We start from the raw sequence: 54,964 nt of genomic DNA on the forward strand, positions 1-54,964 counted from the left end.
ACCACGGCCAGCGCGTCGCCCGCGCCCACCGACTTGCCCACTTCGGGCAGTTCCAGGAACACGATGTCGCCCAGCGCGTCCTGCGCGTGGTCGGTGATGCCGATGGTCAGCGTGCCGTCGGCTTCGACGCGCACCCATTCATGGGACTCGGTGTACTTCAGGTCGGCGGGGAAAGTCATGGAATTCTCCAGATGCGGTTTGTTGTTCAGCGCCAGCCGGGCGGGGGATCGCGTGGAGCGGGGGTGGCCGCCGGCGGGCGCGCTGTGACCGGGTGCGAGCGTTCAGCTCACGAGTGCCTTGCCATTGCGCACAAACGGCAGTTTAACCACAGTCGCGGCGAGTTTGCGGTCGCGGATCTCGACCTGCACCTCGGCGCCGGCGGCAACGCCGAGCGGCAGGCGGGCAAAAGCGATGGACAGGGACAGCGAGGGGCTGAAGGTGCCGCTGGTGATCTCGCCCTCGCCGGCCGCGGTGATCACTTTCTGGTGCGCGCGCAGCACGCCGCCCTTCTCGCGCAGGATCAGGCCGGTGAACTGGCGGGTCTGGCCGGCGGCGGCGAGCGCCGCCTTGCCGGTGAAGTCGCGCTCGCTCTGCAGGTCCACGGTCCAGGCCAGGCCGGCGTCGAGCGGCGAGGTGTGGATGTCCATGTCCTGGCCGTACAGGTTCATGCCGGCTTCCAGGCGCAGCGTGTCGCGCGCGCCCAGGCCGGCCGGGCGCACGCCGGCGGCGTTCAGTTTTTCCCACAGGCCGGCGACGTTCTCGGCCGGCACCACCAGCTCGAAGCCGTCCTCGCCGGTATAGCCGGTGCGCGCCACCATGACCTCGCCCAGCGCGGGGTCCTGCACCACGATGGCGTTGAACGGCTTGAGCGCCTCGCTCGGCTGGGTGGCCGGGAAGGCGCTCCACACCTTGGCGCGCGCGTTCGGGCCCTGCACCGCGACGATGGCCAGCGGCGCGGCGCCGGCCGGCGCGTTGTCGCCGCGGCGCGGGGTGATGGCCACGCCGCTGCCGGTGGCGGCATTGCGCGCGCGGATCCATTCGATGTCGCCGTTGGCGGTGCCGGCGTTGACCACCAGGCGGAAGCGGTCCTCGGCAAAGAAGTAGACGATCAGGTCGTCGATGACGCCGCCGCGCTCGTCGAGCATGCACGAGTAGAGCGCCTTGCCCGGCGTCTGCAGCTTGTCGACGTTGTTGGCCAGCAGGCCGCGCAGGAACGCGCGCACGTTGGCGCCGGCCAGGTCGACCACGCACATGTGGGACACGTCGAACATGCCGGCGTCGGTGCGCACGGCGTTGTGTTCTTCGATCTGGGAGCCGTAGTTGACCGGCATGTCCCAGCCGCCGAAGTCGACCATGCGGGCGCCGAGCGCGCGGTGGATGGCATTGAGGGGCGTGGCCTGGAGCGTCATGTAGTCCTCGGGGGAAGCGGAAATCTCGGTTCGGAAACGAAAAAAGGGTCATCCGCCGCATGGCCGGCGCGCATGGCGCTGCCGGATCCGCTGCGGCGGATGACCCCTCTGTCCTCGATACCTGAGAGATTACAAGGCGGTCCCGCGGACCAGTGCCTTGCGCGCCCCTTCGGTGGGCACGCTCGCCATGCCTTGCGCTGCGCGCAGGCGGCGGGTGCCGCTCTCCAGAGTACGGCCTGCATCGTGTGCATGTTGCGGGCCGATCCGACCAGTCCTTGGTGCCTGAGAGTTTTCGGGTGATACCCCTTCGGCGGCGCAGGCTCTGCGCGCTCTCCCGGTCGGATGGCGCGACTCTACAGGCAGCCCCGGTGGCTTGTCAACGCACGGCGCCGGGCCGGCGGGGGCGGACCCGCCGCCGTGTTAACATCTGCCGCTGCGGCCGCCCGCGGGATCGCCGTCCCGGTGCCGCGGTCTTCACAGGCAGCCCTGGCCGCTTTGTCCTTGCCGGTCCTTGCCGGGCCCGCGCCCGCCATTTCGCCATCCGCTTCCGCCACCACGCCCCGACGCATGACCCACGGACTCAATCCCGCCCAATCCGAAGCCGTCCGTTATCTCGACGGACCCTGCCTGGTGCTGGCCGGCGCCGGCTCCGGCAAGACGCGGGTGATCACGCAGAAGATCGCGCACCTGATCGAGGACAAGGGCTTCGAGCCGAAGCACATCGCCGCCGTGACCTTCACCAACAAGGCCGCCAAGGAGATGCAGGAGCGCATCGCCAAGCTGATGGAAGGCAAGACCACGCGCGAGGGCCGCCGCATCCCGCTCAAGCAGATGACGGTGAGCACCTTCCACTCGCTCGGCGTGCAGATCCTGCGCGCCGAGGCCGAGCACGTGGGACTCAAGCCGCGCTTTTCCATCATGGACTCGGACGACTGCTTCGGCCTGGTGCAGGAGCAACTCGCCACCACCGACAAGAAGCTGATCCGCAGCGTGCAGAGCACGATCTCGCTGTGGAAGAACGGCATGGTCGATCCCGAGACCGCCATCGCCATCGCCGAGAGCGCCGACGATCACCAGGCCGCGCTGGTCTACCGCAACTACGTGGCCACGCTGCACGCCTACCAGGCGGTGGACTTCGACGACCTGATCCGCCTGCCGGCCGAGCTGTTCGCGCGCGACGAGGCGGTTCGCATGAAATGGCAGAACCGCCTGCGCTACTTCCTGGTGGACGAATACCAGGACACCAACGCCTGCCAGTACGCGCTGCTCAAGCAGCTCGCCGGCGGCTCGCACCTGCGCGCGCCGGCCTTCACCGCGGTCGGCGACGACGACCAGGCCATCTACGGCTGGCGCGGCGCCACGCTCGACAACCTGCGCCTGCTGCAGACCGATTTCCCCGGCCTCAAGGTGGTCAAGCTCGAGCAGAACTACCGCTCCACGGTGCGCATCCTGGAAGCGGCCAACGCGGTCATCGCCAACAATCCCAAGCTGTTCGACAAGAAGCTGTGGAGCGAGCACGGCATGGGCGACCCGATCGCCGTCAACCCGATGAACGACGAGGAGCACGAGGCCGAATCCGTGGTGTTCCGCCTGTCCGCGCACAAGTTCGAGCGGCGCGCGCAGTTCCGCGACTACGCCATCCTCTACCGCGGCAACCACCAGGCGCGCCTGTTCGAGCAGATCCTGCGGCGCGAGCGCATTCCCTACGTGCTGTCCGGCGGCCAGAGCTTCTTCGACCGCGCCGAGATCAAGGACATCTGCGCCTACCTGCGCCTGATCGCCAACGCCGACGACGATCCCGCCTTCATCCGCGCCATCACCACGCCGCGCCGCGGCGTCGGCAACGCCACGCTGGAAGTGCTCGGCACCTTCGCCGGGCAGGCCAAGGTGTCGCTGTTCGAGGCGGCCATGATGGGCGGCATCGAAGGCAAGCTGCAGCCGCGCCAGCTCGAGCCGCTGCGCGTGTTCTGCGAGTCGATGGTGCGCCTGGCCGGCCGCGCGGCCAGCGATCCGGCCAGCCAGGTGCTCGACGACCTGATGGAAGGCATCCACTACGAAGCCTACCTGTACGACACCTTCGACGAGCGCCAGGCCCAGTCGCGCTGGACCAACACGCTGGAGTTCCTCGACTGGCTCAAGCGCAAGGGCACCCGGCCCGAGGGCGCCGAGGGCGAGGCCACCGGCTTCGACACCGCCGACGGCTTCGGCGACGAAGGCAAGAACCTGCTCGAGCTGACCCAGACCGTGGCGCTGATGAGCATGCTCGAAGGCCGCGAGGAAGATCCCGACGCCGTGCGCCTGTCCACGCTGCACGCCTCCAAGGGGCTGGAATACCCGCACGTGTTCCTGGTCGGCGTGGAAGAGGGCATCCTGCCGCATTGCCGCGAGGACGAAGACCTCGGCGACGAGAAGATCGAGGAAGAGCGCCGCCTGATGTACGTGGGCATCACGCGCGCCCAGCGCAGCCTGCAGATCAGCTGGTGCAAGAAGCGCAAGCGCGCGCGCGACACCTACTCGTGCGAGCCCTCGCGCTTCATCGGCGAGATGAAGCTCGAGGAAGCGCCCGCGCCGGCCGACGCCACCCCCGCCATGAGCCCCAAGGACCGCCTCGCCGGGCTCAAGGCGCTGCTCGGCACGCCCGGCAAGACCACCGCGTCCTGACGCCCGCGCCGGCGGCGCGGCGTACAAAGTCGATACATTGGCCTACAAGCGGGACAAGATCGGCGCCCGCCGGCCTCCTAACATCGCGGGTGCCCGGACTGCTGCACAGGTCCGGGCGCCGCGCCGTTCCGTCCCTTCGGAGTCGGCGTGGCCGGGCGACATGCCCGACTTCTTCCCTGTTTCGACGCCCCCGCACCCTGCGTCCGGGGGCGTTTTTTTTATGCGCCCGCGCGGCTCACGGGCGCGCCACCCCCACCAGGAATTCGCCCTCCAGCAAGCCGCTTTCGTTGGGGCGGTGGACCATCACGAAGCCCGGATGCGCGCCGGCGAGCGGGTCCTGCCGCACCGTCACCGGCGACGGGCCGCGCGCGCGGTAGGCGGGATGGCTGGTATGCACGAGCTGGCTGAGCCGGTCGTCGAAGAACATCTGGGTGGTCAGCACGCCGTGCTCGCCGAGATGGATCTTCAGGTGGATGTGCACCGCGCGCGGCGCGTACCAGCCCGGGTAGATGGTCAGGAACTGCGCGCTGCCGTCGCGCCGGGTGGCTTGCGCGCCGCGCAGGAAGCGCTGCGCACCGGCGGGCGCGGCGGCCACCGGCGCGGAAGCCTCGCCGGCGGCCGGCGGCGGCTCGGCCCGCTCGAAGCCGCTGTAGTGCCCGCCGGCATCGCAATGCCAGATGCTGGCCACGGCGCCGGCCACGCGCGCGCAGTTGCGCGCGGTATCCAGCACGATCACGCGCAGCCGCAGCGGCTGGCCGGGGCGGCGGTCGCGGATGTCGCTGCGCATCAGGGATTCGTCGATATAGAACGGGCCTTCGGCCCGCTCCGGCGTCAATGCGCACAGCGGCGGCGCGGCGCCGGCCTCGCCCGCCAGCCCGAGCAGGCCCGCGCCCAGCGCGCCGCCCACGCCGCCGAGTCCGCCGATGAAGCGGCGCCGGCCCTGGTCCGGCAAGGGGCTATCGCGCATCTCGGCGGTCCTCCCGGCGGCGCGGCGCAGCACTGGGTACGCCTGCCGTCGCGCTGCCCGGCGATTCCGGCAATTCGGGCGAGGCTTGCATGGGATTCATGGCGGTCTCCAGTGGCGGGCGCGGGGCGCCGGCTGCATGCCGATCGCTTCCAGCATAGCCCGGGGGCGGCCGAAACAAAGCGGTGCGGCGTGCACATGTTGATCTTAGGACGCCCGGCGCTGGGCAAGAGCGGAAAGCCGGGCGCCTGCGTGCGCCGCCGCGCATGCCGCTCGCCGCCGGCACGCGCGGCCTTGTGTCGATTCTGATACAAAGAGGCCACACCGCGCCCATCAGCGCGCGCCGCCATGCTGGTAGAGTGATCGCCTGGCGCAGGCCATGCGCCAGCCTGCCTTGGCGCGCCGCGCCGCGCGCGCGCCGATCCCGGGCGCCGCCGCGCCGCCAGCCATGCCGCCTACCGCCGCAACCTGCCACACCGATACCCCGATGGACCTGTCCCCCGCTTCGCCCCTGCACCTGCTGGTCGTCGACGACGATCCGCAGATCCGCGCCATGCTGGCCGAATATCTCGCCACCTTCGGCATCGAGGCCGACGGCGCCGAGGGCGGCGCCGCCATGCGCGCCGCGCTGGCCGCGCGCGACTACGACCTCGTGGTGCTGGACCTTTCGCTGCCCGGCGAGAACGGCCTGGCGCTGTGCCGCGAGATCCGCGAGCGCGGCGACCTGCCGGTCATCATGCTGACCGCGCGCACCGAGCTGGCCGACCGCGTGGTCGGCCTCGAAGTGGGCGCCGACGACTACGTCACCAAGCCGTTCGAGATGCGCGAGCTGGTGGCGCGCATCCACACCGTGCTGCGCCGCGCGCGCGCCGGCGCCGGCGCGGGCCTGAAGCGCCCGGCGACGGTGGCCGGCCACGAACTGCGCTTCGGCAGCTGGCGGCTCAACACCACGCTGCGCCAGCTCGTCGACGGCGAGGAAACCGTGGTGCCGCTGTCCAACGCCGAATTCCGCCTGCTGCTGGCCTTCATCGAGCATCCCAACCGCGTGCTGGACCGCGAGCTGCTGATCAACCAGGCGCGCGGCCGCGACCTGGACGTATTCGACCGCAGCATCGACCTGCTGGTCTCGCGCCTGCGCCAGAAGCTGCGCGACGACCCGCGCGACCCGGCGCTGATCCGCACCGTGCGAGGCGAGGGCTATGTCTTCACCGGCACCGTCGAAGGCTGAGCGCGCGGGCTGGGTGGCCCGCCATGACACGATGTTCGTGCGGCTGTTCCTGGTGATGATGGCCATCATGCTGGCCGTGCACGTGCTGGGCGTCACCGTGATCGAGAGCATCTTCCCGCGTCCGGGCGAGATCGGCATCGCGCTGGTGCCCGGCGACGAACCGCCGCCCGACGACGCGGGCCCGCCCCGCGCCGGCGGCCCCGGCGCCGGTCCCGCTGCTGGTTCCGATACCGGCCCCGCTGCTGGCGCCACCACCGGCTCCGCCGCCGCTGGCGGCGCGCCGCGCGCGGACGCGGGCGGCGCCATGCCCAGGCATCACCACCTGCATCCGCCGCGCGGCCTGGGCCCGCCGCGCCTGGGCCTGCTGTTCCAGTTCGCCGCCATCATCGCCGCCTCGTGGGCCGGCGCGCGGCTGCTGGCGCGCCCGGTGCAGAGCCTGGCCAGCGGCGCCGGCCGGCTGGCGCAGGACGTGCACGCGGCGCCGCTCGACGAGGACAGCGGCCCGGCCGAGGCGCGCGCCGCGGCCCGCGCCTTCAACCACATGCAGCGGCGCATCCGCACGCAGCTCGCGCAGCAGTCGCGCTTCCTGGCCGCGGTGTCGCACGACCTGCGCACGCCGCTCACGCGCATGAGCCTGCGCATCGAAGGCGTGGACGACAACCGCGTGCGCTACCGCCTGCGCCAGGACCTGGCCGAGATGAACGGGCTGATCGACGCCACGCTCTACTACCTGCGCGAGCGCGACGGCAACGCCGGGCCGCGCCAGCGCGTGGACGTGCACGCGCTGCTGCAGGCCGTGGTGGACGACGCCACCGAGATCGGCCAGGACGTCACCCTGGCCGGCGCCGCCGCGCCGCTGCTGGCCTACCCGGCCGAGCTGCGCCGCGCGGTGGTCAACCTGGTGGAGAACGCGCACCGCTACGGCGGCAGCGCGCGCATCGAGCTGGCCGACAGCGCGGAGCGCGTGGTGATCGACGTGTGCGACAGCGGGCCCGGCATTCCGCCCGAGGACATGGCGCGCGTGCTGGAGCCGTTCTACCGGCTGGAGACCTCGCGCAGCCGCGCCACCGGCGGCGTCGGCATGGGTTTGTCGATCGCCTCGGACATCGTCGCGCGCCACGGCGGCGAGCTCAACCTCGCCAACCGCCCCGAAGGCGGCCTGCGCGTGCGCATCACGCTGCCGCGCGCCTGAGCGCGCCGGCGATGCGGGGTGACGCCGGCGCCCGCGGGAAGATGCCGGGAAGCCGCCGGGGTGACGCCAAGGTGGCGTCCGGGTGGTGTCCGGCCACGCCAGCCCGGCGCGGCGCGACGCCGCTTGATGTCGATCAACGCCCGCCGGGCCGCCCGCCTCTAGGATGGGCGATCGACATCCGACACGAAGGCCGCCCCATGTCCGCGCCAGCCCCCGCCCCGCACCCCGCCAGCAGTCCGTCCACCCGATCCATCGCGCTGTCCGCCGCCGGCCAGCCGCGCGCCTGCTCCGGCAACTGCGGCGCGGCCTGCACCGGCAAGCAGCCCGGCGGCCACGCGCTGGCGGATTTCCGCGCGCTGGCCGGGCGCATGGACATCAACGGGCCGCGCTATACCTCCTACCCCACCGCGGACCGCTTCCACGGCGGCTTCGGCGAGGCCGACTACCTGCAGGCGCTGGCCGACTGCGCCGCGCAGCCGGCGCCGCTCTCGCTCTACGTGCACATCCCGTTCTGCGAGAACATCTGCTACTACTGCGGCTGCAACAAGATCATCACGCGCGACCACGGCCGCAGCGGCCGCTACGTGCACTATCTCGTGCGCGAGATGGCGCTGGCCGCCGCGCGGCTCGGCGCGCGGCGCGAGGTGGTGCAGTCGCACTGGGGCGGCGGCACGCCGACCTTCCTCGACGCGGCCGAGATGCGCCGCGTGATGGACGCCATGCACGCGCACTTCGACCTGCTGCCCGAAGGCGAGCACTCCATCGAGATCGATCCGCGCCGCGTCGGCGACGCGCAGATGGCGCTGCTGGCCGAGCTCGGCTTCAACCGCGTCAGCCTCGGCGTGCAGGATTTCGACGCCGAGGTCCAGCAGGCCATCCACCGCGTGCAGTCGCAGGCCGAGACCCGCGCCGTGGTCGACGCCGCGCGCCGGCTCGGCTTCCGCTCGGTCAGCATGGACCTGATCTACGGCCTGCCGCACCAGACCGCGGCGCGCTTCGCCGCCACCGTGGAACAGGTGCTGGCAATGCGCCCGGACCGGCTCTCGGTGTACAGCTACGCGCACCTGCCGCACGTGTTCAAGCCGCAGCGCCGCATCGACGAGCGCGCGCTGCCCGCGGCCGCGGAGAAGCTCGACATCCTGGTCGGCACCATCGCGCAGCTGACCGCAGCCGGCTACGTCTACATCGGCATGGACCACTTCGCGCTGCCCGACGACGCGCTCGCCGTGGCCCAGCGCGAAGGCCGGCTGCAACGCAACTTCCAGGGCTACTCGACCCACGCCGGCCACGACCAGCTCGGCTTCGGCGTGTCCTCGATCGGCGCGGTCGCCGGGCGCTACGTGCAGAACGCGCGCACGCTCGACGAATACTACGGCGCGCTCGACCACGGCACGCTGCCGGTGATGCGCGGCTTCGCCACGGACGCGGAAGACCGCCTGCGCCGCGAAGTGATCGGCGCGCTCATGTGCAACGGCGTGCTCGACATTGCCGCGCTCGAGGCCCGCGCGGGCATCGACTTCGCCACGCATTTCGCGGCCGAGCTCGACGAGCTCGCCACGCTGGCCGGCGACGGCCTCGTGCGCATCGAACCCGCGCGCATCGAGGTCACGCCGCTGGGCCGCCTGCTCGTGCGCCGTGTGGCGATGGTGTTCGACAGCTACCTGCGCGCCGATGCCGGCCGGGCTGCCCAGGCCGCCGCGCCGGCGCGCGACGCTGATGTGGGTACGCCGGTGAAGACGCCCGCGGAGGCGCCGCTGCGCTACTCGCGCGTGGTCTGAAACCAGCAAGTTCGCCGCGTCGGCATCGACGCGGTACCAATGCAGTCCCAAGCAAAAGCCCGGCGCACGCGCCGGGCTTTTGCTTGGGACTGCCGGCGCCGCAACGGGCGCCGGGAGCATTACTTCGCGGCGTTCGCCATGTAGTCCACCGCGGCGAGCACGTCGGCATCCGGGCCGGCGTAGCCGCCCTTCGGCGGCATCACGCCCTTGCCCTTGAGCGCGAACGCGTGGACCGCGTCCATGCCTTCCTTCAGGCGCGGCGCCCAGGCCGCCTTGTCGCCGAACTTCGGCGCGCCGGCGACACCGGCGGCGTGGCAGGCGGCGCAGACCTGCTCGTAGACCTTCTTGCCCACGTCGGCCGAAGCCGGCGCGGCGGCGGCTGCCGCCGGAGCCGCAGCGGCAGGCGCGGCCGCAGAAGGCGCCGCGGGTGCGGCCGCCGCCGCCGGCGCTGCGCCGGCATCGGACGCGGCCGCCGTGGCGCCGCCGGCCGGTGCTGCCGGCTCGGGGAACTTGGCGCCGCCGGCGTCGGCCATGTAGACCACCGCGCGGCCGAGCTCGTAGTCGGAATAATCGTCCGGCGTGGTGCCGGCGCGCGGCTGCATGGCGCCCTTGCCGTGCAGCACGGAATTCAGCAGGCCCTCGAAGCCCTGGCCGATGCGCGGCGCCCAGTCGCCCGCGTTGCTGTACTTCGGCGCGCCCGCGGCCCCGGTGGCGTGGCACGCGGCGCACACTTCCTTGTAGACCTGCTCGCCCGTCTTGAAGACGCGCGGCGCGTTGGGATCCTTCAGTTCGAGAGAAGCGACCGGCTTGATGCGGTCATTGACGGCTTCGACGGTGGTGGAAGCGCCCGCGCCTTCCTTGGAGCCATGTCCGACGAAATTGACCAGCAGGATGATCACGATGATCGGCACCAGGAAGGCCGCGATCACCACTGCGATCAACTGCTTGGGGGTCTTGATGGGAGACTCGTGTTCTTCGTGCTCGTTTTGGACGTCGCTCATGCTGAACTCTCGATTTTGCAGGAAACCCGTAGCAGCTCGCGATCGGCTGCCTTGTCAGGCCGCTTGCCCGGTGACCGAACCTCCCGGCCAGTGGCGCGCATCGGACCGTTATCCATTCCCTGTCAGCCCTGAAGCGCGCCGGCAGGCGGAGCCAGCCTGCGCCGTCCCTGACTCCATGTGGACGCCGCGTAGCCCCGTTTTTACACAAATAACTGGCGATTATATCCGCAAAGACCTGCAGAATCGAGGCAAAAGCGGCTTGAGAGAAACGTAGCCGCGCCACCGAAAAGGCGCCGGCAATGGACGCTGCGAGGCAAACGCTGTATGCTATGCGACTTTCCGGCGGCGCCATTCGCGCGCTGCCAGCGTCATACCCTCCGCGCCCGTAGCTCAATGGATAGAGTACTGCCCTCCGAAGGCAGGGGTTGCTGGTTCGATCCCAGCCGGGCGCACCAATTATCACAACGGTTTCCAGCATTTTCCCGTTCTGCCCTGGCGCTCGGCTGCGGCTGAATTTCGACCAGTTTCAGCGCTGCTTATTCACTGCGCCAAGTGACAGCTGCGCATGGCGTTGCGCCATCTCCATCGTTTTCCAGCCTCCTGATTCCCGGGGTACCTGCGGCGACTTGCCGCACCATATATGCGAGTTTGCGCAGATATGCCGCAGGTCATGCCAGCGCAACTTCGGCGATGCGGCGAAGGCGGTGGAGGTCTTCGCGCACAGCGGGGTGAAACCGCCGCAGGACCGGCCGACATGCCCGGCATCAGCGATATTTTGCATAGGCAAAAAATCCTCGCGTGCTGGATTTGATGCCACTACAATAATTGCATGCGAATTGAATTCGACTCCGCCAAAGACGAGATCAACCGGGCCAAGCACGGCATGTCGCTGGCGGAGGCCGAATCATTCGAGATGGACACGGCCACGGTGCAGGACGATGATCGCTTCCCCTACGGCGAGGCGCGCTTTATCGCCACCGGCCTGATTGGCGAACGTGTTCATGTGCTGGTGTTCACGATGCGGGGCGAGGCGATGCGCGTCATCAGCCTGCGCAAAGCCAACCGCCGCGAGGTACTGAAATATGTCGACGAAGCGTAAGATCCACATCCCCGCCGATGACGAAGACCGCGCCCTGACCCGGGCCGCGGAGTCGGACCGGGACAACCCGCCGCTCACGGATGCGCAACTGGCGCGGATGCGCCCGGCGCGCGAGGCGCTGCCCGAGCTGGTCGGCGAGACGGCGGCCAAGGCGCTGCTCAAGCCACGCGGCCGGCCGGCATTGCCTGCGGACCAGCGCAAAGTGACGCTCAACATGCGGGCCGACCGCGATGTGGTGGAAGCCTTCAAGGCGACCGGCGACGGCTGGCAGACGCGCATCAACGATGCGCTGCGCGCCTACGCGAAGTCCCATCGGATGCTGCCGCGAGGCTGACTGGCCGCGTTCCTGCCGGCCGATTCCCGTAGCGGCGCCCCGGGCCGGCTGCATGCCTTCCCGGGCACCCGGGGGGCGAACCGTACTGTGCCCGGACTGGGCTTCCCCCGGCGTGAGGTCAAGACTCCGCCTTTCGACGAGGTTCCCGGCGCCCCCCACGCTACAACAACCCAGACAACCCCATCAGCGCCCGCCGCAGCGTTTCCTGATCCGGCGCCGCGTTGTGGCATACCCGCACCAGCGCGCCGCCCGTCATCGGTGTGCCTTCGAAGACGTCATACGGGGTCACGCCGATGCCCGCGCTTTCGGCCGCCCGCGCGAAGGTCTGGCCGGTCCAGTGCGTGCCGACGCGCAGCCCGAAGTAGAACGCGCCCGGACGGGTCACTACCGCGGAGGCGGGCAGGCATGACGCGACGATGGCTTGCCGGGCGTGGGTTTCGCGCCGTATCTCGTCGACGATGCGATCCATGTTGTCGGCGGCAAGGACGTTCATCGCCACGGCGGCGTTCAGCGGCGATGCCATGAGCGTCGTGGCGCGCAGCGCGACGCCAAGCGCGCGCACGTGCTCGGCGGGCGCCGCGACGAAGCCGATGCGCAGGCCGGGGCCGACCAGCTTGGACAGGCCGGTGACGTACACCGTGCGCTCGGGCGCGTAGCTGGCCAGCGGCAGTTCGGGGTCGTTCGGCATCCAGCCATAGACGTCGTCCTCGACGATGACGATATCGCGCCGGCGGCAGACCTCGGCGATGTCCCGGCGGCGCGCCGCGCTCATGGTGGCGGTGGTGGGGTTGTGCAGCGTCGGGCAGCAGAACAGGACCCTGGCGCCGGAGCGCTGGATGGCGGTGTCGAGCGCGTCGGGCAGCAGCCCTTCGGCATCCATGCGCACGCCGACGAGCGAGCGTCCCAGCATCGTCGCCGCGGACTTCAGCCCGTAGTAGGTCAGTTCCTCGGTGAGCACGATGTCGCCGGGGCGCGTGAGCGCGCCCAGCGAGAGCAGCAGTCCGTGCTGCGCGCCGCACGTGACGATGACGTTGTCCGCGGTCGCGAAGACGCCGCGCCTGTCGAGCCACGCGGCGGCGGCCGTCCGATGCTGCGCGTAACCCGCGTCGACCTGCGTGGCCAGCATGCGCTGCGCATCGTGCGGCAGCAGCGTCGACAGCACCGCATGCGCGCCGGCCATGCCGGGCGCGTGCTCGGGAAAGTTGTGCGAGAGATCGATGAAGCCGTGCGGCTGCGAATGATCCCACAGCGACGCGGGCGCGTCGGTGGAGGAGGGCAGCGTGAGATAGGTGCCGCGCCCGACTTCGCCCTTGATGAATCCCATGCTGCGCAGCTCGTCGAAGGCGCGCGTCACGGTGCCGAGATTCAGTCCGAGCAGCCGCGCGAATTCGCGCTGCGGCGGCAGGCGGTCGCCGGCCTTGAGGGCGCCCGTCGTCAGGGCATTGCGCACGCCTTGCGCGATCGCGAGGTAGCGCGGGCCGCGCGCGATGCCGATGGCCACCATCCACGGCGGCCGGTGTCCGGGAGCCGGCTTCGAATTGTACCAATCATTGTTCTGATCCATGCGAATCCTCCCAAAAAATCAGCACAAATCGCACTGATCTTGTGCGCACATTTTTTGTGTCACACACAATTTGTACGACATCAAGCTGCGATTTTAATACAAATTGTACTGATCCCCGGCTGGCACACGCGTTGCGATACAGGCTGTCGTTTCCAATCACGAAGCATGCCGATGTCCGATAGCCGAATTACCTGTCACATGATCGCCGGCGGGCCGACGCCGGTCGCCCCCTTCAGCCACGCCACCGAGAGCGACGGCCTGGTCTTCGTGACGGGCCAGATGCCCGACCGGCCGGGCGCGCCCGGCGTCCTGCCCGAAGGCATCGAGGCGCAGACGCGCAACGTCATGGCCAACCTGCGCGTGGTGCTGGCCGGGCTGGGGCTGACCTTCGCGGACGTGCTCGTGGCGCGCGCCTACCTGACGCGCTTCAAGGAGGACTACGCGGCCTTCAACGAGACCTACCGGACCTTCTTCGAACCGGGGCGCCTGCCCGCGCGCACCTGTGTCGGCGTGACCGGGCTCGCATACGACGCCCTGGTGGAAATCGATTTCGTCTGCCGCCGCCCGGCGGCGGCGCTTTGACCCTGATCCCCGATCCCCGATCCCTGATGGCTGTTCAACTCTGATTGCAAGGAAAGACCATGACGTTCAAACATTGGCTCGCAGCGGCTGCCACGGCGTGCGCCGCACTGACTGTCGGAACCGGCGCCGCGCACGCGGCCACGCTGGAGCAGATCCAGGCGAAGGGCGTGATGACCGTCGCGACCGAAGACGACTACCGGCCTTTCGAGTACGTGGAGGACGGCAAGCCGCTCGGGCTCGATCACGCGCTGCTCGAACAACTGCGCAAGTCCGCGGGATTCAAGATCGAGCAGAACATCATGCCGTGGTCGGGTCTGCTCCCCGGCGTGACGACCGGCAAGTACGACGTCGCGCTGACCGCGGTCGTCGTCACCCCGGAGCGCGCCAAGAGCCTCGACTTCGCCATGCCGATCGCCGAGGCGACGCAGTATTACGTGGTGCGCGCGCAGGAAACCCGCATCAAGTCCGTGGCCGACCTGGCCGGCAAGACCGTGGGCGTGCAGGCCGGCGGCGGCTCGTTCGCCGCGCTCGACAATCTGCGCAAGCTGCTGGCGGCCAGCGGCGGCAGCCTGGGCAAGGTCGTGCAGTACGCCTCGTTCCCCGAGGCCTACCAGGACCTGGCCAATGGCCGGGTCGACTACGTCATCAACGGCGCGCCGAACCTGGCCAGCCTGATCAAGGAGCATCCGGACCGCTTCAAGCTGGGCTCCGCGGTGGGCACGCCCACCTACGCCGCATGGGCGGTCACCAAGGGCAACACCACGCTGCTGAACTATCTCAACCAGTTCCTCGCCAAGGCACGCGCGGACGGCTCCCTGTACGCGCTGCAGCGCAAATGGCTCGGCATGACCTTCGAGTCGCTGCCGGTCTCGCCGCTGGCCGGGCAATAACGCGACATGCGGGCGACATGCGGGCGGCATGCGAGTGGCATGCCGGTGACTCGCGCGGCCGCCGGCCGCGCCGCCCGGGCATGCCGAGGACGCCATGACGACGACATCCCTACTCACCTTGCTGCAGGGCGCTGGCACCACGCTGCTGCTGGCGCTCATCGCAATCGCCGCCGGCATCCCGCTGGGACTGATGCTGGCGCTGCTGCGGTGGCGCCGGCTGCCCGTCATCGACGGGCTGATTGCCGGCTACGTCAGCCTGATGCGTCCCACGCCGGTGGTGACGCTCTGCCTGCTGGTGTTCTTCCTGCTTCCCGCGGTCGGGCTGGAGCTGCCGCCGATGGCCGCGGCGGCGCTGACATTGGGCCTGAACACCACCGCGTTCAACTGCGAGATCTGGCGCGCGGCGCTGGCCACGATTCCCCGTGACCAGCTCGAGGCGGCGGCGGCCTTCGGCTTCTCGCGCGGGCAGAGCTTCAGGCGCATCGTGCTGCCGCAGCTGTGGCGCGTGAGCCTGGGGCCGCTGGTGAGCGAGATGACCCTGCTGCTGAAGATCACGCCGGCCGTGTCCGTCATCGGCATCGTGGACATCACGCGCGCGGCCAGCCGCATCGGCGCCCAGACCTACGATCCGCTGCCGCCGTTCCTGGCGGCCACCGTGCTCTACACCGTGATCATCGCGCTCCTGGTGCAACTGCAGCGCGTGCTGGAGCGCCGCGTGGACCAACGTTACGGATATGCCGGCTCATGAATAGCCTGAACGCCATCTGGGAGACGCGCGACGTCTTCCTGTCGGGAGCCGGCGTATCGCTGCTGCTCGTGGGGCTGTGCCTGGCCATCAGCCTGCCGCTGGCCACGCTGGCGCACGTCGCGCTGCAGGAGAGCGCGGCCGGCTTCGCGCGCGCCGCGCGGCTGCTGCTCGACGTCATGCGGTGCGTGCCGTTCCTGCTGCTTGCCTACGTGGTCTATTACGGGCTGCCCGCGGTCGGAATCCGCCCGGAAGCATTCTGGGCGGGGCTGTCTTCGCTGGTGGTCTACCACACCGCCTACTTCATCGAGATCCTGCGCTCGGCCGCGCTCTGCGTTCCACAAGACACGCTGGTCGCGGCGGACGCGTTCGGCTTCCCGCGCTACAAGCGCTACACGCGCATCGTCTTTCCGCAACTGTTCGCGATCGCCGCGCCGGTCCTGGTCAACCAGTCGGTGATGGTCATCAAGGACAGCGCGCTGCTGATGATCATCACGGTGCAGGAAATCACCTTCGCGGCCAACTTCGTCAGCGCCAACTATTTCTCGCCCTTCGCCCCGTTCCTGTTCGCGATGCTGCTGTACTGGCTGATGTCGCTGCTGACCGACCGGCTGGTGGGCCGGCTGGGCAAACTCCGTATGAGGTGATTCATGGAAGACAGCGTACCCGCGGCCATCGCGGTGCGAGGATTGTGCAAGGACTACGACGGGGTCGAGATCCTGCGCGACATCAGTTTCGATGTGCCCAAGGGCACGACGACCTGCCTGCTGGGCCCGAGCGGCTCGGGCAAGTCTACGCTGCTGCGTTGCGTCAACTGGCTGGAAGTGCCGGGGCGCGGCACGATCCGCGTGGGCGGCGCGCCGATGGGGCGCACCGGCGAGGGGGCGGCGTCGCGGCCGCTGTCCCGCAAGGAACTGGCTGCCGCCCGCGGCCGCATCGGCACCGTGTTCCAGAACTTCGCGCTGTGGCCGCACATGACCGTGCTCGGCAACGTGATGGAGGCCCCGGTCCACGTGCACGGCCGGCCGCGCGCCGAGGTGCGGGCCGAGGCGCTGGCCTTGCTGGAGACGGTCGGCCTGGCCAGCAAGGCGGAGGCCTATCCGCATCAACTGTCGGGCGGGCAGAAGCAGCGCGTCGCGATTGCCCGCGCGCTGGCCATTCGCCCCGAGGTGCTGCTGTTCGACGAGCCCACCAGCGCGCTCGATCCCGAAATGGTCGGCGAGGTGCTCGGCGTCATGCGCGACCTCGCCGCCCGGGGGCTGACCATGCTGGTGGTCACGCACGAAATGGGATTCGCGCGCGACGTGGCCAACGAGGTGATCTTTCTCGACGGCGGCAAGCTGGTGGAGACCGGGCGCCCCGAGGATTTCTTCGGGCATCCGAAAACCGAGCGCGCGCAGAAATTCCTCGCGCGGTTCAATCGTTGAGCCCGCGGCGGGAATGACACCGGCGGCCGGCGCGGCCGGGCGCGCTTTCCGCTTTCCCCGCTTTCCCCGCTTTCAGCGCGGCCACCGCAGCGCGTCGAGCAGCGCCCGCGTTTGCTCGGGCACCGCCACCGGCCGGCCCGTTGCGCGATCCACGTAGACGTGGACGAAATGCCCCGCCGCGCAGACGCGCTCGTCCCCCTCGCGGAAGATGGCGACCTCGTAGCGCACGCTCGACGTGCCGATGCGGCTGACCCGGATCCCCACTTCCAGCGCGTCCGGAAACGCGATCGAGCGGAAGTACGCGCAGCCGGTCTCGGCCACCAGGCCGACGATCTTGTCCGCGTGGATGTCGAGCGCGCCGCTGTCGATCAGGTACTTGTTGACCGCCGTGTCGAAGTAGCTGTAGTAGGTCACGTTGTTGACGTGGCCGTAGGCGTCGTTGTCCATCCAGCGGGTGGTGACGGGGGTGAGGCGCGGGAAATTCTCCCGGACTTCGTCGCGCATGGCGGTCTCTTCAGAAGGCGGCTTCGTACAGGCGCAGCGCGTCGTCGTGCGTGACGTCGCGCGGGTTGTTGACCAGCAGGCGCTGCTGCTTCATCGCGTCGCCGGCGAGTCGGGGCAGGGCGTCCCGGGGGATGCCGGCGGCGCGCAGCGACTGCGCGTAGGGCATCCCGGCGGTGATGTCGGTGATGGCCTGCACGAAGCGTTCGGCGGCTTCGGCGTCGGGCGCGGTGGCCAGCGCCGGCAGGATGGCGCGGCCCAGCGCGGCGTACTCGGCGGTGGCGTGGGAGAGGTTGAAGCGCAGGACCGCTGTGAGCATCAGCGAATTGCTCAGGCCGTGCGGCAGGTGATAGTGGCCGCCGAGCGGATAGGCCAGCGCGTGCACGGCGGCCACCGGCGCGTTGGCGAAGGCCATGCCGGCGAGCATGGAGCCCAGCAGCATGCGTTCGCGCGCGTCCGCGCCGGCAGCCTCGCCCACCACCTCGCGCAGGTTGCCGTACAGCAGCTGCAGCGCCTTGACCGCGAGCGCGTCGGAGATGGCGTTCTTCTTGTGGCGGCTGGTGAACGCTTCGATCGCGTGCACCATCGCGTCGACGCCGGTCATGGCCGTGACCGCGGGCGGCACGCCGAGCGTGAGCAGGCTGTCGAGCACGGCCGCGTCGGGCAGCAGCAGCGGCGTGACCACGCCTTTCTTTTCCGAGGTGGGCGTGGTGACGATCGAGATCGGCGTGACTTCGGAGCCGGTGCCGGCCGTGGTCGGCACCTGGATCAGCGGCAGGCGCGGCCCGGCGGCGAGGCCGATGCCGTAGATCGCGCCGAGCTGCTGCGGCGTGCGCGCCAGCAGCGCCACCAGCTTGGCGGTGTCCATCGAGCTGCCGCCGCCGAAGCCGATCACCATGTCGGCGCCGGCGGCGCGCGCGGCCTCGGCCGCCTGCAGCACGACGGCCTCGGGCGGGTCGGCCTGCACGTCGGAGAAGACCGTGGCCTGGATGTCGGCGCGCCGCAGCGCGGCGAGCGGCCCGGTTGCGATGCCGGCGTCGAGCACGCCGCGGTCGGTGACGAAGAAGACGTGCTGCGCGCCGAACGATTGCGCGAGCTCGTGCAGGCGCAGGGCCGCGCCCTGCGCGCAGACGATCTGCGGCGCGGTCTGGAAGACAAAACTGCTCATGGGTCGACTCCGGATGCGGGATTGTGTGGCGTGGCGGCTCGGCTGCCCGTTCAGGCGCTCATGTACTGCGCGCCGCCGTCGGCATCGATGACGACGCCGCTCAGGTAGGAGGCGCGGTCCGAGGCTAGGTAGATCACCAGGTCGGCGATCTCCTCGGGCCGCGCGGCGCGCCCGAACGGCAGGTGCCCCAGCATTTCCTCCCAGCGCGATTCGTCGCCGAACTTCTGCAGCGCGCGCGCCTTGTAGAGCTTGACCAGCCGGTCGGTCTCGGTGGGCCCCGGGTTGACGCCGAGCACGCGCACGCCGCGCGTGGTGGCGTGCGCGCCGACCGCGCGCGTGAAGGTGGACAGCGCGGCATTGCCGGCCGCGCCGCACAGGTAGTCGTAGCGCGGCATTTCCGCCGCGATGCCGATCACGTTGACGATGACGCCCGCGCCGCGCGCCATCATTTCCGGCAGCGCCAGGCGCGTGGTGTCGATGTAGCCGTGCACCTTGAGGTCCCACGCGCTGCGCCACTGCTCGTCGCTCAGCGCGGTCAGCCCGCCGCCGGGAATGGCGCCGGCGTTGTTGACGAGGATGTCCAGGCCGCGCAGCCGTTCGGCCAGCGCCTGGCGCTCGTGCGCGCGCGACAGGTCGGCGCACACCGCCTGCACTTCGATGCCCTCGCCGCGCAGCAAGCGCTGCGCCATGTCGGCGGAGGCCTGCGTGCTGCCCGCGATGGTGACGTGCGCGCCTTCGCCGGCGAAGGCCCTGGCGCAGGCCAGCCCGATGCCGCGCGTGCCGCCGGTGACGAGCACCGATTTTCCGTTGAGATGCAGGTCCATTTCCGTTACTCCTGGCGCTCGCGGTCGACCGCCGCGATGAAGTCGAACACCACCCGGTTGAAGGCCTCGGGCTCCTCGAGATTGACCGCGTGCGTGGTGCGCGGCACGATCCACAGGCGCGCGTCGGGAATCGTGCGCTTCATGAACAGGGACGGCGCGATGCACGGCTCGTCGTCGTCGCCGGTGACGATCAGCGTGGGGACGTCGAGCTGCGCCATGCGCTCGCCGAGCTCGTAGATGGTGGGCCGGCGCATCTGGCAGCCGCGCGTGGTCAGCGACGAGCCCAGCGCCGAATGCTCGGCGAACTGGCGGTTGAAGCTGGCGAAGCCGCGCGGGTCCTTCTCCTTGAAGCGGCGCCGGATGGTGCTGTTGGCGTAGTGCACGATGCCTTCTTCCATGCCCAGGCCGACCAGCCGCTCGGCCAGCTCGCCGCTGTCGCGCAGGAACTGCGCGTGGCGCTCGGGATCGGAGCCGTGGCCGGCGCCGACGATGGTGAGCGAGCGCGCCATGCCGGGATGGGTCAGGCCGAAATTGAGCGTCGCGTAGCCGCCCATCGACACGCCGACGATGTGCGCGTTCTCCACGCCGGCCCAGCGCAGCACGCTGGCGATGTCCTCGACCGCGAGCGCCTGGCTGTATTGCGCCACGTCGCCGGGCACCTCGGACGGCGGATAGCCGCGCGCGTTGAACGTGACGCAGCGGAAGTGCCGGCCGAAGAAGCGGACCTGGTCGTCCCAGTTGCGGTAGTCGCCGGCGAACTCGTGGACGAACACGATCGGCGTGCCGGTGCCGGTGGACTCGACGTAGAGCCTGGCGCCGCTGGATTGTGCAAACTGCATGATGGCCTCGATGTAAGGGCCGGCGTCAGCGCGCCGCGCGCTGCTCGCCCGCCGAATAGATGTTGACACCCTTGCTTTCCCGCACGAACACCGCGCAGATGACGAAGCATGCCACGGCCAGCGCAACCGGGTACCAGAGGCCCGCGTAGATGTCGCCGACCGCGGCGGAAATCGCGAAGGTGGTGGCCGGCAGGAAGCCGCCGAACCAGCCGATGCCGATGTGGTACGGCAGCGACATCGCGGTGTAGCGGATGCGCGACGGGAACAGCTCCACCAGCATCGCCGCGATCGGGCCGTAGGTCATGGTGCCGAACAGCATCAGCGTGATCAGCACCAGCACCGTCATCGGCTTGTTGATCTGGGCCGGGTCGGCCGGGCCGACGTGGTAGCCGTTCGCGCTGAGCGCCGCGCCGACCGCGGCGTTGAGCGCCTTGGTGCGGGCCGCGGCGTCCGGGCCGCCGCCCTCGAAGCTCTCGATGGTGGTGCGGCCCACCACGATGCGCGCGGGCTGCCCGGCCGGCAGCGTCTCGGACATGTAGTTGAGCCCGGCCTTGGCGATGGCGGCGCGGGCGATGTCGCACGAGCTCTTGAACTCCGAGGTGCCGGCCGGGTTGAACTGGAAGCTGCACTGCGCCGGGTCGGCCTGCACCGCGATCGGCGCCGACTGCTGCGAGCGCTCCAGCGCCGGGTTGGCGTAGTGGGTCAGCGCCTTGAACAGCGGGAAGAAGAACAGCGCCGCCAGCAGGCAGCCGGCCAGGAACACCGGCTTGCGCCCGATGTGGTCCGACAGCTTGCCGAAGATCACGTAGAACGGCGTGGTCACGATGGTGGCGACGATGATGAGCAGGTTGGCGGTGCCGCCGTCCACCTTCAGCGTCTGGGTGAGGAAGAACATGGTGTAGAACTGGCTGGCGTACCAGACCACCGCCTGCCCCATGACGATGCCGAACAGCGCCAGCAGCACCAGCCGCAGGTTGCGCCACTGCCCGAACGCCTCGGAGATCGGCGCCTTGGAGGTGGTGCCCTCGCGCTTCATGTGCTCGAACTCCGGCGACTCGTGCAGCTTCATGCGGATGCGCAGCGACACCAGCAACAGCAGCAGCGAGACCAGGAACGGCACGCGCCAGCCCCACGCCGTGAAGCTTTCCTCGCCGAGGAAATAGCGCGTGGGCAGGATGACGGCCAGCGACAGCAGCAGCCCCAGCGCGGCGGTGGCCTGGATCCACGCGGTCTTGCCGCCGCGCTCGTGGTTGCCCGCGTGCTCGGCCACGTACACCACGGCGCCGCCGTACTCGCCGCCGAGCGCCAGGCCCTGCAGCATGCGCATGGCGACGAACAGGATCGGCGCGGCGATGCCGATGCTGCCGTAGCCCGGCAGCAGCCCGATGGCGAAGGTGGCCACGCCCATCAGCGCGATGGTCATCATGAAGGTGTACTTGCGCCCGACGAGGTCGCCGACGCGCCCGAACACCAGCGCGCCGAACGGGCGCACCGCGAAGCCCGCGGCGAAGCTCAGCAGCGTGAAGATGAACGCCGCGGTCGGGTTGACGCCGGAAAAGATGTTGGCCGAGATCTGCACCGCGAGGGAGCCGGCCAGGAAGAAGTCGTACCACTCGAACATGGTCCCGAGGGACGAGGCCAGGATCACGCGCCGCTGCGAGCCTCCCGGGGCGAGCAGGGGCGGCGCCGCGGCGAGGGCGCTATCCAGTCTTGCAGTCATCGTTTGTCTCCGTCGAATATCGGCCGGCCGCGCGCTCGCGCCGGGCGTCGCCTCTTTGGCAAGGCTCCCTTTTTGTGGCATCAAGTATAGGGAGGACTTCAATCGAGTAAAAATATTGAATCGGTATTGCTCCATCGCTTATTCTTATCGAATGCCCCGCCGCCGGCGGGCGCGGCGGCGGATCGGGAGGGCAAGCGCGGGATGGAATTCAAGCAGTTGAAATACTTCGTCAAGATCGCCGAGCTGGGCAACATGACGCGCGCCTCCGAGGTGCTGTGCATCGCCCAGCCCGCGCTGAGCCAGCAGATCGCCAACCTGGAGGCGGAGTTCGGCACGCGGCTGCTCGACCGCGGCGTCTACGGCGCGCGCCTGACCAGCCCCGGCGAAGTGCTGTACGGCTACGCCAAGTCGCTGCTGCGGCAGCAGGAAGACGTGCGCCAGGCGGTGTCGCAGGAGGCGCTGCATCCGACCGGCCGCACCGCCATCGGCATTCCCGGCAGCACCGGCAAGATGCTGGCCGAGCCGCTGCTGCGCGAGATCCTCGCCAACGGCGCGATCCTGCTGGAGATCGTGGAGCGGCCCAGCGCGGAGCTGGTCGACCTCGTCGCCGCCGGCAAGCTGGACATCGCCGTCACCGTGGACGCCCAGCCCCGGCGCGGCGCGCAGATCACGCCGCTGTTCACCGAGGCGCTCTACGCCGTGCTGCCGCAGGCCGCCGCCGGCGAGCGGCAGGCGCTCAAGCTCCGGGAGCTCGCCGACAGCCCGCTGATCCTGCCGAGCGCGCCGAGCACGATCCGCCAGCGCGTGGACGCCGCGCTGCTGCAGAAGCGCCTGAAGTACCGCCTGGTCAGCGAGATCAGCGCCACCGACATGCTGATCCGCCTGGTCGCGGCCGACCTGGGCTGGACCGTGCTGCCGTGGTCGGCGCTGTCGGACGAGGTGTCGCGCCAGACGCGCATCGCCACGCTGCCGATCTCCGGCTACCGGCTGGACCGCGAGATCTCGCTGTGCGTGTCGGACGTGCTGCCGCTGAGCCGCGCGGCCGAGGTGGTGCGCGCCACCGTGATCGCCATCGTGGGCCGGCTGCTGGCCTCGGGCGCGTGGAAGGGCACGCAGGCGCTGCCGGGCTCGCCGCTGACGGCGCGTCCGCCGGCACCGCGCTCATCGGCGGCGGATGCGCCGGCAGCGGATTCGCCGTCGGCGCATCCATCGTAATTTCCTATCGACCCATCCACATTCCATATTTTTTTGCGAGCGACGGCGTTCTTATACTGGTGCGTACCAGAGGCCGCCGGCATCCGTGCCCGAGCCGGCCATCGCAAATGAACGAGGAAGGTGGAGATGAACGAAGCGAACCACGCGCACGCGGCGGACCACGCCGGCGAGGCGTTCGAGCAGCCGCTGCGGGGCGTCAAGGTCCTTGAGCTGTCCCAGATCATGGCGGGGCCGACCTGCGGGCTGATGCTGGCGGACATGGGCGCCGAGGTCTACAAGGTCGAGAAATTCCCGGGCGGCGACGACGCGCGCAACTACCGCCGCGAAGGCGACAGCGGCCTGCCGCCCTCGTTCATGATGCTCAACCGCGGCAAGCGCTCGATCGGCATCAACGTCAAGTCCGAGCAAGGCAAGGCCGCGCTGCTGCGCATGGTGGCGCAGGCCGACGTGCTCACCGAGAACTTCCGGCTGGGCGTGATGGAGCGCCTCGGGCTCGGCTACGAGGTGCTGCGCGAAGTGAATCCGGCGCTGATCTACTGCTCCATCACCGGCTACGGCCGCGAGGGCCCGCTCGCCAAGAAGGGCGGCTTCGACCTGATCCTGCAGGCGTTCAGCGGCCTCATCAGCGTCACCGGCGAGGACGGCGGCGAGCCGGTCAAGCCCGGCGTCTCCATCGCCGACGTCAACGCCGGCGTGCTGGCGGCGGTCGGCATCCTCGCCGCCTACATCCACCGCCTGCGCACCGGCAAGGGCCAGCGCGTGGACACCTCGCTGCTGCAGGCGTCGATGCAGCAGCTCTACTGGTACGCCGCCGGCTATTTCTCGCGCGGCATCGTCCCCAAGCCGTCGGGCACCGCGCATCCGCTGATCGCGCCGTACCAGGTCTACCGCTGCCAGGACGGGCGCGTCGCCATCGGCGGCGCCAACCAGGCCAACTGGGAGCGCATCGCCGACATCCTCGGCCACCCCGAATGGAAGGACGACGCGCGCTTCGACACGCCCGACCTGCGCCTGGCCAACCGCAAGACGCTCGCCACGCTGATCGAGGCCGTGCTTGCCACCGGGACGCTCGCCACCTGGCTCGAGCGCTTCGACGCCGCCGCCATTCCCGCCGGCCCGGTGCAGGACGTCGGGCAGGCGCTCGAGCACGAGCAGTCGCGCGCGGTGCGCATGGTGGTGGACGTGGACGCGCCCGATGGCGGCACCACGCGCGCGCTCGGCCTGCCGATCCTGTTCAACGGCACCACGAACATCGCCGCCGGCGCGCCGCCGCGCGTGGGCCAGGACACCGCGGCGGTGCTGCGCGACTTCCATTTCTCCGACGCGGAGATCGCGCGGCTGGTGGCCAGCGGCGCGGTGTTCCAGGCAGGCGAGCCCGCCCCCGCCGGCGCGCCCTCGCCGGCCGAGGCGGCAGCCCTTTGACGACGACGGAGACCAGCATGCACACCGCAACCGCAACTGCCGCCCCGCGCGCCGCCGAACTGCCGCGGCCCCATCCGCACCTCCGGCTGACGATCGAGGACGGCCTCGCCATCGTCGCCATCGATCGCGCCGAGAAGCGCAACTCGCTCACGCTGGCGATGTGGCGCGCGCTCGGCCGCGCCATGACCGGACTCGACGCGCGCGACGACGTGCGCGTGATCGCGCTGACCGGCACCGGCGCCAGCTTCTGCGCCGGCGCCGACATCGCCGAGTTCGCCACCGTGCGCGCCAACGAGCATCAGGTGGCCGACTACGAGCAGGCCGTGGACGGCTGCTGCGACGCCATCGAGGCGGTATCGAAGCCGACCATCGCCGCCATCAACGGCTTCTGCATGGGTGGCGCCGTCAACGTGGCGATGGCGTGCGATTTCCGCCACGCGGTGCCCGCCGCGCAGTTCGCGATTCCCGCGGCGCGCCTGTCCATCGTCTACGGCATCAAGGGCACGCGCCGCCTGTTCCACCTGGTCGGGCTGGCCAACGCCAAGCACATCCTGTTCTCGGGCGGGCGGCTCGACGCCGCCGACGCCTACCGCATCGGCCTCGTCGACGCCATCGCCGGAGACGCCCTCGCCAGCACCCGGCAGGCCGCCGCGGTGCTGGCCGACAACGCGCCGCTGTCGATCAGCGGCGCCAAGGCGATCCTCAACAGCCTGGCCTCGGGCGACGGCCCGATGACGGACGCCGCCGTGCAGGCGCTGGTCGACGGCGCCGCGGCGAGCGAGGACTACGCGCAAGGGCGGCAGGCCTTCGCCGAGAAGCGGCGGCCCGCGTTCCGCGGGCGCTAGACGTGCCGCCCGCGCGTTCGCCTGCGTGGCGGCGCGCGGCGACATGCGGTGACGCGCGCGGGCATGAGCCGCCCGCGCGTTCGCGGTACGCGCTGCCCGAGGCGGCGCATCGCAAGACATAAAAAACCAAGAGGAGACATCATGCTTTGCCACACAAGCCGGCTGCTTGCCGCCGCCGCATTCAGCATCGCCGGCGTCGCCGGCACCGCGGCGGCCCAGGACGCCTATCCGTCCCGGCCGCTGCGCATCGTCATCGGCTTTCCGCCCGGCGGCGCGGCCGACACCATCGCGCGCATCTACGGCGACGCGCTCGCCAAGGAGCTGAAGCAGCCCGTGCTGATCGACAACCGCCCGGGCGCCGGCACCACCATCGCCGCCGACTTCGCCGCCAAGTCGCCGCCCGACGGCTACACGCTGTACATCGGCGGCGCCAGCCTGATGGGCGGCGACAACGCGCTGTACAAGAAGCTGCGCTACACGCCGGCGGACTTCATCCCGGTCACGCAGCTGACCACCGCGCCGCTGCTGCTGGTGGCGGGCAAGACCGCGGGCATCCGCAACGTCGCCGAGCTCGTGCAGAAGGCGAAGCAGCAGCCGGGCTCGCTGAACTACTCGTCGTCCGGCAACGGCGTCATCACGCACCTCGCCGGCGTGCACTTCACCCGGCTCGCCGGCGTCACCATGACCCACGTCCCGTACAAGGGCGGCGCGCAGTCCGCGCAGGCGGTGGCCGCCGGCGACGCGCAGGTCAGCTTCGCCACGCCGGCCTCGGTGCAGCCGATGATCGATGCCGGCAAGGTGGTGCCGCTCGCCGTCACCTCGGCGAAGCGCTCGGCCGTGATGCCGAGCTACCCGACCATCGCCGAAGCCGGCGTGCCCGGCTACAGCCTCTCCAACTGGTACGGCCTGTTCGCGCCGGCCGGCACGCCGCAGGCCGTCGTCGACCGCCTGTTCGCCGCCTCGGCCAGGGTGCTGATCGAGCCCGCGCTGCAAAAGCAGCTGGCCGGCCGCGGCGAGGAAGCCGCGCCCTCGCGCTCCCCGGCCGAGTTCAAGGCGTTCGCCGCGCACGAAGGCAAGCTCGACGTCGAGCTGATCGCGCAGAGCGGGGCGAAGATCGACTGAGACCGGGTGCGGGCCGGGGCTGCGCCGTCAGCCCCGCTCGCCCTCCAGCCGCGCCACCGCGCGCCGCACCGCGGTGGCGAAGAACCGCACCGGCGTGGCGCGCTGCGCGCCGCGCTTCCACAGCAGGCCCGGCGTGCGGTGCGGCGTGGGGCTTTCCAGCGGGATGAAGCGCAGGCGCTCGTTGCCGGAGTCGGCGCTTTCGCCGATCACGGCGGCGAGGTCGGTCTGCCGCACCAGTTCCAGCATCGGCGCGATCGAGTTGAGCTCGGCGATGACCAGCGGCTCGGCCCCGGCCGCGCGAAAGCATTCGTCGAGCAGCTGCCGCGTGGCGAAATACGCCGGCAGCAGCACCATGCGCATGCCGTGCAGCTCCACCATGCGCGCGCGCCGGCGGCCCGCCAGCGGGTGGCGCTCGCCGACCACCAGTTTCAACTCCTCGTTGTACAGCGGCTCGAACCATAGCGCCTCGCTCTGCTCGGGCCGGTACGACACGCCCAGGTCCAGCTCGCCGGCCACGATGCGCCGCGTGATGTCGGCGGCGCTGAGCTCCTCCACGATGACGCGCACGGCCGGATAGCGGTTCAGGAACGACGCCACGCACTGCGGGATGAGCTGGATGTTGAAGCTGTGCGTGGCGCCGATGCGGACCTCGCCCACCAGCGGCTCCTCGCCGCCGCGCACGGCGTGGATGGCATGGTCCACCTGCCGCAGCGCCGGGCCGATGTGGAGCAGCAGCGTCTCGCCGGCCTCGGTGATCGACACGCGCTTGCCGGCGCGGTCGAACAGCGGCTGGCCCACTTCCTCTTCCAGCTGCCGGATCTGGTGCGACAGCGTCGACTGCGTGACGTGCATGCGCTCGGCCGCGCGCGTGAAATTGAGCGTCTCGGCGAGCGCCTCGAAGTAGCGCAGGTGTCGGAGTTCCACGGCATTCCACCATCAGTGCGGGACATGCGCCGCATTCTACATAGATGCCATCGATCATTTGGATCGATATTCATCATTTCCATCTGTGACGCGCCGCCCATAGACTGCCCATACACGACACGAGGCCCGGCCACGCGCCCGGCCCATTCCAGCTACGGAGACAGCGCAACCATGAAGATCGGCAAGGAAACCATCCCGCAGACCGGCATCAGCACGTCCAACACCGAGACCATCGTGGTGCGCGGCGCGGACCTGTGCCAGGACCTGATCGGCAAGCTCAGCTTCACCGAATACTTCTACTTCCTCGTCACCGGCCGCCGGCCCGGCGCGGCCGCGCTCAAGGTGGTCGACGCCACGCTGGTGGCCATCGCCGAGCACGGCCTGGTGCCGAGCGTGCAGGCCAGCCGCATGACGCTGGCGGCCGCGCCCGACGCGCTGCAGGGCGCGGTGGCGGCGGGCATCCTCGGTTGCGGCTCGGTCATCCTCGGCGCGTCCGAGAGCGCCGGCTACCTGCTCGAGGAAGTGCGCGCGCGCATCGCCGGCGGGGAGGCGAAGGCGCAGGCCGCCGCCGCGGTGGTGTCGGCCTGGCGCGAGGCGCGCCGCGCGATTCCCGGCTACGGCCATCCGCTGCACAAGGCGCGCGATCCGCGCGTGGCGGCGCTGTTCGCGGTGGCGCGCGAGGCCGGCGCGGACCTGACCTACATCGACATCGCCGAGGCGGTCGAGGCGGCGATCCCGGGCATCGTCGGCAAGGACCTGAGCCTCAACGTCTCGGCGGCGATTCCCGCCGTGCTGCTCGGCGTGGGCTTCCCGCTCAACGCGCTCAAGGGCGTGCCGATCCTGGCGCGCACCGGCGGGCTGATCGCCCATCTCAGCGAGGAGCTGCGCCAGTCGATCGGCTTCGCGCTGTCGTACCAGGCCACGCGCGAGGTGGTCTACACGGGCGCCACGCCGGCGGGTTTCGATCCGCGCGCGTGAACGCGCACATGCAGCGGCACATCAGCGTGAGCAAGGAGCATCCATGATCAAGGTTCTGCAGGGCGTGAAAGTCCTGGAGCAAGGCACGTTCATCACCGGGCCCGCCGCCGGCATGCTGCTGGGCGACCTCGGCGCCGACGTCATCAAGCTGGAGCAGCCGGACACGGGCGACCCGTTCCGCGCGTTCAAGGGCGGCCTGTACAGCCCGCATTTCCAGACCTACAACCGCAACAAGCGCAGCATCACGCTCAACACCAAGAACGCCGAGGACCTGGCGGTGTTCGACGACCTCGTGCGCGAGGCCGACGTCTACATCCAGAACTTCCGCCCCGGCGCGGCCGAGCGCCTGGGCGCCGGCGAGGAACGGCTGCGCGCGCTCAACCCGCGCCTAATCTACTGCGCCATCAGCGGCTTCGGCGCGACCGGCCCGGCCGCCGCGCGCCCGAGCTACGACACCGTGGCGCAGGCGGCCAGCGGCTTCCTCAACCTGCTCATCAACCCGGAGAACCCGCGCGTGGTCGGCCCCGCCATCGCCGACGCGATGACCGGCTTCTACGCCGCCTACGGCATCCTCGGCGCGCTGCACGAGCGCAACCGCACCGGCGTTGGCCGCAAGGTCGAGGTGTCGATGCTGGAGGCGATGAGCCACTTCAACCTCGACGCCTTCACGCACTACTATGCGGCGGGCGAGGTGATGGGGCCGTACAGCCGGCCCAGCGTGTCGCAGTCCTACGTGCTGGCATGCGCGGACGGCAAATGGATCGCGCTGCATATGTCCTCGCCCGAGAAATTCTGGCAGGGGCTGGCCAACGCGATCGAGCGGCCCGCGCTGTTTACCGACGCGCGCTTCGCCACGCGCGAGCAGCGCATCGCCAACCAGCAGGCGCTGATCGACCTGCTCGGCGAGTTGTTCCGCCAGCGCACGCGCGCGCAATGGTGCGAGCGGCTGCAGGCCGAGGACGTGCCGCACGCGCCGATGTACGACACCAGCGAGGCGCTGGAAGACCCGCAGGCCAGGCACCTGCAATTGCTGGTCACGGGCACCCATCCCACGCTGGGCGAGTTCAGGACCGTGCGCAGCCCGGTGTCGTTCGACGGCGAGCGCGCGCTCGACGTCATGGCGCCGCCGCTGCTGGGCGAGCACAACGAGGAAGTGCGCGCCGCGCTGGCGCGAACGCGCGGCGCGGCGCAGACCGGTTCCAGGTAAGCCGAAAAAAACAGGAGGAGACATGAAAAAGACCATGATGGCCGCGATGCTGGCCATGAGCTGCGCCGCCGGCTTCATGCTGGTGCAAGCGCCGGCACAAGCACAGGCGCAGGACTATCCGTCGCGGCCGGTGCGGCTGGTGGTGCCGTTCGGCGGCGGCACCTCGACCGACATCACCGCGCGCATCCTCGGCGAGGCGATGGCGAAGAAGCTCGGCCAGCCCTTCGTGGTGGAGAACAAGGCCGGCGCCGGCGGCGCCATCGGCACCGACTACGTGGCCAAGTCCAGAGGCGACGGCTACACGCTGACCTTCGGCACGGTCGGCACGCTGGCCATCAACAAGGCGCTCTACCGCAACCTGCCGTACGACCCGGGCAAGGACTTCGCGTACCTGGCCATGCCCGGCTACACGCCCACGCTGCTGGTGGTGCGCGCCGACGCGCCGTACAAGACGCTGGCCGAGCTGGTGGCCTACGCGCGCGCCAATCCGGACAAGCTGTCGTTCGGCTCGGCCGGCAGCGGCACCTCGGGCCATCTCGCCGGCGAGCTGCTCAAGTCGATGGCCGGCATCAGCATGACGCACGTGCCGTTCAAGGAAGGCGGGCAGGCGCTGACCGCAGTGCTGGGCGGACAGGTCGACTTCATGTTCTACCACCCGGTCGCGGTGCTGCCTTACCTCAAGGCCCACAAGCTGCGCGCGCTGGCGGTCAGCAGCCAGCAGCGCTCGGTGAGCGCGCCCGAGGTGCCGACCGTGGCGGAATCGGGCTACCCCGGCTTCGACCTGACCGCGTGGTTCATGCTCGCCGGCCCGGCCGGGCTGGACGACGAGGTGCGCAGGCGGCTGGCCGGCGCGATGCAGGCGGTGATGCAGGAGCCGGGCGTGCAGAAGAAGCTGGCGGAGCAGGGGCTGGAGATCGCCAGGCTCGACACCGCGCAGCTGCCGCGCTTCGTCAACGGCGAGATCCAGAAATGGACCGCGGTGGTGAAGCGCTCCAACGCGCAGGTCGACTAGCCGGCCGGGCAATCGGTGGCGGCGCCATTTGCGCCGGATTGGGGAAACTCTTTTGCGCGCCGGCGCATTCCCGGCCAGCGCGGATTGGGGGATGATCGGGGTTTTGCCTAACCGACAGGAGCCATCATGACCGAATCCCGCAAGCCGCCCGTGGCGGTGGTCGCCACCATCGTGCCGGAGCCGGCCCACCTGCAACTGGTCGAAGCGGCGCTGCGCGAAGCCGTCGCGCAGGTGCGGCTGGAGCCCGGCTGCGAATACTACGAGCTGCACCGCGACCTCGACGACGCCGGCCGCTTCGTGATGCTGGAGCGCTGGCGCGACGAGGACGCGCTCGCGCAGCACGGCCGCGGCGCGGCCCTCGCCGCGCTGGGCAAGGTGCTCCAGGGCCGCGCCAGCCTGCACATCGTCAAGCTCGCGGCGGTCGCCTGACCGGCCCCGGCAGCGCCGCCCGCCACGGCGGGCCGGCGCGCTTGCTATCATTGCCCGATGTCGAGCGAAACCGTCATCCCCCACACCGAGTACGAGATCACCGCGATCCGCGCGCAGGGCGCGGGCGGGCAGAACATCAACAAGGTCTCCAACGCGGTCCACCTGCGCTTCGACGTGCGCGCGTCGGCGTCGCTGGACGAGGACCACAAGGCGCGCCTGCTGCAATTGCACGACCACCGCATCACGCGCGACGGCGTGGTGGTGATCAAGGCGCAGCAGCACCGCAGCCTGGAGATGAACCGCGAGGAAGCCGTGCGGCGCCTGCACGAACTGGTGCGCAGCGTGGCCACGCCGCCGCGCGCGCGGCGCCCCACGCGGCCCACCTTCGGCTCGCGCATGCGGCGGCTCGAAGGCAAGAGCCAGCGCAGCCAGGTCAAGGCCATGCGCGGCAAGGTGCTCGACTGAGCCCGTGGCGCGCTGCCTGCGCACCCTCTGTGCGCCACCTGCGCCGCATGCGCATGCCGCTTGCGGGCATGCATATCCATATCGGCTTTCCTTCGTTCCGTTTTGCGCCACGGCGCGTAAGCTGGACTGACGTTTCGTGCCGGCGCCGCCGGCCGCGACGCCCTGGGTGTCCGCATCGCCTCGATTGCCGTACAGCCCGCCACCGTTCCACGATGACGCAATGGCAATCTACCTGGACGACCTCCAGCGCGCGGACATCGCGCGCGCCAGCCGCGCCTGGCTCTGGCGCACCGAACTGCCCACCTGGCTGCTGATCGCGGCGGTCTACGCGCTGTGGTTCGGCGCGGCGCTCAACGCGGCCCGCCTGGGCCTGCCGCTCGCGCTGGCGCTGCTGGTACTCGCCTCCACCTGGTACATGTCGCTGCAGCACGAGCTGCTGCACGGCCATCCCACGCGCCTGCCGTGGCTCAACGCGCTGTTCGGCATGGCGCCGCTGGCGGTGTGGTTTCCTTACGGGCTCTATCGCCGCGAGCACCTGCGGCATCACGCGCACGACGACCTGACCCATCCCGGCGCCGATCCGGAGAGCTACTTCCTGCTGCCGGGCGACTGGCAGGCCGCCGGCCCCCTGCGGCGCACGCTGCTGCGCTGGCGCAACACGATGGCGGGGCGCGTGCTGCTGGGCCCGGCCTTCGCCATCGCGCGCAGCGCGGCCGACGCCGCGCGCCGGTTGCGCGCCGGCGACCTGCGCGACCTGCCGATGTGGACCGCGCACCTGCTCGCGCTGGCCGCGCTGCTGCTGTGGCTCGACCGCGCGTGCGGCATCGCGCCGTGGCTGATGCTGGCGGGCGTGGCCTATCCCGCGCTGGCGCTGTCGTCGGTGCGCTCGTTCCAGGAGCACCGCCCGCACGCGCTGCCGGCGCGGCGCAGCGTGCTCAACGAGGCAGCGTGGCCGTGGCGGCTGCTGTTTCTCAACAACAACTTCCACCTGGTCCACCACGACTTGCCGGCGCTGCCGTGGTTTGCCCTCGGGCGCGTCTATCGCGCGCGCGCGGCGGGCTACCGGCGGCGCAGCGGCGGCTTCGTGGTGAACGGGTACGGCGAATGGCTGGCGCGCTTCGCGCTGCGGCCCGCCGTGCCAGTGGTGCATCCGCTGTTCCGCGGCGCCGTGGCCACGCCGGCCACGACGGCCACACCCGCCACGGCAGACCGGCGGGCCGGCAACGACGCGCGCGCGCGCCTGACCGGGTGAGCGCGCATGGATGACCGCCGGCACTGGGTGGCCGCGCTGCCCATGTACAACGTATCGCCCGCGCTGCGCGAAGACTGGCTGGCCCTGATCGCGCGCGTGGTGGCGGTGCTCGCGCGCGGGCGCGATCCGCTGTTCCTGCGCGCCGTCGAGCCCGGCGCCACGCATGCGCAACTGCACGAATTCTGGCGCCGCCCCGACCTGCTGCTGTCGCAGACCTGCGGCTACCCGCTGGTGCAGGGCCTGCAGCGCCACGTGCGCGTGATCGGCACGCCGCTGTTCGACGCGCCGGGCTGCGACGGCGAGCGCTATCGCAGCGCGATCGTGGCGCGCGCCGACGGCCCCGACAGCCTGGCCGATTGCCGCGGGCTGCGCGTGGCGTACAACGACGAGGCCTCGCACAGCGGCATGAACGCGCTGCGCCACGCGGTGGCGCCGCTGGCGCGCGGCGGGCGCTTCTTCGCCGCGGCGCTGTGCACCGGCTCGCACCTGGCCTCGCTCGACGCCGTGGCGCGCGGCGACGCCGACGTGGCGGCCATCGACTGCGTCACGCTGGCCTTCGCGCGCGACCACCTGCCCGGACGGCTGGCGGCGCTGCGCCAGATCGCCGGCACCGCGTCGGCGCCCGGCCTGCCGCTGGTGTGCTCGCGCCATGCCAGTCCGGCGCAGAGCGCGCGCGTGGGCGACGTGCTGGCGCGCGTGATCGAGGCCGAGCCCGCGCTGGCGCGGCGGCTGCGGCTGCGCGGCATCGCCCGCACCGGCCTCGCGCACTACGCGCCGGTGACGCACATGGCGCGCGCCGCGGTGGCCGCCGGCTACGCGCGGCTGGCCTGAGCGCCGGCGCCCGCCGCGTTCAGTGCGGCTGCGCCTGCCGCGGCTTGCGCTTGCGCGCCGCGGCCGGGGCTGGCGATGGCGCTGGCGCTGGCGCTGCTGCCTGCGCCTGCGCGCGCCCGCCTTGCTGCGCGGCGGCGCCGCGCAGCAGCCAGCACACCAGTTGCCGCGATTGCTCGATGCGCCGGCGGCGGCCCGCCGCGTCGGCTTCGAGATAATCGGTCGACAGGTGGAACAGGTAGGACACCACGTAGCCCGAGAGATCGTCGAGCGCCGCGCGCGGCAGGCCCGGGCACAGCCCCAGCCGCTCGATGTCCTCCGCCATCTCGGCGGCGATGTCGGCCAGCAGCTGGCGCACCGCGTCGCGCAGCGCCGGCTGCGGCCCGGTGCTGCCGCACACGCCGACGAAAAAGGCGTCCCGGTGCGCCTCGGCGTAGGCGAAGAACGCCGCGCACGCGCGCGTGGCCACCTCGTCCGGGTTGTCGCGCGCGGCCGCCCAGCGCACCGCGCGCAGCATCGGGCGCAGCTCGGCGCCGACCTCGGCCACGGCGGTCAGCGCGAGGTCCTCCATGTCGCGGAAATGGCGGTAGAAGGTGTTGGGGTTGAGCCCCGCCTCGCGCGCGAGCTCGCGCAGGCCCAGGCCGGCGAAGCTGCGCCGCGCGGCGGCCAGGCGCAGCGCGGCGTCGATCAGTTTGCGTTTGCCGGCGGCAACGTCGTCCATTGGTTTCCGTCTGTCTGAATTGTCTGGCCGGATAAGCCGCTTCGTGCGCACCCGCCGTGAAATGCCGGTTTGGAATTGACACTCGGTCTACGTTCGTCTACTTTGCTGCAAAAGTAGACATTTGTCTACGCCTACAAGAACAACCAACGCGAGACAACCCCGGCGCCTTGCACGCCGATTTCGAACGGTGACCCGAACATGCAGCCAGTCTCCAACCCGGCATCCACCGCCGACGCCGCCTCCGCCGCGCCGGCCGCGCGCCAGCCCGAACCCATCCCGCAGGCGCCCGGCTGGCCCGTGGTTGGCAACCTGCTGCAGGTCACGCCCGGCATGGTCGCACAGCACCTGCTGGCGCGCAGCCGCGAGTTCGACGGCATCTTCGAGCTGAACTTCGCCGGCCGGCGCGTGGCCTTCGTCAGCGATGCCGGGCTGGTGGCCGAGCTGGCCGACGGGCGCCGTTTCCGCAAGCTGATCGGCCCGCCGCTGTCCTACCTGCGCGACGTCGGCGGCGACGGCCTGTTTACCGCCGACCACGGCGAGGAGAACTGGGGCCGCGCGCACCGCATCCTGATGCCCGCGTTCAGCCAGCGCGCCATGAAGGGCTACTTCGACGTGATGCTGCGCGTGGCCAACCGGCTGGTCGGCAAGTGGGAGCGCCAGGGGCCCGACGCCGACATCGCGGTGGCCGACGACATGACGCGCCTCACGCTCGACACCATCGCGCTGTCGGGCTTCGGCTACGACTTCGACTCGTTCGCCAGCGCGCAGCTGCATCCGTTCATCGGCGCGATGGTCGGCGCGCTCGAGGAAGCGATGGGCAAGCTCACGCGCCTGGCCATCAAGGACAGGTTCATGCACGCGGCGCACCGCAAGTTCGCCGCCGACGTCGGCTTCATGCGCGAGCTGGTCGACGACGTGGTCAGGCAGCGCCGCGCGGCGGCCGCGCGCGGCCAGGCGCCCGAGCCCGACCTGCTCAACCTGATGCTCGACGCGCGCGACCCCGACAGCGGCGAGCGCCTGGACGACGTGAACATCCGCAACCAGGTCATCACCTTCCTGATCGCCGGGCACGAGACCACCAGCGGCATGCTGACCTTCGCGCTGTACGAGCTGATGCGCCATCCGGGCGTGCTGGCGCAGGCCTACGCCGAGGTGGACGCCGTGCTGCCCGGCGACGCGCCGCCGGCCTACGCCGACCTCGCGCGCCTGCAGGTGATCGACCGCGTGCTCAAGGAAACGCTGCGGCTGTGGCCGACCGCGCCGGGCTTCTCGGTGGCGCCGTTCGAGGACACGCTGCTGGGCGGGCGCTACCTTATCCGGAAGGACCGCCGCCTGTCGGTGGTGCTCACCGGGCTGCACCGCGACCCCAAGGTGTGGGCCGACCCCGAGCGCTTCGACATCGACCGCTTCCTGCCCGAGAACGAGGCGCGCATCCATCCGCATGCCTACAAGCCGTTCGGCAACGGCGAGCGCGCCTGCATCGGCCGGCAGTTCGCGCTGACCGAGGCCAAGCTGGCGCTGGCGCTGATGCTGCGCAATTTCCAGTTCAGCGATCCGCACGACTACCAGTTCCGCATCAAGGAAACGCTCACGCTCAAGCCCGACGGCTTCACGCTGCGCGCGCGCCGGCGCCGCCCGCACGAGCGCATCGCCGCGGCGCAGGCCGGCGCGGCCGCGGCGCAGCCCGCGCGCCCGGCGGTGCGCGGCGGCGGCCTGCCGCTGGCGGTGCTGTGCGGCTCCAGCCTGGGCACCGCGCGCGAGCTCGCCGAGCAGATCCACGCGGGCGCGCTGCAGGCCGGCTTCGCCGCCACGCTGCGCGATCTCGACGCCGCCGTGGACACGCTGCCGACCGATGGGCTGGCGGTGATCGTGGCGGCCACCTACAACGGCCGCGCGCCCGATTCGGCGCGCCGCTTCGAGGCCATGCTCGACGCGCAGGCGCAGGTGCCTGCCGGCTACCGCGCGCCCGGCCTGCGCTTCGCCGTGCTCGGCTGCGGCAACTCGCAATGGGCCACCTACCAGGCGTTTCCCAAGCGCGTGCAGGCGTTCTTCGACGCGGCCGGCGCCACCCCGCTGCTGGCGCGCGGCGAGGCCGACGGCAACGGCGACTTCGACCACGCCGCCGGGCAATGGCTGGCCGCGCTGTGGCAGGCGCTGCAAGCGCTGCGCGAGGCGCAGGGCGCCGGGCCGGAGGCGCCCGCCGCCGCGGCCGGCGCGATCGCGGTGCGGCTGCGCGGCATCGCCGCCATCCGCGCCGGCACGCTGCCGCCGTCCACGCAGGCGTTCACGGTGCTGGCCAACACCGAGCTGGTCAGCGATCCCGCCGGCCTGTGGGACTTCGCGCGCGAGGCGCCGCGCACCTCCACGCGCGACATCCGCCTGCGCCTGCCCGAAGGCGTGCGCTACGCCACCGGCGACCACCTCGCGGTGTACCCGCAGAACCAGCCGGCCGTGGTGGACGACCTGTGCGCGCGACTCGACCTCGATCCCGACGCGATGGCGACGCTGTCGGCCGCGCACGCCGGCGCCGCGCGCGGCCTGCCGCTGGAAGAGGCGCTGCCGGTACGCGAGCTGCTCACGCACTTCATCGAGCTGCAGGACGTGGTGTCGCGCCAGACCCTGCGCACGCTGCTGCAATACACGCGCTGCCCGCGCACGCGCGCCGCGCTGGAGCAGCTCGGCTCGGACGATCCCGCCGCCGGCTACGCCGCGCGGGTGGCGGCGCCGCGCCTCGCGCTGGCCGACGTGCTGGCGCGCCATCCCGCCATCGAGCTGACGCTGGCCGGCCTGCTGGCCTGCACCGTGGCGATGCGCCCGCGCCTCTATTCGATCGCCTCGTCGCCGGCGGTGTCGCCGGACGTGGCGGCGATCACGGTCGGCACGGTGTGGGCGCCCGCGCTGTCCGGGCGCGGCATGTTCCGCGGCGTGGCCTCGACCTGGCTGCAGGGACTGGCGCCCGGTGCGGTGGTGGCCGCCGGCATCCGCACGCCGAACCCGCCGTTCGCGCCCGACGCCGATCCCGCCCGGCCGATGATCCTGGTCGGCCCCGGCACCGGCATCGCGCCGTTCCGCGGCTTTCTGGAGGAGCGCGCGGCGCAGCGGGCCGCCGGCATGCGCGTCGTCGCCAGCCAGCTTTATTACGGCTGCCGCCATCCCGCGCACGACTGGCTGTACCGCGACGACATCGCGCGCTGGCAGGACGCGGGCGTGGTGCAGGCGCACGCCGCGTACTCGACCACCGGCGCGCCGGACCAGCGCTTCGTGCAGCACCTGCTGTGGCGCGACCGCGCCGCGGTGTGGGCGCTGCTGCGCGACGGCGCCACCCTCTACGTGTGCGGCGACGGGCGGCAGATGGCGCCCGCGGTGCGCCGCACGCTGATCGAGATCGCCGCGCAGCAGGGCGGCATGCCCGAGGCGGCGGCGTCCGACTGGCTGGCCGGCATGGTCGCGCAGGGCCGCTACCGGCAGGACGTGTTCAACTGACTGACTGATTGTTCGCGGCCCGCCGCCGCCCGCCGCCCGCCCCATCCACATGGCAGGATTCCACGGATCATTGTCAGCCGGCGCGGCGGCGCTTTCCTTACGCTCGGTGTCATCCCCAACGCCCGTCCTTACCGGAGCGCCCCCGATGGCACGTCCCGCGATCCCGCAAGCCCGCCTGCTGGCGGTCTGCCAGGCTCTCTTCACCTCGGCCCTGTCGGTCGACCTCACGCTGACCGGGCTGGTCGGCTACACGCTGGCGCCGGACAAGGCGCTGGCCACGCTGCCGTTCGCGCTGATCACGGTGGCGTCCGCCGTCACCGCCATCGCGGCGGCGTTCCTGATCGAGCGCCTCGGCCGCCGCGCCGCGTTCTGCCTGGGCGGGCTGGCCTGCTGCGCGGGCGGGCTGGTGTCGGTGTGGGCCATCGCGCACCATGATTTCGCCGCGTTCTGCGTGGGCACCGCGCTGGTCGGCGTGTTCCAGGCCTTCGCGCGCTTCTACCGGCTGGCCGCCGCCGATGCCGCGCCGGCCGCCGACAAGCCGCGCGCGATTTCCACGGTGCTGACCGGCGGCGTGGTGGCCGCGGTGTGCGGCCCGGCCATCGCCGCGTGGAGCAGCGACCTGCTGGTGGCGCAGCCGTTCGCCGGCTCCTACGCGGTGGTGGCGGTGTTCGGGCTGGCCACCGTCCTGCTGCTGGCGTTCGGCTACCGCGACGCGCCCGCCCACGCCGCGGCGCGGGAGCATGGCGCCGCGCTGCCCGCGCGCCCGCTCGCGCAGATCGCGCGCCAGCCGGTGTTCCTGGCCGCGTTCGCCAACAACGGCATCGGCAACGCGGTGATGATGTTCGTCATGACCGCCACGCCGATCGCCGCGGTGGCGTGCGGCCACACCATCGGCCAGGGCGCGCAGATCATCGAGTGGCACCTGGTCGGCATGTACGCGCCGTCGTTCTTCTCGGGCTGGCTGTTGCAGCGCTTTGGCCGCGGGCCGATGCTGATGTGCGGCATCGCGCTCGCCGCAGTGGGTTCGCTGGTGGCGCTGGCGTCCACCGCGGTGCCGGCGTTCTACGTGGCGCTGCTGTGCCTGGGCGTGGGCTGGAATTTCATGTTCGTCGGCGGCACCACCTTGCTGGCGGAAAGCTACCGCCCGGCCGAGCGCGCGCGCACCCAGGCGCTGGCCGAGTTCGCCGCCGCGGCGCTGACCGCGCTGGCCACGCTGGCGGCCGGGCAGGTGCTGTACCGCTACGGCTGGCAGGCGGTCAACCTCGCCGTGCTGCCGGCGCTGGCGGTGGCGCTGCTGGTCACGCTCGGATGGCAGCGCGGCGTGGCGCGCCGCGCGGTGCTGGCCGGATGACGGCGCGCGCCGGTATGATCGGCGGGCCGTCCCTCTCCACAGGTTTCCCACACACGCCATGCCAGCCAGCCTTCCCCTGCCGGACGATCCGCCGCGCATCGTCGTGATCGTCGCGCCGGACCCGGCGCAGGAACTCGACGTGACCGGGCCCAGCGCCGTGTTCGGCCGCGCCAACCGCCTCGAAGGCCGCACCGCGCCGGCCTACGACATCCGCGTCGCCAGCGCGCGCGACGACGCCGTGGTGCGCACCGAGAGCGGCCTCCGGCTGCTGGCCGACGCGCCGTACCACCGCATCGGCGAGATGCTGCCCGGCCCGATCGACACCCTGCTGATCGCCGGCGGCGCGGGCCACCGCGCGGCGGCCGAGGACGCCCGCCTGGTCGACTGGATCCGCGCGCAGGCGCCGCGCGTGCGCCGGCTGGGCGCGGTGTGCACCGGCGCCTTCGTGCTGGCGCGCACGGGCCTGCTCGACGCGCGCCGCGCCACCACGCACTGGCGCCACGCCGCGCGGCTGGCCGCGCAGCATCCGCAGGTGGAGGTCGACCCCGACCCGATCTGGATCCGCGCCGGCGAGCTCTACACCTCGGCCGGCGTCACCGCCGGCATGGACCTGGCGCTGTCGCTGGTGCAGGAAGACCTCGGCCACGCCGCCTCGCTGGCGGTGGCGCGCGAGCTGGTGCTGTTCCTGCAGCGCCCCGGCAACCAGGCGCAGTTCTCCACGCTGCTGCAGGCGCAGAGCGCGCAGAACCCGGAGCTGCGGGAATTGCAGGGATGGATGGCGCAGCACCTGGCGCGCGACCTGTCGGTGCCGGTGCTGGCCGAGCGCGTGGCCATGAGCCCGCGCAACTTCGCGCGCGTGTTCGCGCGCCAGGTCGGCGAGACGCCCGCGCGCTACGTGGAGCGCCTGCGCGTGGAAGCGGCGCGGCGCCTGCTGGAGAAGGATGGCCGCCGCCTGGAAGGCATCGCCCGCGCCACCGGCTTCACCAACGCCGACGTGATGCGGCAAGCGTTCCAGCGGCACATGCAGACCACGCCCGAGCGCTACCGGGCGGCATTCCGCGCCTGAACGGGCAAGCCCACGGCAGCGGGAGCGGGAGCGGAAACCCGCTCAGCCCTGCCCCTGCAGCGCGGCGATGCGCTGCTCGATCGGCGGGTGGCTGGAGAACAGCGACAGCCACGACCTGCCGCCGGCGATGCCCATCGCCTGCATGTTCTGCGGCAGGCCGTCGGGCTCCAGGCCGCCGAGGCGGCGCAGCGCGGCGACCATCGGCGAGGGCGTGCCCATCAGCCTGGCCGCGCCGGCGTCGGCGCGGAACTCGCGGTGGCGCGAGAAGGCGGCCACGATGATGCTGGCCAGGATGCCGAACACGATCTCGCACACCACCACGGTGATCATGTAGCCGATGCCGGGGCCGCTCGACTCTTCGTCGTTCTTGCGCAGCATCGAGTCCACGAAGTAGCCGACCACGCGCGCGAGGAAGATCACGAAGGTGTTGACCACGCCCTGGATCAGCGTGAGCGTGACCATGTCGCCGTTGGCGATGTGGGCCACCTCGTGCGCCAGCACGGCTTCCACCTCGTCGTGCGACATGCTTTGCAGCAGGCCGGTGGAGACCGCCACCAGCGAGCTGTTCTTGCTGGCGCCGGTGGCGAAGGCGTTGGGCTCGCCTTCGTAGATGGCGACCTCGGGCATCGGCAGGCCGGCGCGCTGGGTCAGTTTCTGCACGGTCTGCACCAGCCACAGTTCGGTGCTGTTGCCCGGGTGCGTGATGACCTGGGCGCCGGTGGACCACTTGGCGATCATCCTGGACATCAGCAGCGAGATGAAGGAGCCGCCGAAACCCATCAGCGCGGCGAACGCCAGCAGCATGCCGAGGTTGAGCCCGTTGGCGGTGAGGAAGCGGTTCACGCCGAGCAGGCTGGCGGTGAAGCTGAGCACGAGCATGACGGCGAGGTTGGTCGCCAGGAAGAGCAGGACGCGTTTCATTTCTTGTCTGTGAGGAAGGTCAGTCTGGTCAAGGGAACAACGGCAAAGCGGCGCTGGCACCTTGCGCGCGCGTGCGCGCCGCGCGGACTGCGCGCACGCGGCGCCGCGGACGGCGCACGGGTGCCGGCGGCAAGGTGCGGGAAGCGAGGTGCGCGCCGGGCCGGCGCGCGGGGAATCAGGCGCTGGGAGGGCGCTGCTGGAGGGGGAGGTCGGGATCGGGCAGCAGGCCCGCGCGGTGCGCGGGCGCGCTGCCGCGCGCGAGGCTGGCGGCGAAACGCGGCGGCGCGGCGGGCAGCAGGGATTCGGCGAGGTCGGCGCCGCCCTGGGCCGGGTCCTTCGCGTCGCCGGTGTCCTGGCCGGCGGGATCGGCGGCGGCGTCGGCATCGGCATCGAATGCCGAAAGCATCGCGGCAGCCTGGGCGGCGCCTTCGCCGCCGCGTTCATCGGCCGCGGCGGCGAACGCCTGTTCGTGCGGCGCGCCGATGTTGCCGCCCGCGCACGTGGCCGCGCCTGCCCAGCTCTGGAAGGGCATGACGGCGAGCATCAGGAGCAGCAGCAACAGGCGGATGGGGCGCACGAAGGATGACGTCGGGTTCGGGTTCGCGGGATCGAAGGGTTCGACACGAAACCGTGCCGGGAATTCTACAGGATGCCGCAATACGCATGCGGCCGCGCGCCGGGGTGGGGCGGGCGTCACCCGGCCGGGCTCATCCGGTGATGCGCCGCGCCGCGCGCGTGCCCCACCACGCGGCTTCCTCGAACACGGACAGGCCGGACAGGTCGGCATGCGCGAACAGGATGCGCCCGTCGGCGTCGCGCAGCGCGGCGGCGCCGGCATTGGCGAGGAAGCCGGGGCGCGGCGAAGCCATCGCGTGGCCGCGCACGGTGATCTCCGCCGCGTCGGCATGGCGCCAGAACGCGCGTCCGTAGGCGGCGCGCAGGTCGGTGGTGGCGTAGTCCATCAGTTCGGCCGGGGTGGCGGCGGCGAGCCAGCGGCGCGTGTCGGCCGGCGCGCGCGGCGCGGTGCCCGCCGCCATGTCCGGCGCCGCGGCGGCATCGAGCGGGCAGTAGGCGGTAAATACCGTGTCGGCCGGCATGGCCTGCCGGATCAGCTGGTGCGTGCTGACCACGTAGCCGAGGCCGCGCCCGCCGTGCACCACGTTGTCCCACGCCAGCGGCACGCCGGGCCGCTCGTCCGGGAAGCCGCGCAGGCGGAAGCTGGACACCAGCCACGGCGCGCTCGGCGGCAGGTGCCGCGCCGGGTCGAAGCCGAACGCGGCGAGCGGCGCCACGTGGGCGGCCACGTGCAGCGGCATGGCGCAGATCACGCGGCGCGCGCGGATGCGGAACAGGCGCGGCGCGCCGGCGGCCGTGCCGCCGGGCCATTGCGCGCACAGCACGCGGACCTCGCGGCCGTGCTCGCGCACCTGCACGGCCATGCCGGGCTGGCGCCACGGCCGCGTGCCGGTCTTGCCGGTCGGTGTGCCGCCGGCGCGGCGCGCGTCGATGCGCGCGGCCAGCCGCGCGACCAGCGTGTGCAGGCCGTCGGGCCACGTCAGCACCGCGCCGTCGGCGGCGTTGGCCGCGTGGCCGGCGCGGCTGGCGAAGTAATACACGCCGGCCCAGGCCGAGATCGCGTCGTGGCCGGTGCCGTAGTCGTCGCGGCAGCAGTAGTCGACATAGGCGTGCAGCGTGGGCGAGGTGAAGCCCTCGGCGGCCATCCACTGGCGCATGCTCTGCCGGTCCAGCGCGGTCCAGGCCGGGTCCTGCGACGCCAGCGCCAGCGGAATCGCGAACGCCTTGCGGCCGTCGCCGCCGCGCGCGTCCTTGAGCTGCTCCATGCGCGCGAGGAAACGCGCGTGCTGGGCCGCTTCCGCGCCGGCCACCGCCTCGCTGGGCAGCAGGCCGTCGTGCCACCTGCCGTCGAACAGCAGGCGCTCGTCGGGCGCGTGCACCAGCGCGCGCTCGTCGAACTCGGGCCGCGCGCCGAACGGGTCGCGCGCGATCACGCCGGTGTCGGCCAGCATCTCGCGGATGTGGGCGGATTCGAGCGAGGGCAGCGGCAGGTAGTGCGCGCCGCGCGGAAAGCCGAGTTCGCCGAAGCGGCCCGCCGCCGCGTTGCCGCCGAACTCGGGGCCTTCGACCAGCAGGAAGTCGCGCAGGCCGGCGCGCGCCAGTTGCCACGCCGCGCTGAGGCCGGCCACGCCGCCGCCGAGGATGGCGACCTCGGTCACGATTTCGTCCTGCGGCGCCGGCCACGACGCGGCGTCGCGCAGCGCGTGGCCCTCGGCCATGCCCGGGCGCAGCACCGCGGGCCACGGCTCGCGCAGGCCGACGCCGGCCAGGAAGCGGCGCGCCTCGTCGCCGAGCCGGTCGCAGCCGGCCAGCAGGCCGGTGCCCGCCGTACCCGCCGCCGCGATCAGGAAGCGGCGGCGGTCCATGCCGGCTCCGTGCCCGTGTTCCTGCCGGTCGATGCCGCGGCGCTAGCGAATGACATTGCGCCAGTCCTGCTCGAAGTCATGCACCAGCGTCTGCTCGTTGAGCCGGTTCGCGCGCGCCTCGCGCGGCGCCATGTCGGCCGGGAAGCGGAACATCAGCGCGGTGCTGTCGGCGTCGAGGAATTTCATCGGCACGTCATAGTGCGTGGGCGGCGTGTAGTCGGCGCGCTTGCCGGCCAGGATGAAGCCCCATTCGCCGAACGACGGCACGTAGGCGTGATAGGGCCAGGTATGCAGGCCGGCCTCGCGCAGCGTGGCGTCGATGTCCCAGAACGAGCGCGGCGCGAAGTACGGCGAGGTGGACTGCACCACCGCATAGCCCTTCTCGGCCAGATGGTGCGCGAGCAGCTTGTACATCGGCACCGAGTACAGCTTGCCGAGGCCGAAGTTGGACGGGTCGGGCAGGTCGACCACGATGGCGTCGAACATGTCGTCGTGCTGCTCCAGCCATTGCGCGGCGTCGGCGTTGACCACGCGCACGCGCGCGTCGGTGAGCGAGCCCCGGTTCAGCGCCACCAGCGGCGCGCTGCGCGAGAACAGCGTGGTCATGGCGGGGTCGAGGTCCACCAGCGTGACGTGCTCGATGTTGCGGTGCTTGAGGATCTCGCGCGCGGCCAGGCCGTCGCCGCCGCCGATCACCAGCACGCGGCGCGCCCACGGGAGCGCCTGCAGCAGCGGGTGCACCAGCGCCTCGTGGTAGCGGTGCTCGTCGCGCGAGGAGAACTGCAGGTTGCCGTTGATGTACAGGCGCAGGTCGTCCTTCCAGCGCGTGATCACCAGCCGCTGGTACGGCGTGCTTTGGCTGTGGATGATCTCGTCGCCGAACATGCCGCGCTCGGCCCAGTGCGTGAGTTGCCCCGAGCCGAGGAAGCCGCCGGCCAACAGCGCGAGCACCAGCGAGGCGCGCAGCAGGCGCGGCACCACCGCCTTGAGCTCGGCGCGGAAGATGTGGATCGTGACCAGCGCCACGCCGGCGTTGAGCATGCCGAACAGGAAGCCCGTGCGCGACAGCCCCAGGCGCGGCGCCAGCACCAGCGGGAACACCAGCGACACCGCCAGCGCGCCAAGGTAGTCGAACGTCAGCACGCGGCTGACCAGCTCGCTGAAGGCGTTGCGGCGCGCGTTGAGCACGCGCATCACCAGCGGGATCTCCATGCCGACCAGCACGCCGAGCACGAACACCAGCGCGTAGAGCGCGGTGCGGAACGGCGCCGACAGCCACGCGAACACCACGAACAGCAGCGCCGCCGAGACGCCGCCGAGCAGGCCGATCAGGATCTCGATGTCGATGAAGCGCGCCAGCACGTCCTCGTCCTTCACGTAGCGCGACAGCCACGAACCCACGCCCATCGCGAACAGGTAGCAGCCGATGATCGAGGAGAACTGGAGGATGGAGTCGCCCAGCAGGTAGCTGGACAGGGCGCCGGCGATCAGCTCGTAGCCGAGCCCGCAGGACGCCACGATCAACACCGAAAGAACAAGGGTACGGTCGCGCATCGGTTCGGGTGCGTTGCGGGGGCGGGAAGCGGGCAAGAGGCGAGAAGAAGGACGGGAAGGGACGGGAGGGCCGGCGCGGCGGCCCGGCGCGGGCCGGCGGCATGGCGCCCGCCGGATTGCAAATTGTTGCGATGTACGTAAATGGACGACGATATACTTGAGCGCCACATACTTGAGCGCCACATACTTGAGCGCTACATGCCGCCGCGCGGCCGTCCTCATCATCCTGTACGGATCATGCGTGCTGAACGGACGGCTTGCCGCGGCGCCACGGAACCCGCCGGAGAACATCGATGATGCAAGGCATCTACGCTTACGTGCTGCACCTGCTGGCCGGCCTGGCGCTGCTGGCCGTGTTCGTCGGAGTCTACACCAGGATCACGCCGTTCCGCGAGTTCGCGCTGATCCGCCAGGGCAACCTCGCGGCGGCGTTGTCGCTGTCGGGCGCGATGATCGGCTTCTGCTTCACGCTGTCGTCCAGCATCCAGCACAACGACACCTTCCTGATGTTCGTGCTGTGGGCGGTCGGGGCCATGCTGGTGCAGGCGCTGGCCTATGCCGGGCTGGCGCGCGCGCTGCCCGACATGGACGCGGCCATCGAATCGAACAACGTCGGCATGGGCGGGCTGATGGGCGCCATCTCGGTCACGGTCGGCGCCATCAACGCCGCCTGCCTGTCCTGAAACATCGCGCAACCTGGGGATTGCCATGAGCATCGGATCGTTCATCAAGAAGCAGTTCATCGACATCATCCAGTGGACCGAGGACAGCGATGGCGTGCTGGCCTGGCGCCACCCGATGGAGGACATGGAAATCCAGTACGGCGGCAGCCTGACCGTGCGCGAGTCGCAGATGGCGGTGTTCGTCAACGAAGGCAAGATCGCCGACGTGTTCGGGCCCGGCATGTACAAGCTCACCACGCAGACGCTGCCGGTGCTGACCTACCTGAAGAACTGGGACAAGCTGTTCGAGTCGCCCTTCAAGTCGGACGTGTATTTCTTCAGCACGCGCCTGCAGATCGGCCGCAAGTGGGGCACGGCGCAGCCCGTCACCATCCGCGACGCCGATTTCGGCATGGTGCGGCTGCGCGCGTTCGGCCTGTACTCGTACAAGATCGCCGACGTGGCGAAGTTCTACACCGAGATCAGCGGCACGCGCGCCGAGTACACGCGCGACGAGGTGGAGGAGCAGCTGCGCAACCTGCTGGTCGCCACCATGACCGCCACGCTCGGCGGCGCCGCGGTGCCGTTCCTCGACATGGCCGCCAACCAGGCGCTGATGTCGCAGACCATCCGCGAGCGGCTCGCGCCCGAGTTCGAGCGCTACGGCGTGGCGCTGGACAATTTCGCGGTGACGAACGTGTCGCTGCCGGAAGAACTGCAGAAGGCCATCGACACGCGCATCTCGATGGGCATGATGGGCGATATGGCCAAGTACACGCAGTACCAGGTGGCCAGCTCGATCCCGCTGGCCGCGCAGAACGAAGGCGGCGTGGCGGGCCTGGGCGCGAGCCTCGCGGCCGGCGCCGTGATGGGCCAGGCGATGGCGGGCGGGCTCGGCGCCGCCGCGCCCGCGCCGGCCGTGCCTCCCGCCGCGCCGGCGGCTGCTGCGGCTGCTGCGCCGGCGGCCGACGACCCCGCCGCGCGCCTGCAGAAGCTCAAGGACCTGCTCGACAAGGGCCTGATCTCGCAGGCCGACTTCGACAACGCCAAGGCCGAGATCCTGAAGAAACTGGTCGGCTGACGCGCGGCGCATGCAAGAGATCAACTGCCCAAGCTGCGGCGCGCCGGCGGCGTTCCGCTCGTCGGCCGCCGTGATGGTGGTGTGCGAGTACTGCCACAGCACGCTGCTCAAGGATGCGGACACGGTCAGGGACATCGGCAAGATGTCCGCCGTGCTGGAGGACTACACGCCGCTGCAGCTCGGCACCGGCGGGCAATGGGACGGCCAGGGCTTCACGCTGGTCGGGCGTATCCAGTTGCGCTACGACGCCGGGCTGTGGAACGAGTGGTACCTGCTGTTCGACGACGGCAGCGACGGCTGGCTGGCCGACGCCTCCGGGCAGTACATGCTGACGCGGCGCCATGCCGCCGGCGCGCAGGCCGGCGCAGCCCAGCTCGATGCAGCCCAGCTCGACGGCGCGCCGCTGCCGCGGTACGAGCATCTCGCGCCGGGCGCGAGCCTGTTCTTCGACAAGCACCGCTACCTCGCCAGCGACGTGCGCAGCGCGCGCTGCACCGGCGGCCAGGGCGAGCTGCCGTTCGCGGTCGGCGCGGGCTGGACCGCGCAGGTGGCGGACTTCCGCGACGAGGGCCGCTTCGTCACGCTCGACTACGCCGACGGCTACCCGCCCGCGGTCTACACCGGCGCGGCGGTCACGCTGGACCAGCTCAAGTGCCAGTTGCTGCGCGACAAGGAGCAGATCGCCGGCAGCGCCGACCGCTACCGCGGCAAGGCCGTGCCGCTGGCCTGCCCGGGCTGCGGCGGCCCGATCGCCTACCGCGCCGGCGTGGCCAGCTTCGTGGTCTGCCCGAGCTGCCACAGCCAGATCGACTGCACCACCTCGACCGCGCTGGTGCTGGAAAAGCAGCGCGAACTCGACGCGCTCCAGACCAGCCTCGCGCCCGGCGACACCGGCACCATCGACGGCACGCCGTACACCGTGCTGGGCCTGATGCAGTGCACCGACCGCGACGAGGACGAAGCCTCCACCTGGGTCGAGTACCTGCTGTTCAGCGAGCAGCGCGGCCTGCTGTGGCTGGTCGAGCAGGCGGATGGCTGGGACCGCGTCGAGGTGCTGGACACCTGGCCGCGCACGGTGTCCGGCGATGCCGTGAGCTACCAGGGCCAGACCTTCCGGCAGGGCTACGACTACCAGAGCGAGGTGCTGTACGCGGCCGGCACCTTCAACTGGCGCGTGCAGGCCGGCGACACCACGCGCCTGACCGAGTACGGCAAGCGGGCGCGGCGCCTCACGCGCGAGACCTCGGCCACCGAGATCGTCTGGACCCTGTCGACCACCGTGGCGCGCGCGCAGGTGGCGCAGTGGTTCAAGTCCAGCCCCGGGCTGGCGCAGGCCGCGCGCGCGCTGCCGGCGGCGCGGCCCGCGGACAGCAGCGCGGACCTGGCCTTCTGCCGCAAGAGCGCCAAGGTCTACGCCATTCTTCTCGCCATCCTCAACGTGCCCGTGGCCCTGGTCACGGGCCGGGGCTGGTTCACCCTCGTGATCGGCTTCCTGCTGCTGTGGGCGCCGATCTGGCTGGTCCGGCGCTGGGCCGGAAAGGACTGAGTCAGCGTGCGTCTGCTTTACCTCGTCTACGGCATCATCGTGCTGTTCGGCACGACCTTCTTCAACCTCGGCGACACCGGCCGCGCGGGCTCCGGCTCCTCGGGCTCGTCCGGCTACTCGGGCGGGCGCGGCTGGGGCGGCGGCTCGTCCGGCTCGAGCGGCTGGTCCTCCGGCGGCGGCCACAAATGAGCCGGCGGAGCGCGCAGTCATGAACGCCCCGGCCCTGCCGTGCCCGGCCGTGCTCGGCCACCACCTGCTGGCCGACCTGCAAGGCGTGGCGGCCGAACTGCTGGCCGACGCCGCGCTGGTCGAGCGCGTGCTGTACCAGGCCGCGCAGGCCGCCGGCGCCACCGTGGTGGACGCGCGCTTCCGCCATTTCGGGCCGGGCCTGGGCGTGACCGGCGTGCTGCTGCTGCGCGAGTCGCACATCAGCATCCACACCTGGCCGGAATATGGCTTCGCCGCGGTGGACGTGTTCATGTGCGGCGCGGCCCGGCCGGCGCTGGCGGTGGAGGCGCTGCGCGCGGCCTTCGCGCCGCGCGCGCTGCACGTGCGCGACGAGGCGCGCGGCCCCGCCGTGGCGTGAGCCGCGCTGGCAGGACCGGGCGCGATGGACTAGACTCAAGGCAACCCTGTAACGACTACAGGGTCTTTTGCCTGATGCAGGCATCACCCGGAGTCGGCATGAGAATCGGTGAACTGTCCCGCCACAGCGGCTGCGACGTGGAAACCATCCGCTACTACGAGCGCGAGGGCCTGCTCGACGCGCCCCAGCGCGAAGACAACGGCTACCGCCGCTATGGCGACGGCCACCTGCTGCAGCTCAATTTCGTGCGGCACTGCCGCTCGCTGGGCATGAGCCTGTCGGACGTGCGGCGGCTGCGCGACTTCGAGCGCGATCCCACGCTCGCCTGCGACGACATCAACGCGCTGCTGGACCGCCAGATCGAGCAGATCCACGCCCAGCGCGTGGCGCTCGAGGCGCTGGAAGGCCAGTTGCGGGCGCTGCGCCATACCTGCGGCGGCCAGCAGCATCCCGCCAGCGAATGCGGCATCCTGCAGAACCTCCAGCAGGCCGCGGCCGGCGCCGCCTGCGAATGCCATCCGCATCCCCAGGGCCATCATTGACGCCTGCCGGCGTCTCCGGCGCCTTCTTAAGAGACGGCGGCGCCTGTGCTACGATCCCCTTTGTCCGCCGCGCACCACGCTGGTGAAAAGCGGCGGATGCGGCGTGCCGGCGAGCCGGTCCGCGGCGGCCGAGTGAGCCATCGCTCTCGCCGCGCGCCACGCCGGTTCGGGGAAGCGCGCTGTTTCGCGGTTGTTCTTGCCGCTGTTTCCCCCGTTGTTTCGTCGTTGTTTTGCCGTTCTCGCTCCGGACTGCCCACCCACTTTTGCCGCACGCATGATGCCCTGCCGCCTTGTCCCGACCGCCGCCACGCCTGCCCGTACCGGGCAGGCCGGCGCGCGCGCGTGGGCGGCGCCGGCACGGCGCGCGCAAGCCAAACAGGCCACCGCCTGCCGCCGGGTCAGCGCACCGCCTGATCCCGCCCGGTTCACCGCCTGACGTCTCCCCAGCACGCAGGTAAGCGCCGAACCGGGCCGAGCCACACCCTGTTCGCGGTTTTCCCGTCGCATCCGACGGCCCGACTTGTTCCCTGACCTGGCAGCGCCGGGCCGATCCCGCGCGGATCGCGCCCGCGGGCCGGGTCCACGCACCGACACCTAGCGAGGATCCACCATGACGGCTTCATCCAAGCAGCAACCGACCCTTTATCTGACCGAGCTCGACGTCACCCGCCTCGAGCGCATCGCCAGCCGCGCCGGCGCGGCGCCGCTGGCCGAGATGCTCGACAGCATCCTCGCGCGCGCCGCCATCGTGCCGGCCGAGGCCATTCCGAAGGACGTGGTGACGATGAACTCCAGCCTGATGTGCGCGCTGGAAGGCGAGGCGGCGCCGCGCCGCTGGACGCTGGCCTATCCGGACACCGCCGATTTCGACGCCGGCCGGCTCTCGGTGCTGTCGCCGGTGGGGCAGGCGCTGCTGGGCGCGCGCGCCGGCCAGACCGTGAGCTATCGCCTGCCGGACGGGCGCGAGCAGAGCGTGACGGTCATCGAACTGTCGTTCCAGCCCGAGGCCAACGGCCAGTTCACGCTGTAGTCCCGCGGGCGGCGCAACAGCCGCATTCCAGAGCCATTCCGCAGATACGGGAACGCCCCCGGCAGGGGTTCCCGGCCCGCGCCGCCCGCGTCGCGCCGGCGGCGCGGAGGTCCCTTCGCGCGCTTCCCCCGATCCCCGCCAGCCCGCCTCCGGCCTCGGCCGGCCACCATCGCGCGCCATTTCCGGGAGGCCCTTGCGCCACCCGCTCGCCGCCGCCGTTCGCTTCTCGCGCACGCCGTTCGCGCTGCAAAGGCGCCGTTCGTCCGGACTTCCAGCGTTTCACGACTCGCAACGCACCATTCGTCGCAGCGGTATTTCTCGTTGCAGGCCGAACCACTAATCTTCAGTTCGTGCTCGCAGCGCAACATAGATTGCCGCGGCCGATGGCAAGGCAGACAAAAAAATACATAGATCAGTTGAAGGAGTCCCAAATGAATGCCAAACGTATCCTTGGCAGCGCCTTAGGCGTATTGATCCTGGCCTCGTCGGCCGCGGCGCTGGCCGCTCCCGCCGGCAGCAAGGTCGGCAAGTTCGAAGTCTATGCGGACGCGCTGCGCAAGTTCGACGTGTACACGGAAGGCGCCAAGAAAGACAAGTTCGACCCGTTCACCGACGGCCTGCGCCAAGGCAAGTTCGATCCGTTCACCGACGGCGCCCGCCAGGGCAAGTTCGATTCGTTCAGTGAAGGCGCGCGCGCGGCCGGTGGCGAAATCGCGGCGTCCTCGCTCGATAACGCGCGTTCCGGCGACGGCTCGCTCTACGGCTACCGGGTCTGACCCGATGCGCCGTGTCGCCTGGCGGTCACTTCGGTGACCGTCTCGCGTCAGGGGCCCGCCGCCCCGTCCTACCGTTTTATCTCCCACCCGCCCGGCTGACCTCCTCCTCCTTCTCTCTCCCGCCGGGCGGGTGATTTTTCCCCGCTGTCCTGCTGTCCCGCTGTCCTCCGCGCCGTTCCCGGTTTCATCTCCCCGCAGCCCTGCCCCGTCCCGCCTGAACGCGGTCGATGCCGTTCGTGCGCGCATTCGCGCGCGACATCAGAGCTGCTTGGCGGCGAAGGTGTCGCACTTGCGGATGTCGCCGCTGTCGAGGCCCTGGCGCAGCCAGCGCACGCGCTGGTCGCTGGTGCCGTGGGTGAAGGCTTCCGGCACCACGTAGCCCTGCGCCTGGCGCTGCAGGCGGTCGTCGCCGATGGCGGCGGCGGCTTTCAGGCCTTCCTCGATGTCGCCGGGTTCGAGCAGTTGCTGGTTCATGCGCTCGGCGGTGGCCGCCCACACGCCGGCCAGGCAGTCGGCCTGCAGCTCCACGCGCACCGAGAGCTGGTTGGCCTGCGCCTCGCCCATGCGGCGGCGCGCCGCGTCCACCTTGCCGGACACGCCCAGCAGGTTCTGCACGTGATGGCCCACTTCGTGCGCGATCACGTAGGCCTGGGCGAAGTCACCGCCGGCGCCGAAGCGCTTGCGCAGTTCGTCGTAGAACGCCAGGTCGATGTAGACCTTCTGGTCGCCGGGGCAGTAGAACGGCCCCATCGCCGACTGCCCGGTGCCGCACGCGGTGGGCGTGGCGCCGGTAAACAGCACCAGCGTGGGCGGCGCGTAGCGTCGGTTGAGGTCGGTCTCGAAGATGTGCGACCAGGTGCGCTCGGTGTTGCCGAGCACCTTGCGCACGAACACCGTCATCTGGTCGTTGGCGGGCGCATGGCTGGGCACGTGCTGCTGGGTCTGCGGCTGCTGCCCCTGCAGCACCGAGGCGCCCTGCATGATGACGGTGGGGTCGATGCCGAAGAAATAGGAGGCCGCCAGCGCCACGATGATGGTGCCGATGCCGATCGTCCTCGGCCCCGCGCCGAAGCCCCCGAATCCGCCTCCGCCTCCGCGGCGGTCTTCTACGTTCTGGCTTTCGGCTTCGTCATCGAGACGCATGGTGGCTCCGCGTTGCTGGTGTGGCTTGTCTGGCTGTCCGGTGGCCGCGGCGCGCAGTGCGCCACGGCGTGCCGGTCAGTATAGCAACGGCGGTGCAGCCAGCGAACGGGAGTGATGTATCAGGCCGTAACCGCCGCCGCGGCCGCCAGCGGCGCGCGCGCCGGCGCGGCGCCCGTGACTTCGGCCACGCGCAGCAGGTTGGTGGTGCCGCCCTGGCCGAACGGCATGCCCGCCGCGATGGTGATCTGGTCGCCGGCCTGCGCGTAGCCCTCGGCCAGCGCCGCGCCGGTGGCCGCGTTCACCATCTCGTCCACGCTCTGCACGTCCGGGCTCACGGTGGAATGCACGCCCCACGCGATGGCCAGCCGGCGCGCGATCTCCAGGTTCGGCGTGATGCTGACGATCGGCGCGCACGGCCGCTCGCGCGCGGCGCGCAGCGCGGTGGCGCCGGACGACGTATAGGTGACGGTGGCCACCGCGCCGATGATCTGCGTGACCTCGCGCAGCGCCGCGCAGATCGCATCCTGGCGCGTGGACAGCGGCGCCTCGTGCTGCGCGTCGAGCAGGTTGCGGTAGAGCGGGTCGCGTTCCACCTCGGCGATGATGCGGTCCATGATGGCCACCGCCGCCACCGGGTGGCGGCCGTTGGCCGACTCGGCCGACAGCATCACCGCGTCGGCGCCGTCGTAGATCGCGCTGGCCACGTCCGAAGCCTCGGCGCGCGTGGGCACCGGCGAGTCGATCATCGATTCCAGCATCTGCGTGGCGATGACGATGGGTTTGCCGTGCTGGCGGCACACGCGCAGGATGCGCTTCTGCACGCCCGGCACGCGCTCGGGCGGCAGCTCCACGCCGAGGTCGCCGCGCGCCACCATCACCGCGTCGGACACGCGCACGATCTCCTCCAGCTGCTGCAGCGCAGCCGGCTTCTCGATCTTGGACAGCACGCCGGCGCGCGTGCCGATGATCTCGCGCGCCTCGACGATGTCGGCCGGACGCTGCACGAACGACAGCGCGATCCAGTCCGCGCCCAGCGCCAGCGCGAAGTCGAGGTCCTTGCGGTCCTTCTCGGTCAGCGCCGGGATCGGGATCACCGCGTCGGGCACGTTGACGCCCTTGCGGTCGGACAGCGTGCCGTGGTTGACCACGCGCGTGACGATGCTGCCGCTGGCCACCGACTCGATCTTCAGCTGCACCTTGCCGTCGTCGATCAGCAGCGACTGCCCCGGCGCGGCCGCGCGGAACAGTTCCGGGTGCGGCAGGTGCACGCGGGTGGCGTCGCCGGGGCCGGGGTCGCTGTCGAGCACGAACACGTCGCCGGCCCGCACCGCCACCTTGCCGGCGGCGAAGGTGCCGATGCGCAGCTTCGGGCCCTGCAGGTCCGCCAGCACGGCGATGGGCCGGCCGGTCTCGGCCTCCACCTGGCGCACCGCGTCGTAGCGGCGGCGGTGGTCCTCGTGCGAGCCGTGGCTGAAGTTCAGGCGGAACACGTCGGCCCCGGCCTCGAACAATTGCCGGATCACCTCGATGTCGGTGCTGGCCGGGCCGAGCGTGGCAACGATCTTGGCTTTGCGCTGGCGTCTCATGTGGTCTCCTCTTCCATTCTCGGGCGGCGCGCCGCGGCGGGCGCGCCTGGGTTCATGCGCGTTGCCTACACGATCAGGATCGCGCGGAAATCGTTCACGTTGGTGCGGGTCGGGCCGGTCACGATCAGGTCGCCGAGGCCGTCGAAGAAACCGTAGCCGTCGTTGTCGGCCAGGTGCGCGAGCGCCGACAGGCCGCGCGCCCCGGCGCGCGCCAGCGTGTCCGGCGACAGCAGCGCGCCGGCGTTGTCCTCGGAGCCGTCGATGCCGTCGGTGTCGCAGGCGATCGCGTGCACGCCGGGCTGGCCGTCGAGCGCCGCCGCCAGCGCCAGCAGGAATTCGGCATTGCGCCCGCCGCGGCCGCGGCCGCGCACGGTCACGGTGGTCTCGCCGCCGGACAGCAGCACGCACGGTTTGCGCAACGGCTGGCCGTGCTGCGCGATCTGCCGGGCGATCGCCGCGTGCACCAGCGCCACCTCGCGCGCCTCGCCCTCGACGCTGTCGGACAGGATGTGGGCCTCCACGCCGAGCGCGCGCGCGCGCGCCGCGGCCGCTTCCAGCGCCTGCTGCGCGGTGGCCAGCGTGACGGCGCGGTGGCCGGCGAAGCGGGCGTCGCCGGGCTTGGGGGTCTCGCCGGCGCCGCTTTCCAGGTGCGCGCGCACGCGGGCCGGCAGGTCGATGCCGTACCTGGCGATCACCGCCAGCGCGTCGGCGCAGGTGGTGGCGTCGGGCAGGGTCGGGCCGCTGGCGATCAGCGTGGGGTCGTCGCCGGGGATGTCGGAGATCAGCAGCGTCTCCACGCGCGCCGGCGCGCAGTGCAGCGCCAGCCGGCCGCCCTTGAGCGCCGACAGGT

General features: G+C 71.2%; 53 protein-coding genes, 1 tRNA gene and 2 riboswitches (2 of these 56 only partly in view). Of the genes, 34 read left to right on the forward strand and 20 right to left on the reverse strand.

Features of this window, described 5'->3' with window-relative positions:
* Both gcvH and gcvT read right to left on the reverse strand, forming a co-directional pair.
* A protein-coding gene (gene gcvH / locus AC3WXD_RS19840; RefSeq protein ID WP_020200434.1) for a glycine cleavage system protein GcvH crosses the window boundary here: on the reverse strand, positions 1–179 show its 5' end (the start). It extends 202 nt beyond the left edge of the window; 179 of the gene's 381 nt are visible here — the first part of the coding sequence; the start codon lies at positions 177–179; its stop codon lies beyond the left edge, outside the window.
* 102 nt (positions 180–281) lie between these two features.
* Positions 282–1,409: a glycine cleavage system aminomethyltransferase GcvT gene (gcvT, locus tag AC3WXD_RS19845; protein WP_020200433.1), complete on the reverse strand. Its 1,128-nt coding sequence runs from the start codon at positions 1,407–1,409 to the stop codon at positions 282–284.
* 98 nt (positions 1,410–1,507) lie between these two features.
* Positions 1,508–1,647: riboswitch (glycine riboswitch) on the reverse strand.
* 21 nt (positions 1,648–1,668) lie between these two features.
* Positions 1,669–1,756, reverse strand: a riboswitch (glycine riboswitch).
* A gap of 220 nt (positions 1,757–1,976) precedes the next feature.
* Between gcvT and AC3WXD_RS19850 the strand changes: the two genes are divergently transcribed.
* A complete protein-coding gene (locus tag AC3WXD_RS19850; RefSeq protein ID WP_492324505.1) occupies positions 1,977–4,070 on the forward strand; it encodes a UvrD-helicase domain-containing protein in 2,094 nt (697 codons plus the stop codon).
* Positions 4,071–4,305: 235 nt separating this feature from the next.
* On the opposite strand, the gene AC3WXD_RS19855 is transcribed toward AC3WXD_RS19850, so the two are convergent.
* On the reverse strand, positions 4,306–5,037 hold the full coding sequence (locus AC3WXD_RS19855; RefSeq protein ID WP_492324506.1) for a dioxygenase family protein: 732 nt from the start codon (positions 5,035–5,037) through the stop codon (positions 4,306–4,308).
* Between the two features lie 484 nt (positions 5,038–5,521).
* On the opposite strand from AC3WXD_RS19855, the gene AC3WXD_RS19860 reads away from it, so the two are divergent.
* The 3 genes from AC3WXD_RS19860 (at position 5,522) to hemN (ending at position 9,232) form a co-directional block, all read left to right on the forward strand.
* Positions 5,522–6,262, forward strand: a complete 741-nt coding sequence (locus tag AC3WXD_RS19860; protein ID WP_029043056.1) for a response regulator — start codon at positions 5,522–5,524, stop codon at positions 6,260–6,262.
* A complete protein-coding gene (locus AC3WXD_RS19865) occupies positions 6,234–7,454 on the forward strand; it encodes an ATP-binding protein (RefSeq protein ID WP_155887893.1) in 1,221 nt (406 codons plus the stop codon). The genes AC3WXD_RS19860 and AC3WXD_RS19865 overlap by 29 nt, the downstream gene beginning before the upstream one ends.
* A 368-nt stretch (positions 7,455–7,822) precedes the next feature.
* The gene (gene hemN, locus AC3WXD_RS19870; protein WP_492324561.1) at positions 7,823–9,232 is read left to right on the forward strand and encodes an oxygen-independent coproporphyrinogen III oxidase; all 1,410 of its coding nucleotides are present in this window, start codon (positions 7,823–7,825) and stop codon (positions 9,230–9,232) included.
* A 119-nt stretch (positions 9,233–9,351) separates the two neighbouring features.
* On the opposite strand, the gene AC3WXD_RS19875 is transcribed toward hemN, so the two are convergent.
* Entirely contained in the window at positions 9,352–10,233 is an 882-nt protein-coding gene (locus AC3WXD_RS19875; RefSeq protein WP_492324507.1) for a c-type cytochrome, read from the reverse strand.
* Between the two features lie 379 nt (positions 10,234–10,612).
* On the opposite strand from AC3WXD_RS19875, the gene AC3WXD_RS19880 reads away from it, so the two are divergent.
* A tRNA-Arg gene (locus AC3WXD_RS19880) sits at positions 10,613–10,688 on the forward strand.
* A gap of 71 nt (positions 10,689–10,759) precedes the next feature.
* Here AC3WXD_RS19880 and AC3WXD_RS19885 read toward each other — a convergent pair.
* A complete protein-coding gene (locus tag AC3WXD_RS19885) occupies positions 10,760–11,014 on the reverse strand; it encodes a hypothetical protein (RefSeq protein ID WP_492324508.1) in 255 nt (84 codons plus the stop codon).
* 48 nt (positions 11,015–11,062) lie between these two features.
* On the opposite strand from AC3WXD_RS19885, the gene AC3WXD_RS19890 reads away from it, so the two are divergent.
* Positions 11,063–11,332, forward strand: coding sequence for a BrnT family toxin (locus AC3WXD_RS19890; RefSeq protein WP_020200425.1), 270 nt, complete (start codon positions 11,063–11,065; stop codon positions 11,330–11,332).
* Positions 11,316–11,666: a BrnA antitoxin family protein gene (locus tag AC3WXD_RS19895; RefSeq protein WP_020200424.1), complete on the forward strand. Its 351-nt coding sequence runs from the start codon at positions 11,316–11,318 to the stop codon at positions 11,664–11,666. The genes AC3WXD_RS19890 and AC3WXD_RS19895 overlap by 17 nt, the downstream gene beginning before the upstream one ends.
* Before the next feature lie 160 nt (positions 11,667–11,826).
* On the opposite strand, the gene AC3WXD_RS19900 is transcribed toward AC3WXD_RS19895, so the two are convergent.
* Positions 11,827–13,230 (reverse strand): aminotransferase-like domain-containing protein, encoded by a 1,404-nt coding sequence (locus tag AC3WXD_RS19900; protein ID WP_454732353.1) that lies wholly within the window; start codon positions 13,228–13,230, stop codon positions 11,827–11,829.
* A gap of 171 nt (positions 13,231–13,401) precedes the next feature.
* Here AC3WXD_RS19900 and AC3WXD_RS19905 point away from each other — a divergent pair, with 171 nt between their 5' ends.
* The 5 genes from AC3WXD_RS19905 to AC3WXD_RS19925 all read left to right on the forward strand — a co-directional run bounded on the left by AC3WXD_RS19905 (position 13,402) and on the right by AC3WXD_RS19925 (position 16,874).
* On the forward strand, positions 13,402–13,812 hold the full coding sequence (locus AC3WXD_RS19905; RefSeq protein ID WP_059410956.1) for a RidA family protein: 411 nt from the start codon (positions 13,402–13,404) through the stop codon (positions 13,810–13,812).
* A gap of 59 nt (positions 13,813–13,871) precedes the next feature.
* Positions 13,872–14,702, forward strand: coding sequence for a transporter substrate-binding domain-containing protein (locus tag AC3WXD_RS19910; protein ID WP_020200422.1), 831 nt, complete (start codon positions 13,872–13,874; stop codon positions 14,700–14,702).
* A 94-nt stretch (positions 14,703–14,796) separates the two neighbouring features.
* On the forward strand, positions 14,797–15,450 hold the full coding sequence (locus tag AC3WXD_RS19915) for an amino acid ABC transporter permease (protein WP_059410900.1): 654 nt from the start codon (positions 14,797–14,799) through the stop codon (positions 15,448–15,450).
* Positions 15,447–16,094: an amino acid ABC transporter permease gene (locus tag AC3WXD_RS19920; RefSeq protein WP_020200420.1), complete on the forward strand. Its 648-nt coding sequence runs from the start codon at positions 15,447–15,449 to the stop codon at positions 16,092–16,094. Before AC3WXD_RS19915 ends, AC3WXD_RS19920 begins: the two co-directional genes overlap by 4 nt.
* Positions 16,095–16,097: 3 nt before the next feature.
* Positions 16,098–16,874, forward strand: a complete 777-nt coding sequence (locus tag AC3WXD_RS19925; RefSeq protein ID WP_059410898.1) for an amino acid ABC transporter ATP-binding protein — start codon at positions 16,098–16,100, stop codon at positions 16,872–16,874.
* A 72-nt stretch (positions 16,875–16,946) separates the two neighbouring features.
* Here AC3WXD_RS19925 and AC3WXD_RS19930 read toward each other — a convergent pair whose 3' ends face one another.
* Genes AC3WXD_RS19930 through AC3WXD_RS19950 form a run of 5 tightly spaced genes read right to left on the reverse strand, consistent with a single transcriptional unit; the run spans position 16,947 to position 21,926 of the window.
* The gene (locus AC3WXD_RS19930) at positions 16,947–17,378 is read right to left on the reverse strand and encodes an acyl-CoA thioesterase (protein ID WP_492324509.1); all 432 of its coding nucleotides are present in this window, start codon (positions 17,376–17,378) and stop codon (positions 16,947–16,949) included.
* A gap of 10 nt (positions 17,379–17,388) precedes the next feature.
* On the reverse strand, positions 17,389–18,543 hold the full coding sequence (locus tag AC3WXD_RS19935; protein WP_492324510.1) for an iron-containing alcohol dehydrogenase: 1,155 nt from the start codon (positions 18,541–18,543) through the stop codon (positions 17,389–17,391).
* Between the two features lie 50 nt (positions 18,544–18,593).
* A complete protein-coding gene (locus tag AC3WXD_RS19940) occupies positions 18,594–19,367 on the reverse strand; it encodes a short-chain dehydrogenase/reductase (protein ID WP_492324511.1) in 774 nt (257 codons plus the stop codon).
* Between the two features lie 5 nt (positions 19,368–19,372).
* On the reverse strand, positions 19,373–20,206 hold the full coding sequence (locus AC3WXD_RS19945; protein WP_020200415.1) for an alpha/beta fold hydrolase: 834 nt from the start codon (positions 20,204–20,206) through the stop codon (positions 19,373–19,375).
* Between the two features lie 25 nt (positions 20,207–20,231).
* The gene (locus AC3WXD_RS19950) at positions 20,232–21,926 is read right to left on the reverse strand and encodes an MFS transporter (RefSeq protein WP_052165761.1); all 1,695 of its coding nucleotides are present in this window, start codon (positions 21,924–21,926) and stop codon (positions 20,232–20,234) included.
* 201 nt (positions 21,927–22,127) lie between these two features.
* On the opposite strand from AC3WXD_RS19950, the gene AC3WXD_RS19955 reads away from it, so the two are divergent.
* From AC3WXD_RS19955 to AC3WXD_RS19970, 4 genes are all read left to right on the forward strand, one after another.
* Entirely contained in the window at positions 22,128–23,141 is a 1,014-nt protein-coding gene (locus tag AC3WXD_RS19955) for a LysR substrate-binding domain-containing protein (protein ID WP_059410894.1), read from the forward strand.
* Between the two features lie 126 nt (positions 23,142–23,267).
* Complete coding sequence (locus tag AC3WXD_RS19960) at positions 23,268–24,563, forward strand: CaiB/BaiF CoA transferase family protein (protein WP_020200412.1); 1,296 nt, start codon at positions 23,268–23,270, stop codon at positions 24,561–24,563.
* Positions 24,564–24,580: 17 nt separating this feature from the next.
* Entirely contained in the window at positions 24,581–25,408 is an 828-nt protein-coding gene (locus AC3WXD_RS19965; protein WP_492324512.1) for an enoyl-CoA hydratase-related protein, read from the forward strand.
* A 141-nt stretch (positions 25,409–25,549) separates the two neighbouring features.
* Positions 25,550–26,530 (forward strand): Bug family tripartite tricarboxylate transporter substrate binding protein, encoded by a 981-nt coding sequence (locus AC3WXD_RS19970; protein ID WP_020200410.1) that lies wholly within the window; start codon positions 25,550–25,552, stop codon positions 26,528–26,530.
* A gap of 27 nt (positions 26,531–26,557) precedes the next feature.
* Here the strand turns inward: AC3WXD_RS19970 and AC3WXD_RS19975 are convergent, their stop codons facing one another.
* Positions 26,558–27,454, reverse strand: coding sequence for a LysR substrate-binding domain-containing protein (locus AC3WXD_RS19975; RefSeq protein ID WP_020200409.1), 897 nt, complete (start codon positions 27,452–27,454; stop codon positions 26,558–26,560).
* Between the two features lie 171 nt (positions 27,455–27,625).
* Between AC3WXD_RS19975 and AC3WXD_RS19980 the strand changes: the two genes are divergently transcribed.
* The 7 genes from AC3WXD_RS19980 to AC3WXD_RS20010 all read left to right on the forward strand — a co-directional run bounded on the left by AC3WXD_RS19980 (position 27,626) and on the right by AC3WXD_RS20010 (position 33,628).
* Positions 27,626–28,432, forward strand: a complete 807-nt coding sequence (locus AC3WXD_RS19980) for a citryl-CoA lyase (protein WP_492324513.1) — start codon at positions 27,626–27,628, stop codon at positions 28,430–28,432.
* Positions 28,433–28,475: 43 nt separating this feature from the next.
* Complete coding sequence (locus AC3WXD_RS19985) at positions 28,476–29,639, forward strand: CaiB/BaiF CoA transferase family protein (RefSeq protein WP_059410891.1); 1,164 nt, start codon at positions 28,476–28,478, stop codon at positions 29,637–29,639.
* A 22-nt stretch (positions 29,640–29,661) separates the two neighbouring features.
* Positions 29,662–30,651: a Bug family tripartite tricarboxylate transporter substrate binding protein gene (locus AC3WXD_RS19990; RefSeq protein WP_020200405.1), complete on the forward strand. Its 990-nt coding sequence runs from the start codon at positions 29,662–29,664 to the stop codon at positions 30,649–30,651.
* A 126-nt stretch (positions 30,652–30,777) separates the two neighbouring features.
* Positions 30,778–31,080, forward strand: a complete 303-nt coding sequence (locus tag AC3WXD_RS19995; RefSeq protein WP_020200404.1) for a putative quinol monooxygenase — start codon at positions 30,778–30,780, stop codon at positions 31,078–31,080.
* Positions 31,081–31,137: 57 nt separating this feature from the next.
* Complete coding sequence (gene arfB, locus AC3WXD_RS20000) at positions 31,138–31,545, forward strand: alternative ribosome rescue aminoacyl-tRNA hydrolase ArfB (RefSeq protein WP_020200403.1); 408 nt, start codon at positions 31,138–31,140, stop codon at positions 31,543–31,545.
* A gap of 220 nt (positions 31,546–31,765) precedes the next feature.
* Positions 31,766–32,797, forward strand: coding sequence for a fatty acid desaturase (locus tag AC3WXD_RS20005; RefSeq protein ID WP_492324514.1), 1,032 nt, complete (start codon positions 31,766–31,768; stop codon positions 32,795–32,797).
* Between the two features lie 6 nt (positions 32,798–32,803).
* Positions 32,804–33,628 (forward strand): phosphate/phosphite/phosphonate ABC transporter substrate-binding protein, encoded by an 825-nt coding sequence (locus AC3WXD_RS20010; RefSeq protein ID WP_492324515.1) that lies wholly within the window; start codon positions 32,804–32,806, stop codon positions 33,626–33,628.
* A 19-nt stretch (positions 33,629–33,647) separates the two neighbouring features.
* Here AC3WXD_RS20010 and AC3WXD_RS20015 read toward each other — a convergent pair whose 3' ends face one another.
* On the reverse strand, positions 33,648–34,346 hold the full coding sequence (locus AC3WXD_RS20015) for a TetR family transcriptional regulator (RefSeq protein ID WP_492324516.1): 699 nt from the start codon (positions 34,344–34,346) through the stop codon (positions 33,648–33,650).
* Positions 34,347–34,544: 198 nt separating this feature from the next.
* Here AC3WXD_RS20015 and AC3WXD_RS20020 point away from each other — a divergent pair, with 198 nt between their 5' ends.
* The 3 genes from AC3WXD_RS20020 (at position 34,545) to AC3WXD_RS20030 (ending at position 40,246) form a co-directional block, all read left to right on the forward strand.
* Positions 34,545–37,829 (forward strand): bifunctional cytochrome P450/NADPH--P450 reductase, encoded by a 3,285-nt coding sequence (locus AC3WXD_RS20020; RefSeq protein WP_492324517.1) that lies wholly within the window; start codon positions 34,545–34,547, stop codon positions 37,827–37,829.
* A 145-nt stretch (positions 37,830–37,974) separates the two neighbouring features.
* On the forward strand, positions 37,975–39,180 hold the full coding sequence (locus tag AC3WXD_RS20025; RefSeq protein WP_059410886.1) for an MFS transporter: 1,206 nt from the start codon (positions 37,975–37,977) through the stop codon (positions 39,178–39,180).
* A 58-nt stretch (positions 39,181–39,238) separates the two neighbouring features.
* Positions 39,239–40,246, forward strand: a complete 1,008-nt coding sequence (locus AC3WXD_RS20030) for a GlxA family transcriptional regulator (protein WP_492324518.1) — start codon at positions 39,239–39,241, stop codon at positions 40,244–40,246.
* A gap of 42 nt (positions 40,247–40,288) precedes the next feature.
* Here the strand turns inward: AC3WXD_RS20030 and htpX are convergent, their stop codons facing one another.
* The 4 genes from htpX to AC3WXD_RS20050 all read right to left on the reverse strand — a co-directional run bounded on the left by htpX (position 40,289) and on the right by AC3WXD_RS20050 (position 45,198).
* Entirely contained in the window at positions 40,289–41,167 is an 879-nt protein-coding gene (htpX, locus tag AC3WXD_RS20035) for a protease HtpX (protein ID WP_492324519.1), read from the reverse strand.
* A 175-nt stretch (positions 41,168–41,342) separates the two neighbouring features.
* Positions 41,343–41,726, reverse strand: a complete 384-nt coding sequence (locus tag AC3WXD_RS20040) for a hypothetical protein (protein ID WP_492324520.1) — start codon at positions 41,724–41,726, stop codon at positions 41,343–41,345.
* Between the two features lie 148 nt (positions 41,727–41,874).
* Complete coding sequence (locus tag AC3WXD_RS20045) at positions 41,875–43,608, reverse strand: NAD(P)-binding protein (protein ID WP_492324521.1); 1,734 nt, start codon at positions 43,606–43,608, stop codon at positions 41,875–41,877.
* 42 nt (positions 43,609–43,650) lie between these two features.
* Entirely contained in the window at positions 43,651–45,198 is a 1,548-nt protein-coding gene (locus AC3WXD_RS20050; protein WP_492324522.1) for a polyamine aminopropyltransferase, read from the reverse strand.
* Between the two features lie 260 nt (positions 45,199–45,458).
* On the opposite strand from AC3WXD_RS20050, the gene AC3WXD_RS20055 reads away from it, so the two are divergent.
* The 8 genes from AC3WXD_RS20055 (at position 45,459) to AC3WXD_RS20090 (ending at position 51,385) form a co-directional block, all read left to right on the forward strand.
* A complete protein-coding gene (locus AC3WXD_RS20055) occupies positions 45,459–45,845 on the forward strand; it encodes a DUF350 domain-containing protein (protein ID WP_029043048.1) in 387 nt (128 codons plus the stop codon).
* 25 nt (positions 45,846–45,870) lie between these two features.
* A complete protein-coding gene (locus AC3WXD_RS20060; RefSeq protein WP_020200391.1) occupies positions 45,871–46,905 on the forward strand; it encodes an SPFH domain-containing protein in 1,035 nt (344 codons plus the stop codon).
* A 10-nt stretch (positions 46,906–46,915) separates the two neighbouring features.
* Complete coding sequence (locus AC3WXD_RS20065; RefSeq protein ID WP_492324523.1) at positions 46,916–48,451, forward strand: DUF4178 domain-containing protein; 1,536 nt, start codon at positions 46,916–46,918, stop codon at positions 48,449–48,451.
* Positions 48,452–48,457: 6 nt separating this feature from the next.
* Positions 48,458–48,640, forward strand: coding sequence for a hypothetical protein (locus tag AC3WXD_RS20070; RefSeq protein ID WP_020200389.1), 183 nt, complete (start codon positions 48,458–48,460; stop codon positions 48,638–48,640).
* Positions 48,641–48,659: 19 nt separating this feature from the next.
* Positions 48,660–49,037 carry an adenosylmethionine decarboxylase gene (gene speD, locus AC3WXD_RS20075; protein WP_492324524.1) on the forward strand — a complete coding sequence of 126 codons (378 nt, stop codon included), beginning with the start codon at positions 48,660–48,662 and terminating at the stop codon, positions 49,035–49,037.
* A gap of 98 nt (positions 49,038–49,135) precedes the next feature.
* Positions 49,136–49,579, forward strand: a complete 444-nt coding sequence (locus tag AC3WXD_RS20080; protein ID WP_020200387.1) for a Cd(II)/Pb(II)-responsive transcriptional regulator — start codon at positions 49,136–49,138, stop codon at positions 49,577–49,579.
* A 610-nt stretch (positions 49,580–50,189) separates the two neighbouring features.
* Entirely contained in the window at positions 50,190–50,609 is a 420-nt protein-coding gene (gene rnk, locus AC3WXD_RS20085; protein WP_020200386.1) for a nucleoside diphosphate kinase regulator, read from the forward strand.
* Positions 50,610–51,040: 431 nt separating this feature from the next.
* Positions 51,041–51,385: a hypothetical protein gene (locus AC3WXD_RS20090; protein ID WP_029043047.1), complete on the forward strand. Its 345-nt coding sequence runs from the start codon at positions 51,041–51,043 to the stop codon at positions 51,383–51,385.
* Between the two features lie 258 nt (positions 51,386–51,643).
* Here AC3WXD_RS20090 and ypfJ read toward each other — a convergent pair whose 3' ends face one another.
* From ypfJ to AC3WXD_RS20105, 3 genes are all read right to left on the reverse strand, one after another.
* A complete protein-coding gene (ypfJ, locus tag AC3WXD_RS20095; protein ID WP_020200384.1) occupies positions 51,644–52,528 on the reverse strand; it encodes a KPN_02809 family neutral zinc metallopeptidase in 885 nt (294 codons plus the stop codon).
* A 119-nt stretch (positions 52,529–52,647) separates the two neighbouring features.
* Entirely contained in the window at positions 52,648–54,114 is a 1,467-nt protein-coding gene (pyk, locus tag AC3WXD_RS20100; protein ID WP_020200383.1) for a pyruvate kinase, read from the reverse strand.
* Between the two features lie 65 nt (positions 54,115–54,179).
* A protein-coding gene (locus AC3WXD_RS20105) for a glycerate kinase type-2 family protein (RefSeq protein WP_492324525.1) crosses the window boundary here: on the reverse strand, positions 54,180–54,964 show its 3' portion. The gene runs 526 nt beyond the window's last position; the window shows 785 of its 1,311 coding nt (coding positions 527–1,311); the start codon falls outside the window, past its right edge; its stop codon occupies positions 54,180–54,182.

This window comes from Cupriavidus sp. FW216-B1 (assembly GCF_058789195.1).

Bases quoted from the DNA above. Each gene is read 5' to 3' on its own strand.
- AC3WXD_RS19995 (WP_020200404.1), top strand. From the start codon at position 30,778: ATGACCGAATCCCGCAAGCCGCCCGTGGCGGTGGTCGCCACCATCGTG.
- AC3WXD_RS19885 (WP_492324508.1), bottom strand. From the start codon at position 11,014: ATGCAAAATATCGCTGATGCCGGGCATGTCGGCCGGTCCTGCGGCGGT.
- hemN (WP_492324561.1), top strand. From the start codon at position 7,823: ATGGACATCAACGGGCCGCGCTATACCTCCTACCCCACCGCGGACCGC.
- AC3WXD_RS19890 (WP_020200425.1), top strand. From the start codon at position 11,063: ATGCGAATTGAATTCGACTCCGCCAAAGACGAGATCAACCGGGCCAAG.
- AC3WXD_RS20090 (WP_029043047.1), top strand. From the start codon at position 51,041: ATGAATGCCAAACGTATCCTTGGCAGCGCCTTAGGCGTATTGATCCTG.
- AC3WXD_RS20005 (WP_492324514.1), top strand. From the start codon at position 31,766: ATGGCAATCTACCTGGACGACCTCCAGCGCGCGGACATCGCGCGCGCC.
- AC3WXD_RS19850 (WP_492324505.1), top strand. From the start codon at position 1,977: ATGACCCACGGACTCAATCCCGCCCAATCCGAAGCCGTCCGTTATCTC.
- AC3WXD_RS20065 (WP_492324523.1), top strand. From the start codon at position 46,916: ATGCAAGAGATCAACTGCCCAAGCTGCGGCGCGCCGGCGGCGTTCCGC.
- AC3WXD_RS19950 (WP_052165761.1), bottom strand. From the start codon at position 21,926: ATGACTGCAAGACTGGATAGCGCCCTCGCCGCGGCGCCGCCCCTGCTC.
- AC3WXD_RS20030 (WP_492324518.1), top strand. From the start codon at position 39,239: ATGCCAGCCAGCCTTCCCCTGCCGGACGATCCGCCGCGCATCGTCGTG.
- AC3WXD_RS19970 (WP_020200410.1), top strand. From the start codon at position 25,550: ATGCTTTGCCACACAAGCCGGCTGCTTGCCGCCGCCGCATTCAGCATC.
- AC3WXD_RS20045 (WP_492324521.1), bottom strand. From the start codon at position 43,608: ATGGACCGCCGCCGCTTCCTGATCGCGGCGGCGGGTACGGCGGGCACC.
- AC3WXD_RS19865 (WP_155887893.1), top strand. From the start codon at position 6,234: ATGTCTTCACCGGCACCGTCGAAGGCTGAGCGCGCGGGCTGGGTGGCC.
- AC3WXD_RS19930 (WP_492324509.1), bottom strand. From the start codon at position 17,378: ATGCGCGACGAAGTCCGGGAGAATTTCCCGCGCCTCACCCCCGTCACC.
- AC3WXD_RS20020 (WP_492324517.1), top strand. From the start codon at position 34,545: ATGCAGCCAGTCTCCAACCCGGCATCCACCGCCGACGCCGCCTCCGCC.
- AC3WXD_RS20060 (WP_020200391.1), top strand. From the start codon at position 45,871: ATGAGCATCGGATCGTTCATCAAGAAGCAGTTCATCGACATCATCCAG.
- AC3WXD_RS19910 (WP_020200422.1), top strand. From the start codon at position 13,872: ATGACGTTCAAACATTGGCTCGCAGCGGCTGCCACGGCGTGCGCCGCA.
- AC3WXD_RS19900 (WP_454732353.1), bottom strand. From the start codon at position 13,230: ATGGATCAGAACAATGATTGGTACAATTCGAAGCCGGCTCCCGGACAC.
- AC3WXD_RS19920 (WP_020200420.1), top strand. From the start codon at position 15,447: ATGAATAGCCTGAACGCCATCTGGGAGACGCGCGACGTCTTCCTGTCG.
- pyk (WP_020200383.1), bottom strand. From the start codon at position 54,114: ATGAGACGCCAGCGCAAAGCCAAGATCGTTGCCACGCTCGGCCCGGCC.
- AC3WXD_RS19985 (WP_059410891.1), top strand. From the start codon at position 28,476: ATGATCAAGGTTCTGCAGGGCGTGAAAGTCCTGGAGCAAGGCACGTTC.
- speD (WP_492324524.1), top strand. From the start codon at position 48,660: ATGAACGCCCCGGCCCTGCCGTGCCCGGCCGTGCTCGGCCACCACCTG.
- htpX (WP_492324519.1), bottom strand. From the start codon at position 41,167: ATGAAACGCGTCCTGCTCTTCCTGGCGACCAACCTCGCCGTCATGCTC.
- rnk (WP_020200386.1), top strand. From the start codon at position 50,190: ATGACGGCTTCATCCAAGCAGCAACCGACCCTTTATCTGACCGAGCTC.
- AC3WXD_RS20055 (WP_029043048.1), top strand. From the start codon at position 45,459: ATGCAAGGCATCTACGCTTACGTGCTGCACCTGCTGGCCGGCCTGGCG.
- AC3WXD_RS19965 (WP_492324512.1), top strand. From the start codon at position 24,581: ATGCACACCGCAACCGCAACTGCCGCCCCGCGCGCCGCCGAACTGCCG.
- AC3WXD_RS20080 (WP_020200387.1), top strand. From the start codon at position 49,136: ATGAGAATCGGTGAACTGTCCCGCCACAGCGGCTGCGACGTGGAAACC.
- AC3WXD_RS19875 (WP_492324507.1), bottom strand. From the start codon at position 10,233: ATGAGCGACGTCCAAAACGAGCACGAAGAACACGAGTCTCCCATCAAG.
- AC3WXD_RS19945 (WP_020200415.1), bottom strand. From the start codon at position 20,206: ATGCAGTTTGCACAATCCAGCGGCGCCAGGCTCTACGTCGAGTCCACC.
- AC3WXD_RS19925 (WP_059410898.1), top strand. From the start codon at position 16,098: ATGGAAGACAGCGTACCCGCGGCCATCGCGGTGCGAGGATTGTGCAAG.
- AC3WXD_RS19940 (WP_492324511.1), bottom strand. From the start codon at position 19,367: ATGGACCTGCATCTCAACGGAAAATCGGTGCTCGTCACCGGCGGCACG.
- AC3WXD_RS19980 (WP_492324513.1), top strand. From the start codon at position 27,626: ATGAAGATCGGCAAGGAAACCATCCCGCAGACCGGCATCAGCACGTCC.
- gcvT (WP_020200433.1), bottom strand. From the start codon at position 1,409: ATGACGCTCCAGGCCACGCCCCTCAATGCCATCCACCGCGCGCTCGGC.
- AC3WXD_RS20025 (WP_059410886.1), top strand. From the start codon at position 37,975: ATGGCACGTCCCGCGATCCCGCAAGCCCGCCTGCTGGCGGTCTGCCAG.
- AC3WXD_RS19860 (WP_029043056.1), top strand. From the start codon at position 5,522: ATGGACCTGTCCCCCGCTTCGCCCCTGCACCTGCTGGTCGTCGACGAC.
- AC3WXD_RS19935 (WP_492324510.1), bottom strand. From the start codon at position 18,543: ATGAGCAGTTTTGTCTTCCAGACCGCGCCGCAGATCGTCTGCGCGCAG.
- AC3WXD_RS19960 (WP_020200412.1), top strand. From the start codon at position 23,268: ATGAACGAAGCGAACCACGCGCACGCGGCGGACCACGCCGGCGAGGCG.
- AC3WXD_RS19915 (WP_059410900.1), top strand. From the start codon at position 14,797: ATGACGACGACATCCCTACTCACCTTGCTGCAGGGCGCTGGCACCACG.
- AC3WXD_RS20010 (WP_492324515.1), top strand. From the start codon at position 32,804: ATGGATGACCGCCGGCACTGGGTGGCCGCGCTGCCCATGTACAACGTA.
- AC3WXD_RS19905 (WP_059410956.1), top strand. From the start codon at position 13,402: ATGTCCGATAGCCGAATTACCTGTCACATGATCGCCGGCGGGCCGACG.
- AC3WXD_RS20015 (WP_492324516.1), bottom strand. From the start codon at position 34,346: ATGGACGACGTTGCCGCCGGCAAACGCAAACTGATCGACGCCGCGCTG.
- AC3WXD_RS19895 (WP_020200424.1), top strand. From the start codon at position 11,316: ATGTCGACGAAGCGTAAGATCCACATCCCCGCCGATGACGAAGACCGC.
- AC3WXD_RS19855 (WP_492324506.1), bottom strand. From the start codon at position 5,037: ATGCGCGATAGCCCCTTGCCGGACCAGGGCCGGCGCCGCTTCATCGGC.
- arfB (WP_020200403.1), top strand. From the start codon at position 31,138: ATGTCGAGCGAAACCGTCATCCCCCACACCGAGTACGAGATCACCGCG.
- ypfJ (WP_020200384.1), bottom strand. From the start codon at position 52,528: ATGCGTCTCGATGACGAAGCCGAAAGCCAGAACGTAGAAGACCGCCGC.
- AC3WXD_RS19955 (WP_059410894.1), top strand. From the start codon at position 22,128: ATGGAATTCAAGCAGTTGAAATACTTCGTCAAGATCGCCGAGCTGGGC.
- AC3WXD_RS19990 (WP_020200405.1), top strand. From the start codon at position 29,662: ATGAAAAAGACCATGATGGCCGCGATGCTGGCCATGAGCTGCGCCGCC.